The organism is Emcibacteraceae bacterium, from assembly GCA_041396985.1.
GTDB lineage: Bacteria > Pseudomonadota > Alphaproteobacteria > Sphingomonadales > Emcibacteraceae > Pseudemcibacter.
Window position 1 is genome coordinate 197501 of the sequence record JAWKXO010000002.1, and the last position, 57671, is coordinate 255171.

Consider the following 57671-nt stretch of genomic DNA (forward strand, 5'->3'; position numbering starts at 1 on the left):
CTGGTCGATAGCGGAGCTGACAGACAGGATGCCTTTAATGCCATCAGAACTTTGGGAGACCTCTTTAACGTTAGAAAAATACAGGTGGGTCAGAAATTTGATGTGTCCTATACCCCGGATGGCACATTGAACAGAATCGAAATGCAAAAGGATTTTGACCATCTTATTGTCGTTAACCGGGACGGACTTTCCTATAAAGGCGAAACAGAAGAGCTGCCAAGCCAGATCATTACCCGCCATGCATCGGGCATCATCGATGACAGCCTGTTTCTGGCTGCCCAGAAACAGGGCCTTCCACAAGTGGTTATTGTCGACCTGATTCGCATCTTCAGTTACGATGTCGATTTTCAGCGGGAAATAAGGCAGGGCGATCAGTTCGAAATTTTTTACGAGAGAAAGATTTCTGAGGACGGTCGACGTGTACAGGAAGGCGATATTATTTTTGCCCGTATGGTCCTCAGCGGCAAGGAAATCAAACTCTATCGCTATACACCCCCCGGCAAGGATTTTGCCGATTATTTTCATGAAGACGGACAAAGTTCAAAACGGGCTTTAATGAAAACACCCATTGAAGGGGCCAGGCTTTCCTCTTATTACGGCAACCGGAAGCATCCTGTGCTCGGTTATAACCGAATGCATAAAGGTATTGATTTTTCCGCCCCAACCGGCACGCCGATTATGGCCGCCGGAGACGGAGTGGTTGAGAGGGCCAGCTGGTTTGGCAGTTTCGGCAATTATGTGCGAATACGCCATAACAGTACCTATCAGACCATTTATGCCCATATGAGCAAATATGGTCGCGGCATCAAAAAAGGGGTGCGGGTAAAACAGGGTCAGATCATCGGCTATGTTGGCGCCACCGGCCGTGTAACTGGCCGCCACCTTCACTATGAAGTTTATATGAACGGAACGCAGGTCAATCCGCTCACCTTAAAAATCCCATCGGGAATTAAACTGAAAGAAAGCGAACTCGAAGATTTCAAGCTGGCCATGAAAGATACAGATCTGATGATTGCCCAGACAAAATCACATATCCTGCTTACGCACAATACCCCCAATACAAATACGGCAATTGCCAGTAGTCCATAGTTCTTAAAAGTATTTATTTACGGATATCAAAACAAGATCCGGGTCGAAGGAAAATTTATTCCTCCGACCCTGGAAAATTTTATATGTTCATTTCAATACCGGCAGCCCCTGCTGTAATGTGAACAGTATCGCCGTCTTTCACTTCACCGCTTAGGATCAGATTTGCCAGACCGTCCTGTACATTATGCTGGATAACCCGCTTAAGCGGTCTTGCCCCGTAAACCGGATCATAGCCAGCGTGCGCAAGCCAGTCCTTGGCACTCTGATCAAGATCGAGAATGATTTTACGATCCTCGAGCCGTTTCTCAAGATGGGCAAGCTGAATATCAACAATCGCATGCATATGTTTTTCTGCCAATCGGTGAAACAGGGTAATTTCATCAAGGCGGTTGATAAATTCTGGTCTAAAATGCGCCCGGACCACGTCCATCACATTGTCTCGAACCAGATCCACATCATCATCCGAGCCAAGGCCCGCCAGAATTTCACTGCCAAGGTTACTGGTCAAAATAATCAGAACATTACTGAAATCAACGGTTCTGCCCTGACCATCAGTCAGGCGGCCATCATCCAGCACCTGAAGCAGAATATTGAAAACATCGCCATGCGCTTTTTCAACTTCGTCAAAAAGCACGACCTGATAGGGTCTTCTACGGACCGCTTCGGTCAGCACACCGCCTTCCTCATATCCGACATATCCAGGAGGCGCCCCAATCAGGCGGGCCACCGCATGTTTTTCCATAAATTCGGACATATCAATTCTGACCATGGCATTTTCATCATCAAAAAGATATTCGGCAAGCGCTTTGGTAAGTTCTGTTTTACCAACACCGGTGGGTCCGAGGAATAAAAAGGACCCGATAGGGCGGCCCTGTTCCTGAAGTCCGGCACGGGCACGGCGTACTGCAGCGGAAACCGCTTTTACCGCTTCATCCTGACCGATAACACGGCGACCGATATTTTCTTCCATCTGCATAAGTTTGTCACGTTCACCTTCCAGCATTTTACTGACAGGAATGCCTGTCCAGCGGCTGATGACGGCTGCAATATCATTTTCAGACACTTCTTCTTTCAGTAACTGATTTTCTGTATCATCGCTTTCCGTCGCCGCTTTCAATTTTGCTTCCAGCTCGGGAATTTCACCGTATGCGAGCTCACCGGCGCGCGCCAGATTGCCGGCGCGCTGTGCCTGTTCAAGCTCGATACGTGCGGCATCAAGGCGTTCTTTTATTTTCTGATCGCCCTCAATACGGTCCTTTTCTGCCTGCCACTGTGCAGTCAGACTTGCTGAATTTTCCTCAAGCTCGCTGAGCTCTTTCTCAAGATTTTTAAGGCGGTCCTTGGACGCAGTGTCCTTTTCTTTCTTCAATGCTTCCCGTTCAATTTTAAGCTGGATGATCCGGCGGTCCAGTTCATCAAGCTCCGAAGGTTTACTGTCCACCTCCATTTTAATTTTGGAAGCAGCTTCATCCATCAGATCAATTGCCTTATCCGGCAAAAACCGGTCATTGATATAACGGTTTGACAGTGTCGCCGCCGCAACAAGGGCACTGTCCTTAATTCTGATCCCATGGTGGAGTTCATATTTTTCCTTTAGTCCCCTCAATATGGAAATTGTATCGGCAACTGTCGGCTCTCCAATAAAGACCGGCTGGAACCGGCGCTCAAGTGCCGCATCCTTTTCAACATATTTTCGGTATTCATTAAGCGTCGTCGCGCCGATACAATGAAGCTCACCTCTTGCCAACGCAGGCTTTAAAAGATTTGACGCATCCATCGACCCTTCGGACGCCCCGGCACCGACAATCGTATGCAGCTCATCAATGAAAAGGATAATTTCCCCTTCCGCCGCAGAAACTTCCTGAAGCACTGCTTTTAAACGCTCTTCAAATTCCCCGCGATATTTGGCCCCGGCAACCAGCGCCCCCATATCAAGCGACATAATACGCTTTTGACTGATGCTGTCCGGTACATCACCATTGGTTATGCGAAGGGCCAGACCCTCGGCAATAGCGGTTTTACCAACACCAGGTTCACCGATCAGAACCGGGTTATTTTTGGTGCGCCTTGAGAGAACCTGAATTGTCCGGCGAATTTCTTCATCCCGGCCGATCACCGGGTCAAGTTTACCGGCCCTGGCGGCTTCGGTAAGGTCCCGCGAATATTTTTTTAAGGCATCATAACTTTCTTCTGCACTCGCTGAGTTGGCAGCGCGGCCTTTTCTGATTTCATTAATGGCATTATTCAGATTTTGGGCGGTCAGACCTGCTTTTTTAAGAATATCAGCTGATTTACTGCCTGAAAGAAGGGTGAGGGCGAGAAGAAGCCGTTCCACCGTAACATATTCATCACCCGCTTTTTTTGAAAGTTCGGTTGCACTGTCAAACAGTTTTGCTGTCTGCGTATCCATATAGAGCTGACTGGCTCCATCCCCGCTTATCTTGGGAAAGCCATCAACTTCCTTGCTCACATTTATGAGTGCCGCACCTGCATCTGCGCCTGCTGCTTTCATTAAATTGGAACAAAGACCTTCTTTATCCTCAAGCAAAATTTTCAAAATATGCTCAGGCGTAAATCTTTGGTGTCCTTCCCGAATAGCCAGGCTTTGAGCAGACTGTATAAAGCCTTTTGTTCTATTGGTAAATTTCTCAAAATCCATGTTTAAAACTCCAGAAATCTTAACGATATTTTCTAAATATAAACAACATATAATGTTGCATTTACGCAACACAAGGGGAAGATGAGAATAATATACTTTTACCGGCATTCTGTTTTCAGACCTGCCTAAGAATTATTCAGCGACGTCTTCTTTCACTTTTCTTGGTTTTCTGATTTTTTTAGGCTTTTCAACAACACACTCCACCTCCAGTGGAAGTTCGGGAGCAGCATCCAGATCAACGGTCTTTACTTTGCGTTTTGGTTTTTTCACCTTTTTCTCGCAAGGTTGTTCGTCATCCGAATTGGCCGCTGTGAAGTCTGAATTTTCATTGCTGCCATCATCGAGGAAGGATGCTATATTGGACTGGTTCTCAGCCGCTTCTTCCTGCTGACGGACTTTTTCCGCTTCACGTTCTACTTCCATTGCCGCTTCGGCAGCCGCAATTTCAGAATAAAGCATGTAATAATGGTGGGCATATTGGCCGTAGGCTTCTGAATCAGTTCGGTCTTTGGTTTTATTTTCATGGGCCAGCTCTTTATATTTGTCATAAAGCTGCTTCACATTTCCGCGAATTTTACCGGCCGGACCATGGCTGTCCACCTGTCTGGATGTGGTTAGCGGCTGTTGCGACTGTTTTTTCGAAGAGCCACCGCGACCATTTTGATTTCTACCACGATTTTTCTGTTTATTACTATGTCTTCCCGATCGGTTATTTTGCCGGGCTTTTTGATTTGAGGTCATTAAATATCTTATTACATTATTAGGCTATCTACTGACAGATGACCCCGGGGAATCGATCTGCCTCAAGCACGGTTATATTTAAGAATTTTGGAATTATAACTGAATATTTTCATTCAGCATCCACGCCTATTTTTCTGCGTAAGCTGACTTTACCCTGCTAAATCTTAAATGCCAAGGGACTTTTTAAAAATTTTATCATCAATTCTCAAAATTCGATCATCAGGCACCTGTCTCTATCTGCCAGGTCTTTATATTTTGTTATTTGATTAAAGCCTTTAGAAGTGAATATTTCCTTAACGGCGGTTGATTGCCGATACCCAATTTCCATTAAAATAAATCCGCCTACTGATAAATATGATGCTATCTGCCCTGAAAGTTTTTTATAATCATCAAGGCCGTCTTTCCCTGAAAAAAGAGCCTCTTCCGGTTCATAATCAACAACTTCGGGAGGAAGGGTTTCTTTTTCATCCAGGCCAATATAGGGCGGGTTTGAAATGATAAGGTCAAATTTTTCCGATTTTTCGATATTATCAGTCCAGTTGCTAATGAGAAATTCTGATCTTTGAGAAAGATTTAAATTGATGGCATTTTCTCTTGCCACTGTGAGCGCTTTTTCAGAAATATCGATACCAAGCCCGGTTGCATTGGGCAGTTCGTCAAGCAGGGTAAGCAGAAGACAGCCTGTTCCTGTACCCAGATCAAGAATTCGGTATTTTTTATTTTTATCTTCGAGTTTATTCAATGCCGCTTCTATAAGCGTTTCGCTATCCGGGCGGGGGGTAAGTGTGTCTCTTGTAACCTTAAAAGTCCGGCTCCAGAATTCCTTTTCACCAAAAATCTGGGACAATGGCTCTCGTGCCATTCGGCGCTTAACGAGATTCATTAAATCCGCATAGTCACTGTCTTTGATGGGACAATTATTTTCAAGCGCATAGTCAAGAGCATTTATATTCAGAATATAAGTGATCAACAATTTTGCTTCGAAAGCCGGATCTTCAATAAAGTGACCGGCGAGCTTTTCAATAACCTCTTTTTTTAAAGCCAGTAGGGTTTTCACCTAATTTTCCAGTGCCGCAAGCTGGGCGGCCTGATCCTCTGTAATCAGGGCAGTGATGACTTCATCAAGCCCTTCACCGGCAAGTATCTGGTCAAGTTTATAAAGAGTAAGGTTAATGCGATGATCGGTCATACGTCCCTGCGGAAAATTATAGGTACGAATGCGCGCAGACCGATCGCCTGATCCGATCTGGTCTTTTCGGTCCGCCGACCGTTCCGCATCGCGCGCTTCCTTTTCAGCAGCATAAACACGGGACATCAAGACCTTCATGGCTTTTTGTCTGTTTTTATGCTGGGATTTCTCATCCTGCTGCTGAACAGTAATGCCCGTTGGAATATGAACAATGCGAACGGCGCTGTCGGTTGTATTCACCGATTGTCCGCCGGGACCGCTTGCGCGAAATATATCAATCCGAAGATCTTTATCTTCTATCTTAATATCAATTTCTTCCACTTCCGGCATAACAGCAACGGTTGCCGCCGAAGTATGGATGCGGCCCTGGGTTTCCGTCTCCGGCACCCTTTGAACACGGTGACCGCCAGCTTCATATTTAAGTTTGGCAAACACACCGGGGCCACTGACAGAGGCAATTGCCTCTTTAAAACCGCCGGCATCACTTGGTGATGTGCTCATTATTTCAAAGCGCCAGCCCTGAAGAACAGCATATTTCTGGTACATTCTAAAAAGATCTCCGGCAAATAACGCCGCTTCGTCACCACCAGTTCCTGCACGTATTTCAAGGATCGCATTTTTATCGTCATCAACATCCTTGGGAAGAAGCATCAGCTGAACCTGATGTTCCAGCTCCGGAAGTTTGTCCTTTAATTCCTGCAGCTCTATTTCAGCCAAATCGCGCATTTCTTTATCGGTTTCCTGAGAAGCAATCATCTCTCTAAGGTCCTGCATTTCAGATATGGCACTTAAATAGTCCTTGGTTTTTTTAACAACCGGTGTCAGGTCGCTATATTCCTTTGAAATTTTCACAAATTCATCAGAGCTGAGCGCTTCCCCTCCCGACATAAGGTGTTCAAGCTCCTCATGGCGGGTAACAAACTGATCAAGTCTTTCGCGTGGAATCATTTTTGAGCTTCCCTGATATATTGGCATAGGTTCGAGAAGGAAACCTCTTCCTGGGACCCCAAATCCAGATTTTTAACCATAACCACTGAACGGGCGATTTCATCATCGCCAATTAATATGGCAAATGTTGCATTTTGTTTATTGGCCCGCTTCATACGTTTGGCAACATTACCCCGATAGGCCATATCGACAACGATACCAGCCAAACGGAGATCATGGGCAATTTTCATTGCAACCACTTGCGCAGAATCGCCGACAGGAGTAACAACAACCGGGCGGCTCGGATTTATCAGCAAATCTTCTGAAATTAGCTCAGCAATTCTTTCCATGCCAGCGGCCCAGCCTATACCGGCAGTTGGTGGACCGCCCATCATTTCCATTAATCCATCATAACGCCCCCCAGCCATAACTGTGCCCTGGGCACCAAGCTGATCCGTGGTAAATTCAAATGCGGTATGACAATAATAGTCAAGACCACGTACCAGCCGATCATTAATAACATAATTGATAGACAGCGCCTCGAGGCCGCTTTTTACTTCATCAAAAAATTTTCTGGTGGCGTCATTATAAAATTCAAAAATCCGCGGGGCATTTTCAATGAGTGCACGATCACCCTCATCCTTGCTGTCGAGAATGCGTAAAGGATTTTTATCCAGACGTTGAAGACTATCTTCGCTTAATTGAGATTTAAAGCCTGTAAAATATTTTACGAGCGCGTCACGATAATCAGCGCGACTTTCAGGATCCCCCAGACTGTTAAGTTCGAGTGTAATATGCTTTCCAATGCCTAGTTCATCCAAAAGGTCAGATCCAAGCGCTATTACCTCAATATCTGCCTGTGTTTCCGGCACACCAAGTATCTCGACATCCATCTGATGAAACTGGCGCATACGTCCTTTTTGTGGCCGTTCATAACGAAAGATCGGTCCAAAACTATACAATTTGCAGGGAGCTGATTGTTGGAGACCATTGGACATAAAGGCGCGTGCAATCCCGGCCGTATATTCAGGGCGCAACGTTATCTGTTCTCCGCCGCGATCCTCAAATGTATACATCTCTTTGGTTACGACGTCAGAAGTGTCCCCCAAAGTTCTTTTAAATGTTTCCGTGAACTCAAAAATCGGCGTGTCTATTTCCTGATGGCTGTAGCGTTCCGCCACCGATTTGAATTTTTCATAAATTGTACGAAACCGAATGGCTTTATCGCCTAAGACATCGTGAGTTCCGCGTACCGGTTGAAGCCGCGCCACTTTATTTCTCCCAAAAAATCGCTAAAGTTTCTGTTGGCTATTTTCTTTTTCCAGTTCGGCAGCTTTTGCCTCTACCAGCTCAACAATATGATCAATTAAACCATCATCGTCAATCTTATGATCTGTGACCCCGTTTAAATAAACCATGTGATTGCCATTTCCGCCGCCAGTAAGGCCGATATCAGTTTCCCGTGCTTCGCCCGGTCCGTTGACCACGCATCCGATAATGCTGAGCGAAAGCGGTGTTGAAATATGCCCAAGCCTTTTTTCAAGCTCTTCGACTGTCTTAATAACAGGGTATGCCTGACGTGCACAGGATGGACAGGAAATAATCCTTACCCCACGGTGGCGAAGATCAAGACTTTTTAGAATATCAAAACCGACTTTAATTTCTTCAACAGGATCGGCAGACAGAGATACACGGATTGTATCACCGATCCCGGACCAAAGCAGCATACCCATGCCAATAGACGACTTTACAGTACCGGCCCGCAGACCGCCTGCTTCCGTTATGCCGACATGAAGCGGATAATCACAGGCATCCGCCAGCCCCTGATAGGCGGCAACAGCCAAAAAGACATCTGATGCCTTAACACTGATTTTAAATTCATGGAAATTATTATCTTCCAGGATTCGGGCATGTTCAAGCGCACTTTCAACCATGGCATCAGGACATGGTTCACCGTATTTTTCCAGAAGATGCTTTTCAAGTGATCCTGCATTAACACCTATTCGCATCGAACAGCCATGATCCCGCGCGGCGGCAACAACCTCTCTTACCCGGTCTGAATTTCCAATATTTCCGGGATTAATTCTTAAACAGGCGGCACCGGCTTCAGCTGCTTCAATACCCCGTCTGAAATGAAAATGAATATCGGCAATGATGGGCACAGATACATTTTTTATAATTTCTTTCAACGCCTTTGTTGATGCTTCATCCGGGCAGGAAACGCGAACAATATCAGCACCCGCATTTTCAAGATCCTGAATTTGTTCAATGGTTGCTTTAACATCAGTTGTCAATGTATTGGTCATTGACTGGACACTAATTGGTGCATCACCACCAACAGGAATATTACCAACCATAATCTGGCGACATTTGCGACGGATTATATCGCGATATGGGCGAATGCTCATTATAGAAACCCTGTAAAAATTTTATTTCATGCGTCTATTGTAAGAATCGACACAGAACAGCACCCCCTTAATAACAAGGAGTAACACATTTGAAAATCAGTTTGTTTAGAATTTTTAACGCAGCATTGAAAGCTCAAGCAGTTTTTCCTGCTCAAGCGCAATATTCTCGATGATTTCACCTTCGTTGCCGAGAGCCTTTTTTGCCTCACCGTCAACATAAACTGAAAGACCCGCAGCATTGTTGGTCATCAGGCTTAATCCCTGCTGTTGTGAAGCAATTAAATCTTCTCCTCTTGGAAGAATTTTTTCAATAAGCACTGTTCCGTCTTTATCTGACAATCTGACCCAGACATCCTGATTTGCTTTTAAGCGTACCTCATTGGCATTTGCAGGAGCACTAACAGGCTTAGCCGTGCTAACGGTTTTATTTTCTATACCTTTTTTATCAGAAATACTAACAGCATCAGACTGAATTTTAGCCGGTATTATAGAGTTGACCTTTTCAACAGTGTTTTCTGCGGCTGCATTATTGCTGTCAATATTTACAATGACACCAACCAATAGAACGATACATACCGCCGCAATGCTCGCAATACCCTTAACGGGAAATACTTTATGCCTTTCTGCCTCAGGAAATGTCAAAACCACACATTCCTTAGAACCCGCATATTCCGCTTCATAACGAGCAACAACCTCTTTCGTGTCAAGACCAAGATAACTCGAATAATTCTTTAAAAAACCTGTTGCGTAGCAGGCGGAGGGGAAGGAGTCAAAATTATCCTGCTCAATTGCTTCCAGCAGGTATGGTTTTATGCATAAATCTTGGGCAATAATATTTAAGTCTCTAATCTTATGATTTTGCCGTGCATGTTTTAAAATTGTTCCAACACTTTCCAGTGCAAGATCAGATTTAATTTCTGTACAAATTGAGTTCACTTTTCTGTTCCCAGTTTTTTTAAAGACGCCCACGTTCTTTTATTTCTATTTTATTTGTTCTACTAAACTTAGTCCGGCAAGCCGTGTCAGTTCGTTTCTATATTTCTTGTTAAATGCCCCTTTTCACTTAACAGTATGGTTAACGTAATTTTCCCACGCACCATTATATCTTCAATAAGATTATGATTTCGTTAAAAGAAAAACGTTTTTAAAAAAAACCTAAATACAAACTAAATCGCATTTTTCCCTAAGTTATTCAAAGTCAACCTTAAATTAATGCAATGAGTCAACAAAAAACTGCAACTAACGGTAATTATAGGGGAATTTGGCGTCGAATCACTAAATTTTTATATCATGGTCTCTGGCATAGGCTTCCAGTTCCCTTCGAATGCTACTTGTAGAACGACTCAGCAATTCATTTGTATATTGCTCAATTTCAGCAAGATTAAGGCTCCTAAGCATCATTTTCACAGGGCCGATGGCTGCTGGTGCGATGGATAGTCTCCTGAAGCCAATTGCAATAAGTGCAAGGGCACTTACCGATTTACCGCCAATTTCCCCGCAGAGCGTAAGGGGTATTTTAGCTTCATTACATTTCTTAACTATATATTTAAGCATATGCAGTGATGGCGGTGACAATGGGTCATAACGATTGCTGAGTTTAGGATTGTCCCGGTCACAGGCATAAAAGAATTGCATAAGATCATTGCTGCCAATGGAAATAAAATCAACAAGGGGCAGCAAACTGTCCAGCTGCCAAACCAGGCTGGGAACTTCCAGCATGGTCCCCACATTTATTTTTTCAGGCATGGCCCTTTTATTTAATTTGTGCCGTCCAAGCTCTTTCTCAAGAATTGATTTGGCAAGCTTGAATTCATCAACATTGGTAATCATCGGAAACATTACATTTAAGGTCGTTCCGGCCGCCGCTGTGATCAAAGCCCTCAGCTGATATCTTAAGAGTGCAGGGCGGTCGAGTGCTATTCTGATTGCGCGCCATCCAAGAGCCGGGTTCTCTTCATCATCCCGCTTCAAAAATGAAACTTCTTTATCCCCGCCAATGTCCAGTGTACGAAACGTAACAGGTTTACCGTCTGCTGCTTCAATTATTGATTTATAAAATTCTGCCTGCGGGCCAATTCTCGGCAAGGTTTTACTGATCATGAACTGAAATTCTGTACGGAACAGACCAACACCCCGGGCACCCGTCCTGTGCATCCCTTCAATATCCATTGCCAGACCGCCATTAATGACCAGCTCAATTTCAACGCCGTCCTTGGTCACGGTTGGCATATCCCGCATATCATCGTAACGGGCAAGCAACTTCGCCCTTGCGCCGATGGCATCCCGATAACTTTCAAGAATATCCGGAGGAGGGGATATAAATATTTCGCCGTCAAGTCCATGAACGATAATCTGAACACCCTCATCAATTTCGAGCAGATTTTCTTCAATCTGACCAAGCATGGGAATACCGAGAGCCCGGGCAACAATTGCCACGTGAGAGGTAGGAGTTCCTTCCTGTAAAATCACGGCTTTCAGCTTATCACGGTCATAATCCAGAAGTTCCGCCGGCCCCATATTGCGGGCAACAACAACGGCATTTTCCGGGAGCCCTTTTGAAGCGGCTGTACCCGCCTTACCCATAAGGTGACGAATGAGCCTGTTGGCAAGATCATCCAGATCACTCAGTCTTTCCCTAAGATAAGGATCTTCGGTCTTCATCATTTTAGTGCGGTTTTCGACCTGAATTTTCTCAACGGCCGCTTCCGCTGTCAGCCCGCTTTCGATGGCGTCTTCAATCTTTTGCCGCCATCCCTTATCTCTGGCAAATAATTTATAGACATCAAGAATTTCCCTATGTTCCCCATGATGAAGAATATCCTCTGCCGACATAATGTCATCAATTTGGACCAACAGATTTTCAAACCCTTTATCAAGTCGTTTCAACTGGCCTTCATAATCTTCAGAGAGATGCTGGGTGATTTCGACCCTTGGCTCATGCATCACAACTACGCCTTCTGCCAACCCTTCTGCAAACACCATTCCTTTAAACCGGGTGGTGCTGGCTCGGTCCCCATTGCCGTCATTCTGGTCATGTGATGTGATGAGGTCTCCGCTGACAACCAGCTCGGCAAGAACCATTGCGACGGTTTGCAGAGCTTCTTCTTCTTCTTCTGAATAGTGGCGGCTAGCCTGATTTTGTACAGCCAGAACACCAACCGATTTTCCGCTTCGAAGAATTGGAACAGCCATCATGGATTTATATATTTCTTCCCCGGTTTCCGGGCGATAGACAAATTTCGGGTGATCCTGTGCATTGCTGAGATTAAGGGAGGATCGCGTAGAGGCAACAAGTCCAACCAACCCTTCACCTACTCTCAAACGCGTGTTATGTACGGCTTCTGATTTAAGACCTTCTGTTGCAAACAGCTCAAGCATATCACCGCGGATAAAATAAGCGGAGCAAACCTCGGCAACCATGTTGCTGGCAACAAGGTGCACCACTTTATTGAGCCGGACTTCAGCATCGTCCTCACTCGCCATAATTTCGTGTAACTGCCTCATCATGCGACGAGGTGCGTTATTTATGGGGGTCAATTTACCCTCCCTGGTTGGCTTAAGTCTACTAAGCCAGTTGATTTTCGGCCTGTTCTATCAGATTCGCAATAATTTCGGAAACGGGCTGGATCTTTTTTACCATTCCAACGCTTTGTCCCGCCATAACCGATCCCCTGTCAACATCCCCGTCTATTACTGCACGGCGCAGTGCGCCGGCCCAGTAATGCTCAATTTCAAGCTGGGCCGCTTCCATTTCCAGCTCTCCCGCCTGATATTTATTAATGACTTCCCGCTGTACATCCATAAATTCTTCAGATGCCTCATTTTTAAGCGCCCGAACAGGAATAACCGGAAAGCGTTTATCAATCTGTACTGATGTTACCGCATCACGTGCGTTTGCGCGGATAAACATTTTTTTGAAATTGTCATGGGCAATGCTTTCTTCAGCACATACAAACATTGTTCCCAATTGACAGCCAGCAGCCCCCATCTGCAAATAGGACGCCATGACTTCACCTCGTCCAATTCCGCCCGCAACAAATACCGGAACTTCCGTAATATAAGGCAGAATTTCCTGCGCCAAGACAGACGTTGATACTGGTCCGATATGGCCGCCAGCTTCCGACCCTTCGACAATCAGGGCATCAACACCGCTTCTGATAAGTTTTTTTGCCAGAATAAGAGCCGGCGAGAAACAGATAACTTTTGCACCACCCTCTTTGATTCTTTTTATGGAATCGCCTGACGGGATACCCCCTGCAAGAACAATAAATTTTACATTCCGGGCCAAAGTCACATCAATTAATGCATCAATATCTGGATGCATTGTGATCAGATTTACCCCAAATGGTTTTTTCGTCTTTGCCTGGGTCTCTTCAATAACTTTTGACAACAGATCGGGTGTCATACTACCACAGGCAATTACGCCAAATCCACCAGCATTGGAAAGGGCGCTCACCAGATTGCTTTCTGAAAGCCAGCTCATGGCACCACCAAGAATCGCATAATCCGTTCCCAGAAAATCCGTTCCTTTTTTCCATAATTGATCCAGTTTCTTACGGCCTGCTGTGGTCATATTCTCACCCAAACTATATTTTGTATTATTATTTTATTCGCCGTCCAGACCATAAGCAGTATGAAGAGCCCGAACAGCCAGTTCCGTATATTCCGCTTCGATCAGAACGCTGATTTTAATTTCTGAAGTCGAAATCACCTGAATATTGATCCCTTTATCGGCAAGAGCCTTAAACATGGTTGCGGCCACACCGGCATGCGAACGCATACCTACCCCTATAACAGATATTTTGGCAACATTCACATCCGTAATCAGATTATCAAATTCAATATTATCAGCCCTGTTTAACATTTCTTCCGCTTTTTCAAGGTCAGATTGTGTCACAGTAAAAGTCAGATCGGTCTTTTTACCGTCTTCGGTTTCATTCTGGATGATCATATCGACGTTAATATTTCCGTCTGCAAGAAGCGTGAAAATATTGCTGGCAATACCCGGCTTGTTTTTTACACCGACCAGGGTGACCTGGGCTTCATTTTTGGCATATGCTATACCACTTACAACTTGTTTTTCCACAATTTCATCCTCATCAACAACCATGGTTCCCGGTTTATCAGTAAAACTTGAAAGCACCTGTACACGAACTTTGTGGTTCATTGCCATAGCAACTGAACGTGTTTGCAGCACTTTCGCTCCTAAAGAGGCCATTTCCAGCATCTCTTCATAGGTAATTTTATCCAGTTTACGGGCCTTTGGAACAATTCTGGGGTCTGTTGTATAAACCCCTTCCACATCTGTATAAATATCACATCGGTCAGCACCGATTGCCGCCGCCAACGCCACTGCCGACGTATCAGAACCACCGCGGCCGAGTGTGGTTATTCTGTTATCATCAGAAATTCCCTGAAATCCAGCAATTACGCAAACAATACCTTCATTCATGCGCTCGTTAATGGCATCCGTGCCGATTTCCTCAACGCGGGCGGCACTATGGACCTGATTTGTCCGAAACGGAATTTGCCAGCCCAGCCAGGAACGGGCAGGAATGCCAATATTCTGTAAAGCCAATGCCAACAGGCCGGCTGTAATCTGTTCTCCCGCTGAAACAACCGTATCATATTCACGGGCGTCATGCAGTGGGGAAATTTCTTCTACCCAGCCGATGAGCTTATCAGTTGTCCCTGCCATAGCAGAAACAAAGACCGAAACCTGATTTCCAAGGTCCACTTCTTTTTTTACACGTTGGGCTACATTTCTGATCCGATCAATATCGGCAACAGAGGTCCCGCCAAATTTCATCACTATTCGTGCCATAACAGACTTCTACTCAGCTTCGCATATTTAAATATGAGCAATTTTTTGTTTCTATTTTATTTGTTTCGCGCAATACATATATCTTTATCGGTGCTTGAAGCAAGTGCCGACTTGTATATATTAGATAATAATTGCCTTTTTTTGTTTTGAGATTGCCATGAATGCTGAAAATACCACTGCTCAGGCCAAATCCGTTAACCCGGATGAAATTGCACATTTTTCATCAATGGCAGCGACCTGGTGGGATCCGAAAGGCCCATTCAAGCCTCTGCACCAGTTAAACCCGACGCGAATCGAATTTATCCGGGATCAGATTTGTGAACATTTTGGGCGCGATTCTCTGTCTGAAATTCCTCTCAAGGGTTTGCGTATTCTTGACATCGGTTGCGGTGGTGGACTGCTTTGTGAACCCATGGCCCGACTTGGGGCGACTATGGTCGGCGCGGATGCCGCCGAAAAAAACATCAAAACTGCCAAGCTTCATGCGGAACAGATGAACCTTAACATTGATTACAGACATATTACCGCAGAAGAGCTGGCGGAGCAGGGGGAAAAATTTGATGTTATCCTTAATATGGAAGTGATTGAACACGTGGCCGATATCAAATCATTCCTTGAGGCCTGTCATCAGCTCCTTAAGGATAATGGATGTATGACCTTATCCACCCTGAACAGAACCGTTAAATCATGGGCCATGGCCATTGTCGGTGCAGAATATATTTTGCGCTGGCTGCCGAAAGGTACCCATGACTGGCATAAATTTTTAAAACCTTCCGAATTATGTGACCATGCTTCAAAGTGCGGCTTTAGCATTACCACAATAAATGGCATGGTGTTTAATCCGCTTAACGCTACATGGATGCTTGATCGGCATGATTATTCGGTTAATTATGTCGCTCTCGCTGTAAAATCAAACAATGGATAAGCGTCCCGAAAATCAGACCATGCGAATCTGGAGCCCGGAAGGTGAAAAAACCGAAATTCGCCAGATTACCAATGAAGTCCCGGTCGTACTTGAATATAACTGTGTGACTTTTGCCGTCATGATGGCATCCCCCACAGATCTGATTGATTTTTCCTATGGATTTAGCTTAACTGAGGGCATTGTGTCTGGAAAAAAAGATATAATTTACGCCCAGATTAAAGAAGCCCCAAAAGGGAAAGTTGCGGCCATCGAGATTAATGCCCGTTCATTTCACAAACTTGAAAAATATAACCGTACCCTTTCGGGCCGAACAGGGTGCGGACTTTGCGGTGTTGAAAAACTGGATCAGGCTTTTAAGCCATTGGAAAAAGTTGGCTCGGATTTAAAGGTGAAGGCGGAACTGATTCACAAAGCAATGCAGGAAATAAAAGCCCATCAACATTTGAATAAAGAAACGGGAGCGCTGCATGCAGCGGCTTTTGCTGACAAATCAGGGAAAATTATTGCCGTACGTGAGGATGTCGGACGTCATAATGCTCTTGATAAACTGATCGGTCATCTGATGCAGGAGGAAATTGACCCGGGCAGCGGCTTTGCACTGATTACAAGCCGGTGCAGTTTCGAAATGGTTCAGAAATGCGCGATTGCCGGAATTCCGATCATTGCGGCAGTATCGGCCACCACTGGCCTGGCTGTTGATCTTGCGGATCAGGCAGGCATTTCAATAATTGCCTTTGCCCGCAAGCAGGGTTTAAATGTCGTTACCGATAGTGAAAATCGCATATTATAATGAAAATTATTATAATCGCTTGAACCGGCCAGCCAACTTTTCTGCTTCGATCAAATTTTCAGGCGTATTGATATTAAAAAAAGGGTCAGGGTTATCTGACCATTCCAGTTCCACCGCTTTTTGAGTTTTGAGCCAGGACATCATTTTTCGTTCGCCTTTTTTCAATGCTTTTTCCAGATCATCGAGTAATGAGACATCCCAAAGTGCATGGGTCGGATGAAGATGGCCGTTTGATTTAGCAACCACCACAGAAGCCGAAGAATGATGCAAAAGCATTTCAACAAAGTTGTCCGGGATAAAGGGGGTATCAGCAGAAACGGTGACTATTTTCTGATAAGAATGGCGCTTTGCATAATTTAAAGCTGTATAAAGTCCAATCATAGGGCCCGCATGGAGGCCAAAATCCGGGATATCCGGCACAACGTCTATTGTAATATCCAATTCAGCCAGATTGGAGTTTAGAATTATCCTATCAACCTGCGACTCCAATCGATCAACAATATGATCAATTATTCTTCTTTTTCCCAAAGTCAAAAGGAACTTGTCATCACCACCCATACGGCGTGACTGTCCCCCTGCCAGGATAACCCCGAGCAGGTGGCTTTTTTTAATTTCTTCCTTATGCATGGAAATTAGCTGTCGAGTTTGCCGGATCCCGGAACAGGCAGGATATCGATGCCCTCTTCAATCAGCTCTTCGGTTTCACGAATAGTTGTCTCGCCATAAATGCCTCTCTTTTCACCTTCACCATAGTGAATTTTGCGGGCTTCTTCGGCAAAGTTGCTGCCAACATATTCGCACGACTTTTCAATCTGGCGGCGAAACTTGGCCATTGTATTATGCATATGCTCAAGCGCACGCTTCACATCTTCCGAACTGACTTGGTTTGTCGGATCGGAATGGGCGCTGACCATCACTCTGTGATCATCCTGATCTGTTGAATAGTGACCTCTGTCATTATGTTTTTCACTGCCCGCTGAAATATTGGGGGCCATCAATGATTTTGATATTTTTGTACTTCCGCAGAGAGGGCATTCAACCAGGCCGCTGTCAACCTGCGTCTGATAGGCTTCGCTATTTTGAAACCAAGCTTCAAAAACATGGCCGTCACAACATTTAATATCAAATAAAATCATAATATTTTCAACCGCTTAACGAGAGCATTAACCATAAGGACAACTTCGTAGTTTAAGACAACTATCTACCTTACTTCCTGTATAGCAATATTTTTATCGTGGGTCAAAGCCGCAATTTTATTTCTTGCCTCGGCGACTTTTGCCATGTCAATTTCTGCAATAATCACCCCTGGCTTATCCCCGCCATCAGCGAGAATATTACCCCAGGGATCAATGATCAGGGAGTGGCCAAATGTATGCCTTCCGTTTCGATGGTTTCCGACCTGTGCAGGTGCAAAGACGAATGCGCCATTTTCTATTGCCCGCGCTTTAAGGAGAGTATGCCAGTGCGCTTTTCCTGTCTGATAAGTAAAAGCAGACGGGACTGTCAGCATCGTGGCCCCCGCCTTGGCAAGAGCCCTGTAAAGATATGGAAAACGAAGATCATAACAAATGGATAAGCCAACTTTTCCCCAGGGCAGGGTGGCAAGTATGGCAACATCCCCCGCCTGATACGAGTTTGATTCGCGGTAGGCTTTTTCCCCTGGAAGATCGACATCAAACATATGGATTTTATCATAAGTGGCTATTTTTTCTCCGGCAGGCGAAAAAAGAAAACTTCTGTTCGCAGCTTTATCACCATTTCTAATGGCAATAGACCCAATCAGCAGCCAAATACCGAGCTCTTTTGCCAAAGCAGCAAAGTGACGCCATGAGGTATCTTCTTCCTCTGGGGATATTTTCTCCATGACCTGTTTTGTGCCAAAGTCAAGGAGCGTTGTCATTTCCGGGGTGAGCACAAATTCTGCCCCTTTTGCCACCGCCTGACGAATAAATTTATCTGCAACAGCAATATTTTCTTCAATAACATCGTCAGATGTCATTTGAACAAGGCCAACTTTAAAATGTGTATTTAAGGAAGTCATGCTTCAGACTAACATAATTTCCGTCTCCGTTCCATCAGGACGGATTTTGGGCCAATAGGGCGTCAAGGTGCCCGGCACGGTCCAGGGCATAAAGATCGTCACTTCCACCAATATGATCACCATTAATAAAAACCTGAGGCACAGTCGTTGCGCCACCGGAACGACTTAACATTTCCTGTTTATATTCGTCTTTGGACCAAATATTATATTCGGTAAACTGGCTGCCTTTGGCGTTCAGCAATTGCTTTGCCAGAGTACAGTATCCGCAGCCCGGACGGGTATATATAACGACTTCAGCCATATTCATTTTCACCTTCAGTTTCAATTTCCCTGATATATATTGATTTGGCTGTATTTTTCAATGGTCAATTTCATTATTTAGGGTCATACGGGGATACAACCCGATAAACTGTCAGTACAAATACTTTTTGTGCCCCAGCCTTTTTAAGCGCTTTTGCGCAATTCTCCGTCGTTGCGCCCGTTGTATAAACATCATCTATCAGAAGTATATTTTTGTTTTTAATATCTTTTTTTCTTTCCGGCACAACTTTAAAGGCGCCGGTTACATTTTTGGCCCGCTTCTTTATATTCCCCTGCTGGGGAGGGGTGTTTTTAATACGGACAAGGATATCCGGTTCATGGTTAAGGGAAAGCGCTTTAGCCAGACTGCGGGATAACAGTGCTGATTGGTTATAACGTCTTGAAAATTGTCTATGTTTATGGAGAGGGACCGGCATGATAAGGTCAGTATTCTCAAAGAGGTCTTTCCCTGCCTGTAACAACAATTTGGTAAAATAACCCGCATATTCCGGCTTATCATGATGTTTAAAGCCAATCACCATTTTACGGCTGTCATCATCATATCTAAGGGCAGAAATCGCCCGATCAAATGACCGTTCCTTTTTCTGGCAGGCTGCACATAAATTTTCACCTAAATCACGAAAGTCATTGGCCAGCTCAATTTCAAAAGGATAGCCGCAACAATTGCATTTGGGGCCGGAAAGAAAATGAAGTTTTTTCCAGCAATCGGGGCAAATATTCTGCGCACTGTCAACGCGGGCCGAACAGCTTAGACATTTGGGCGGCAAAATTATGTCGAGTGCCATATGGGCAAGCTTATTAAATGTCGTAAAAATTTTCTTATTCCCCCGGATGTACATTTGCTGCTTTTCGTCTGTGTTCAAAAATGCCATATAGACATTATGACACAGAAAAAGTTCAAATTTAAAGCTTCAAATGAAAGTGACCTCTTTAACCGGTCCCTAATAAAGTTGCGGCGTGATAAAATTAGCCCAACTTTTGCCAAACATGATTTCTTAAAAAAAGAAATCAGTCACAGACTGATTGATAATCTTGATGATATAAAAAAATCCTTCGATATCATTTTGACAATGAATGTGGACGAAAGTTGTCTGACCCAAAGATTTAAACAGGCCTTGGTTATCCAACAGGACATATCATTGAACATGCTAAAAGATGGGGCTGAATTAACAATACAGGCCGATGAAGAATATTTACCCTATAAAAATCAATGCCTTGAGCTGGTTTTAAGTTGTCTTAACCTACATTGGGTCAATGATTTACCGGGAACCTTGATCCAGATCTTAAGATCCCTAAAACCGGATGGGTTGTTCCTTGGCGCGATCTTTGGCGGTGAAACACTAACCGAATTGCGTCAAGCAATGCTAAAAGCGGATATTGAACTGCGCGGTGGTACAAGCCCCCATATTTCACCGTTTATTGATGTTCGTGATGCGGGATCATTATTGCAAAGAGCAGGCTTTGCCCTTCCGGTTGTCAGCATGGAAAGAATTTATGTGACATATTCAGATGCCTTTAGCCTGATGAAAGAGCTTAAAGCGATGGGCGAGAATAATGCCCTGTTAAAGCAGTATAAGGGGCTAACATCCCCAAGGGTAATGGCTAAAGTGGCGAAAATTTATCACCAGAATTATGCCAATAAGGATGGCAGAATTCCTGCCACTTTTGACATCGTTTATTTGCAGGGATGGGCCCCCCATGAAAGTCAGCAAAAACCGCTTAAACCTGGATCCGCAAAAATGTCGCTGAAGGATGCATTGGCAGCACCATCTAAAAAACTATAAAAAATCACGGATCATAGCGATAAGCGGTTCATCTGCCGGCGGCATGGGATAATTTTTCAGTTCATTTATTTTTACCCATTTAAGCTGCTGTCCTTCGCGCGGATGAGGTACACCGTCCCATTTCCGGCACAAAAAGACCGGCATCAGAAGATGAAAGTCTTCATAACTGTGCGAGGCAAATGTAAAAGCCGCAAGACAGGATTCGGCCGTATCAATATTCAATTCTTCTTTTAGTTCACGGATCAGGGCTCTTTCCGGCGTTTCCCCGGCTTCGAGCTTACCGCCGGGGAATTCCCAAAGACCTGCCATACTTTTGCCCTCAGGTCTTTGTGTAATAAGAATTCTGCCATCAATATCAACCATAACAACTGCAGAAACAGTAATAACCTTCACCGGCCCTTCAGGTCTTCCTCCTGGCGGGTCTGGACAAAATTCGCTTACACTCATATTTTTTCCTTATTGATTGGCTTATGCGCGCAGATTAGCTGCGATAATCAGCATTTATGCTGATATAATCATGTGTCAGATCACAAGTCCAAACAGTTGCCTCGCCTTCACCGACACCAACATCAACACTAATATCAATCTCGCTTCCCTGAAAATGTTTTGTACAAAGGTCTTCATCATACCCTTCGACCCGCATACCCCGGTCCGTCACTTTCTGATCACCAATTGTGATCATCAGAGCATCCCGGTTAGCCCTCTCTCCTGCTTTGCCAACGGCCATAACGATACGTCCCCAATTGGCGTCTTCGCCGGCAATGGCTGTTTTTACCAGCGGTGAATTTGCAATGCTCATGGCAATTTTCTTTGCAGATCCATCATTTTCCGCCCCGGTTACTTTAATTGTAATAAATTTGGTGGCCCCTTCGCCGTCCCTGACAATCTGATGTGACAGATCAAGCATCAGTTCAGACAATTTTTCTTTAAAGTCGCCCAGGATTGGATCATTTACATCGCTAATTTTATCCTTTTTTCCTGTTGCAAAGGCAAGAACCGTGTCGGATGTGGACATATCACTGTCCACGGTTATGCTGTTAAATGATTTTTCATTCTCGGAAGACAAAAGCGCTTGCAGAACAGACTGATCAAGGGCCGCATCGGTAAATATAAACCCAAGCATTGTTGCCATATCCGGCGCGATCATGCCGGATCCTTTGGCAAAGCCGTTAATAGTAACCCGTTTTTCGCCAATTATTGCCTGCTTTGTGCATAATTTAGGGAATGTGTCCGTGGTCAGGATAGCATCGCCGGCCTGTTGCCAATTATCCTTTTCCGTTTTTATGCCTTCTTCCAGTTTTTTATTTATGAGACCTGCTTTAAGAACCTCCCCGATGACACCGGTAGAGGCCACATAAACTTCATCTGGTCCACAGCCGGCAATTTTGCAGACAAGATCAATATTTGAAGTCATAGCGTCAATTCCAGCCTGACCGGTAAAAGCATTTGAATTTCCGGCATTGACAAGAAGGGCTTTAGCCATTTTGCCCGATTTTAGGTTTGCCTTACACTGATCAACAGGCGCGGATGAGCATTTTGATTTGGTAAGAACTCCGGCAACCGTCGCTCCTTCCGGAAATAATACAAGAAGAAGATCGTCACGATTTTTATATTTCATATGCGTTGCCGCCGTTCCCAGAATTACTCCGGATATTTCAGGTAGCTTAACATTCGTATCAGGTGCCAGAGGAGATTTTTTCATTATTGTTTATCACATTGGATCTTGGTTGTTCTCAAATATTTCCCCTTATAAGCTTCAAAAAGAAGAATTGTCCATATTTTCTCTGAAAATTATCAATTATATAGGCATCAATCATTGACAGCGAGGCTTTGCACTCTTATTTGTGCTACTCTACATGTGTGTAAATGTTCGAATTTTGGCCAGTATAGATCGGGCATTGAAATTTGAAAAAGTGAGGGCGGTTACTTAAGGCCCCCGATTAGGAATAAATAATGCTGGGAATGGGCAAGATCGCCAAAAAATTATTTGGCACATCAAATGAACGATATTTAAAAAGCCTGGAGCCGCGCATCAATGCCATTAATGCTCTTGAGCCTGAAATTTCGGCCTTATCTGACGACGCACTAAAAGCCAAAACCATCGAATTTCGTGAGCGCCTTGAGAATGGTGAAAAGCTTGACAATTTGCTTATCGAAGCGTTTGCCGTCGTCCGGGAAGCAGCAAAAAGAACTCTAGGCCAACGCCATTATGATGTACAGCTGATCGGCGGAATTGTGCTTCATGAAGGAAAAATCGCCGAAATGAAAACGGGTGAGGGTAAAACACTTGTATCCACACTCGCCGGTTATCTAAATGCCCTACCGGGCCGTGGTGTTCATATTGTAACCGTCAATGATTATCTTGCCAGCCGCGATTCCGATTGGATGGGCCAGATTTACCGTTTCCTGGGTATGTCTGTCGGCAGTATTGTTCCGAACATTGCTGATGAAAACAGAAAAGCCGCTTATGCCTGTGATGTCACATACGCCACCAACAATGAGCTGGGGTTTGATTATCTGCGTGACAATATGAAATTTCACCCGAGTGCCATGGCACAGCGCGAGCCTTATTTTGCCATTGTTGACGAAGTGGACAGTATTTTAATCGATGAGGCGCGGACTCCATTGATTATTTCCGGCCCGACCGAAGACAAATCAGAACTTTATATTTCCATCAATAAAATAATTCCGGATCTATTGCCGGAAGATTATGACGTTGATGAGAAAAGCCGCACCATTTCCCTGACCGAAGAAGGCATGGAACATCTGGAAGATATCCTTAAAAAAGCAGGACTTATTAAAACCGACAATTTATATGATTATGGCAATGTGGCTGTGGTTCACCATGTCAATCAGGCGCTGAAAGCCCATAAATTGTTTATGGCGGAAAAAGACTATATCGTCAAAAATGGTGAAATTATCCTGATTGATGAATTTACCGGTCGTATGATGGATGGCCGACGCCTGTCAGAAGGACTTCATCAGGCAATTGAAGCAAAAGAAGGCGTAGATATCCGCACCGAGAACCAGACACTTGCTTCGGTTACTTTCCAGAATTACTTCCGGCTATATGAAAAGCTTGCCGGTATGACCGGTACCGCCGCAACCGAAGAGGCTGAATTTGCAGATATTTATGGATTGGGCGTTGTCGAAATTCCGACAAATGTTGATGTGGCACGGATTGATGACCATGACGAAATTTACCGCACAGCCAATGAAAAATATGCGGCCATTGTAAACCGAATAGAAGAATGCCACAAAACGAGACAACCAATTCTTGTTGGTACCGTAAGCATTGAAAAATCCGAATATATTTCAGATATGCTCAAGAAACGAAAAATTCCGCATAATGTTCTGAATGCCAAATTTCATGAGGCGGAAGCCTTTATTGTCAGTCAGGCCGGTCGTGAAGGAGCCGTAACTATCGCCACCAATATGGCTGGTCGCGGTACAGATATTCAGCTCGGTGGTAATATTGATATGCGCATTGAGCGTGAGGTTCTGGAAGAAGACGAGGCAGAACGTCAAAAGCATATTGAAAAAATTAAAGAGGAAGTGGCGGCCGAGAAAAAGGTTGTTAAAGAACTGGGTGGCCTTTTTGTTCTTGGAACTGAACGTCATGAAAGCCGAAGAATAGACAATCAGCTTCGTGGTCGGTCAGGTCGTCAGGGGGACCCTGGCTATTCAAAGTTTTATCTCAGCATGGAAGATGATCTTATGCGCATCTTTGGGGGAGAGCGCATGGACAGCTGGATGCAGAAGCTTGGCTTTGAAGAAGGCGAATCTCTCACCCATCCTTGGCTAAACCGTGCGGTTGAGAAATCGCAGGAAAAAGTTGAAACCCGAAATTATGATATCCGTAAAAACCTGCTTAAATTTGACGATGTGATGAATGACCAGCGAAAAGCCATTTATGAGCAACGCCGGGAAGTCATGACAGAAGAAAATCTTGAAGAAACCATTGCTGATATGCGTGAGCATCTGATTGATGATTTGCTGGCCGTACACGTGCCTGCGCGAAGCTATTCCGAAAATTGGGACATTCAGGGACTTTCCATTGAAACAAAGCGGATTTTCGGACAGGATTTTGGTCTTGCTGAATGGGCGGGTGAAGATGGTATCGACAGTGAAACTTTTGGTGATCGGTTAATTGATGCCGCCAACCGGTTAATGGCTAAAAGAAGTGTTGATATCGGTCCCGATATCATGCGTCATCTGGAAAGAACAATACTGCTTCAATCCATTGACACTCATTGGAAAGAACATCTAGCGCATCTTGACCATTTGCGTCAGGTAATTCAGTTAAGAGCCTATGGACAGAGAAATCCTCTGGATGAATATAAAACAGAGGCTTTTTCAATGTTTGAAAAAATGTTGGCCAATACGCGTGATAATGTTGCCATGCTGATGGCCCATGTTGAGATCAGAAGGGAAGAGGAAGTCCCGGAGCTGGCAGAGCCTGACCGGGGCAGTATGCTCGAAAGTCATCCTGGGGAAACTTTGCCCCCAGCAGACGGCAATCCGGGACAATGGAAAAACACACCACGCAATGCCCTATGCCCATGTGGCAGCGGTAAAAAATATAAACACTGCCATGGACAAGTTATGCCAAAAGTTGGCCGGAATGATCCATGCCCTTGCGGGAGTGGTAAAAAATACAAGCATTGCCATGGTGTGATATAAATAATTCTCTGAATAAAACACAAAAAAAGCGCCGACAAAATACGGCGCTTTTTTAATGTCATAAAGTTGTCCTAAAGAGAAATATTACCCATATTGAGGAATTTCTCGTTTCTGAGTTCTCTTAATTTTTCAGGGCCTATCGCCGAAAACTCCATCAAGGCATTATCAATTGCCTTACCCACTGCTTTCATGGTTTTTTCATGATCCCGATGGGCGCCACCGATAGGTTCTGGAATAACCTCGTCAATTACTTCCAGCTTCAGAAGGTCTTGTGCTGTAATTTTAAGAGCATTAGCAGCATCTTCTGCCTTTTCGTTGGTGCGCCATAATATGGAGGCGCAGCCTTCCGGGGAAATAACGCTGTATACGGCATGTTCCATCATCAAAACTTTATTACCAACCGCTAGAGCAACGGCACCACCGGACCCACCTTCGCCAACAATGATGCTGATGAGGGGCACTTTTACTTGAAGACAGGCTTCGGTTGATCGGGCAATTGCTTCCGCCTGACCGCGTTCTTCAGCCCCTATGCCGGGGTAGGCTCCTGCCGTATCGACAAAAGTCACAATGGGAATTTTAAACTGATCCGCAAGATGAAAAAGCCTTACGGCTTTGCGGAACCCCTCAGGCCGTGCCATACCAAAATTATGTTTGATCCGGCTCTGAGTATCATTACCTTTCTCATGACCGACAACCATGACTGACTGGCCTTTAAAACGGCCAATGCCACCAATAATAGCCTGATCATCAGCATAGCTTCGATCTCCTGCCAGCTCCATAAAATCCGTAAAAAGATTTTCAATATAATCTGATAAATGAGGGCGGTCAGGATGACGGGCTACTTTAATTTTTTCCCATGATGACAATTTAGCATATGTGGACCTTAATAGGTCATCAAGCTTTGCTTCCAGTCGTCTTACTTCTTCGGCAATGTTAATTTCATCACCACTTTCCAAACTTTTAATGTCGCGAATGCGGCTTTCCAGTTCGGCGATAGATTTTTCAAAATCCAAATAGGTTTGCATATAATATGACTTCACTATTATTGTTCGCAAAAAAGACGTTATACCCTCTGGGAAGGAAAAAGGCGACTAAAAAAACATCACAAAAATAAATAAACCCGTTATTTTACAAGCGGGTGTTTGCTTTGTACCAGTGATTTCAGACGTTCTTCAAGCACATGTGTGTATATTTGCGTTGTGCTGATATCGGCATGACCGAGCATTTTCTGAACCGCCCTGAGGTCAGCCCCGTTGGCAAGAAGATGGGTGGCAAAAGCATGTCTTAAGACATGTGGGGAAAGGGAAGAGGGTAAAATACCCACCTCGGCTCCAAGCTGTTTTAACTGTTGCGCAAAACGGTGTCTTGTTAAATGGCCCTGTTTGCCATTTGACGGAAAAAGCCATTTTTTCTGTTCTTTTGTGAACTTTAATTTGCCCGACGAATTTATCGTTGAGGCCATGACGTCAACATATTCCTGTACTGCTTTAAGGGCTCTGATGCTGAGCGGAACCAATCGTTCCTTTTCCCCTTTACCGCGAACATAAATATAGGGTTCCCCGCTTCGGAAAACGGATGAGGACAGGGAAACCAGTTCAGAAACCCTAAGTCCAGTTGCATATAAAAGCTCCAGCAGGGCCCAAAGTCGCATCTCATTGAAATTTCCTGTTTCCCGGGCACGCTTTTCTGCAAATGATATAAGATCCGAGACCTGCTGTTCACTGAGCAATTTTGGCAACGATCTGCCCGTATGAGGGCTTTCCAGGTCAAGCGCAGGGTTATCAGCCCTAATACCTTCGCCATAGATAAATTTATAAAATTGTCTTAGACAAGAAAGTTTCCGGGCTGATGTACTGGCAGCAAACCCTTTTTTTTCAATTTGGGCCAGATATTTTCTAAGATCTTCGGGTCGGGCAGCAATTAATATATTTTCTGATTTATTCGACATGCTTTCAATAAACTGTTCCAGATCACGTCGATAGGATTCGATTGTGTTGAGCGACGCTGCTCGCTCAGTCAGTATCATTTCAAGGAACAAATCTATTAAATTTTGATCATTCATTAAAAATCATGGGCAACTAGAGCTTCAATTGCCACCATACGCGCCTGTTGTTCAAGGCCAAAACTTCTCAATAGGCGCACGACAACACTTATGCCTGATGCATCCAGACTGCCGGGCCCATCCGCGCCCATGGCGATCAGACTTAAAATAATCGCCTGACCCTGTTTATTTTCAGCAACCGACCGGATCATATCCCGCCAAACAGACAGCGGAATTGAGTGAGTGTTATCATCATGTCGGTAAGCAACAAGCTCTTGCCATTTATTATCTGGTACTTCAAATTGAAATGCCTCAGCGAGAGCATAGAAAAGTGTTGCTTTGCTGTCTCTGTTTTCAGGGGATAACAGGGACTGACCATTCCACCAAAGATCAAGAATATCTTCCGACCAGGCGATTTCACCTCTGTTCGCAGCCAGAATAACCAACGGCCATGTTTTAATAAGAGCCGTCGTCGCTTCGCTGTTTCCCGTTGATGCGGCCCTTCGTGTAAAATCATACCATTCTTTTGCTTTTTCAATTTCGCCACCGAGAATAAGACCTCTGGTAATTTGATAAGCCTGCCCAATAAGATCTGTTGATGGATTTAAGGACATAAGTGTTTTTATATTCAGCTCCGACGCACGTGGAAGATCATTTTTTTCTGCAGCCCGCTGCCATATAACATTAAGGATTGCCGTTTTTGCCGCATCATCCGCTTGCCTTGAAGCTGTTTGATAAAGAAGCGCATCCATCATCGGCCGGTCATCAAATTGTGCCAGCTGTTCAGCATTGTTATATTCCCTTTCGGAAAATTCCTGAAGACCATAAATATTGCGCAGAACGTCTGCTGAAACACCCCCTGACTGATAGCTTCTTACCGCTGCCTGAAATCTGTTATCTGCTGACATATTAGGGTTTATAACAAGCGCACTGAGTATGAGCGGTGAGCTGTCTTCTATTAAATTGGCATCAATTGGCTGATCAAGAAGCGACAAAATAGTATATTTGAGCGGGTCCAGTGATGAAAGTCCACCGCTCAGGAATACAGACCTTGTATCAGGGTTTTCCATAAGCTTATTGAGCAGATCAAAATAGATAAAATCTTCCTGTCCACGTTCTGTCATCATATCAAGGGCAATCTGTGCTCCGGTATTGTCCCCTTCCAAGGTTCGGCAGAAGGCCAGCATTTTCAGCCAGAAAAGATCGTCTGACCGCTCCTGGTCAGTCATTGCCCCCCGATTCGAAAAACTGTTTTGCCGCTGATTTTCCTGCTCGCTTCTGGCATTCATTGTCATTTCGCAGGCGCCTATTATGTCTCCCCCCAGCATTAATATTTCAGCATTTTGCTGACTGGGTTCAAGTGTCCCCTCAGGTAAGTTCTGTATAAACTTAACCATATCATCCAGATTCCCCTGCTCAATCAGCTTTGAAATCCTCAGATTTATAAATCTTTTTACAAGATCCGGGTCTATAAGCTCTTCTTCAGGTGCTGATTGCTGATTTTCAGGATTTAAGATTATGGTGACACCTGTGGGCGGCAATGCAGCAGAAAGCAGCAACTTCTTGGAAATAGTATTCATAGCCGGTGATTTGGATGGCAATTGAAGGACTTTAAACAGCTTCTCAATATTTTCATATGTTGAAGGCTGCCAAATTATTCTGGATAGTCCCCCATTACTGCGTGTCAAAATTCCGTAGGCCGATTGGTCCTGCCCTGCTAGATCAATGACATCGACATCCGTACCGGGTGAAGTAATTTGATCCATATCTTCATTGAGAATTGATTGCCCTGAAGGCTGGTCAAGCCTACTTTCGGCCGTTTCAGCAATTTCACTATCGCTTGGGAAATATGGCCCGGGCACTCCGGAGGGAAATAATATAGACTTTGGCGCTGAATCAGCTTCTGGAACTGCTGGCTCAGTCTGCCGAGCCTGGCCATGGGCAAAAAGAGGAATAGATAGCATAACGCCAATCGTCATAACACCAGATAAAATACCGGCTTTCCCAAAAAGAAGTGATTGAATTGATGAATATGCTCGGGTCATGTCAATTTACCTGCACTATACCTAATTCGGGAAAGTATCGTCAGGAAGTGTTTTTTCCACATGTTCCGTTGGCGCGGGAATATCCGCTGTCATAAGGTAGATGCCTGCACCAACAATTGTCAGCAGTATCAGTATAATCAGCGTAAGCCATAATTTTGCCATTGGTATATTTACCTCTGTAATATTATAAAAGAAATTTAAATTCAGCACCGCATATTAGCCGTGTTTCTCTCCGGCGTAAAGCATAGGAAAAAATATGTTTATTTCGTGGCTAATCCGAATAAAGACATGTAAATAGTAGATATAATGAATAACATAAAAAGAAAAAGAAAAAACAGCCTTGCTCCGCGATTGAGATATCCTCTGCGAAAGAGTATATCGCTGGTTGGACTTATGGGAAGCGGAAAGACGACAATCGGCGTTCGCCTTGCACGACGGTTACATCTAAAATTTGTCGACAGCGATCACGAAATTGAAAAAGCTGCAGGTCACACAGTGAGCGAGATTTTTGAGAAATTCGGGGAAGAGGATTTCAGAAAAGGAGAGCGTCGGGTCATAAACCGGCTAATTAATGAGGATAAAAAGATTGTTCTTGGCACTGGTGGCGGCGCTTTTATAGACAAAAAAACAAGAAGCAGATTATTAAAGCAGACAATCGTGATATGGCTTAAAGTTGATGTCGATCTTCTGGTTGAAAGGACGTCGAAACGGGACACACGGCCATTATTAAAAACTGGTGACCCAAAAGAAATTCTTCAGAAATTGACCAAGGAAAGATATCCTATATATGAAGAAGCACATTTAATTATTGAAAGTGGGCAGGGTCCCCATGATAAAGTTGTCAATGATATAATATGGAAGCTTAATAAATTTCTGGCTATTGAGAAAAAGAAATATCAAAAACGCATGGGAACCAATAAGCAATCCCCAAATAATAAGGCCAGTGTTACAGGCAAAGAGAATGATACAAAAAACAACAGTTGATCTGGGATCAAGAAGCTACGACATACTGATTGGTGAAAATATAATTGATGCGGCGGCTGACCATATCAGGCCACATTTAAAACGAGCCAAAACAGTCATTATAACAGACGAGAATGTTGCTCATCATCAGCTCGCCCGACTGGAGGCCGGCCTTGAAAAAGGCGGGATTGAGTATGATAATATAATATTGCCTGCCGGAGAAGCGACGAAATCCTTTGATCATCTTGAATCTTTACTGAATAAATTACTGTCAATGAGGCTGGAACGCAGTGATACGATCATCGCCTTTGGCGGCGGTGTCATTGGCGATCTGGTGGGTTTTGCTGCCAGCGTTTACCTTCGGGGCATTAATTTTATCCAGATCCCCACCACTTTACTGGCACAGGTTGACAGTTCAGTAGGCGGGAAAACAGGTATTAACAGCAAATATGGTAAAAATTTAGTCGGGGCATTTCATCAGCCCCGGCTTGTACTGATTGATGTGACGACACTTGAAACACTTGAAAAGCGCCATGTCATTGCCGGTTATGCAGAAATAGTAAAATACGGGCTTATTAATGATCCGGACTTTTATAACTGGCTGGAAAAGAACGGACCATCATTAATTGACGGTGAAGAGACGAACATGCGCGCACTGCGCCGTGAAGCCATAAAAAAAAGCTGCGAGGCAAAGGCCGCAATAGTAAGTATGGATGAAAAGGAAAGTGGGGCACGAGCCCTATTAAACCTGGGACATACATTTGGCCATGCGCTAGAAGCTGAAAACGGATATAATGACACCCTTTACCACGGTGAAGCTGTTGCAATGGGTATGATTTTGGCCTTTCAGTTATCTGAACGGATGGGATTATGTTCATCTGGTGATGTAGAACGCGTAAAAAAACACTTTGCTGATATTTCCGCACAGTCAATTTCATCTTTTGATTTTAATGTTGATAATCTGCTTAAACATATGCAGGGCGATAAAAAAATGTCTGGCGGAAAGCTTACTTTTGTGCTTGTCTCCGGGATAGGTAAAGCTTTTCTTACAAATGAAGTGAATATGGATAGTGTAAAATCTTTATTGAAGGATGCATTAAAAGGATAAATCTACCCCAATGGAAATAGAACTTATTCTTGCACTGGTCGTTATTATATTTTTGATAATATTCTCAGGTTTTTTCTCAGGCTCTGAAACCTCCCTTACGGCCACGCCTGCCTCCAACATGCATAAAATGTCAAAAGAGGGTAATGAAAAAGCCGCCCTTGTTGAAAAACTAATTTCTGATCCGGAAAGTCTGATCGGCGCTATTCTGCTCGGCAATAATCTGGTGAATATTCTTGCATCAGCATTGGCCACCTATTTCTTCATCGAACTATTTGGCCAGATTGGCGTCGTTTACGCCACATTTATAATGACCGCAATTGTTCTGATCTTTGCAGAAGTCATGCCTAAAACATATGCTATTTCAAACCCTGAAAGAGTGGCTCTCAAGGTAGCGCCTTTTGTAAATATCATCGTCATAATTTTTGCGCCAATTGTACGCCTCATACAGCTGATTGCACGGCGTACTTTAAGGTTGCTTGGTGTAAAGGCAGAAAGAAATCAGAAAGTTCTTAGTCCGCAGGATGAAATCCGCGGCGCAATTGATTTACAGGCCCATGAGGGCGGCATCATCAAAGAGCATAAGGATATGCTTGCCGGCATTCTGGATTTGGATGAAATAAGTCTGGAAGATGTAATGGTCCATCGTAAAAATGTAGAAACCATTAATGTCCAGGATAATATTGACGACATCATTAAGCAGATCGTGTCAAGTCCACATACTCGGCTTCCAATGTGGGAAAATGATCAGGATAATATTATTGGCGTTGTCCATGCAAAAGATGTCCTGCGAATCACCCGTCAGAATAACGGCGAACTTAATCATCAGACTCTAAGGGAAATAGCGCAAGACCCATGGTTTGTGCCGGAGACCACAAGCCTTAGAGACCAGCTTAAAATGTTCCTTGCCAGAAAAGCTCATTTTGCTGTTGTGGTGGATGAATATGGTGCTTTAATGGGCGTAATCACACTTGAAGATATTCTTGAGGAAATTGTTGGCGAAATAAAAGACGAGCACGATAAATTAAACAGTGATATCAGAATTCTTAAATCAGGGGTCATAGTTGCCGAAGGCACCACACCGATTAGAGATCTTAACCGCCAGTTTAACTGGAAATTAAGCGATGAGGATGCGATTACCATTGCTGGCTATATAATTGATCAGGCAGAGATTATTCCACTTCCTGGTCAGATTTATGAAAAAGACGGCTTCAAATTCGAAATTTTAAAACGCAAAAGAAACCAGATTACGCAGATTAAAATTCACCCGCCCGTCCAAGAATAAATCTTATTCAGCCATTATAATTAATGTAATCTTCAGTGTGACGTTCAGACACAAAACTGCTTGATCAGGTTCTTTCTTTTATGATTTCGAGCATTTTTTCAATTTTTTCGTCGCTCAATTCTCGGATATCCTGGTTTAGAAGATTAACGAGCTCGGTTGCCCTTGCACTAAGCCCTGAAGTGTCCACGACTGTCCTTGGATGAGATAATCTTGCCAGATTCTCAAGTTCTTCCGCTTCGTCCCATATGATGTTAAAAAAACTGATAATCTGCTGAATGAGACGCCAGGATGGTCTCCCCCGATGGCCATGCTCCAGTGCTGACAAATAGGCCGGACTGATTGCAAGCTTTTTAGCCATTTGTTTTTGACTGATGCCTCTCTCTTTCCTGAGTTCACGAACTTTTTCACCAAATGGAGTCATGATTTCCTCTTCAATACAACATATAAGGCACCGTTGCCGCCGTCTGCTTGCCGGGCTTCCTGAAAGGAAATTATCATATGTCGCATTGCACCGCCTGAAAGCCACATTGGAACTTCCCTTCTTAGCACGCCATGGCTGTTCTCGAAATCATTATAGCGGATTTCTTCATATGCTTTATTTTTGGGGCCACCCTTACCTGTTATAACCAAAACAACCCTTTTGTTATTCTTCTGTGCCCTTTCTAGATAACGAAGCAGCCTCTCATGCGCTTCAACACAGGTTAATCCATGGAGATCTATTTTTGCGTCCGGCCTGACTTTTCCCTGCTTTAATTTTTTCCCCCAATTGCTGTCTTTATTTTTTAGACTTTCAAAATTAGAAACCGATGGGGTGCGATTTTCTTTAAAGACCTTTTTCGCGGGAAGCTTGATATTATACCGGTCCGCCGCGTCTGCCTCTGAAATAACGGGTTTTTCTGAGCCTGTTGGTGTTACATCACGCGTATATATCTGCCAAAGCCTCTTTTCATCCTTGGTCAGATCGCGTCTGCTCATAACGGATCACCAGTACTCCCTTCCAGGAGAGAAGGAACAAGAGACTTGGGAACCAGAATATAATATGTTCCCATATCTTTCATGGGTCCCGCCTTTAATTCCGCCAAATCTCCAATCCCCCAATAGACATCACCACGGATTTTACCCTTGATCGCTCCTCCGGTATCCTGAGCAACCACCAGCCTATTCAAATCCGGTATTTTGATAATCTTACCTTCATCCGATGACATTTCCTGATAGGTTTGAAGCCATAGAGGAACACCAAGCGGAATATAACTTCTGTCAACTGCGAGTGAACGACCCGGGGTTAAACCTACACCAAGGCTGCCGACGGGTTTGTCGCCATCCCTTTTTCTGAAAAATACGTATGAAGGATTTTTCCACATAAGCTGCTTCGATTTCTCAGGGTTTTCATCCATCCACCGCCTTATTGCCTGCAGTGACATATCCTCTCTGGCAATATCACCACTATCAATCAGAAATCTGCCAATGGCACGGTATGGACGGCCATTTCTTTCGGCATATCCCACATGAAAAATTTCCCCATCTTCAAGCTCAATAAATCCCGATCCCTGAATTTGAAGAAAAAAGCTTTCTTCCGGTTTTTCAAGCCAGACCAGCTCCAACCCCTTATTCTCAAGGGCGCCGCGGTCAATTGCTTCTCGGTCTTTATAGGGGACAAATTTATTCTCACGAACCTCACCAATTATGGATCTGCCTTTAAGACTTTCATCAAAATCGCCAAGATCAATATTCTGCAGATCTTCGGGCACCATATAAAGTGGCGCGCTAAACTTATCACTTTTCACCCTTGACCCTTTATAGAGTGGTGCATAATAGCCTGTAAAAAGCCCCGGTGCTTCAAGGGTAAATTTAAGTGCCGTAAATCGGTTCTCAAAAAATCTTCTGGCCGCTACAGGGTCAATTTCAAGAGAAGCCCGGCAAATGCTTTTCCAGTCAAGGGCCGAACCAAACGCGCCAAACGAGCGCTCATCGGGGAAGTCAAGCAATCGCCCGCACGAAATTTGAAACGCTTCAAGTGCTTTGCCCAGGTCATCCTCTTGCCATCCATCAAGATCTTGAAAACTGATCGTTTCAAAATTTACCGGTTCATGCTTTTCTTCGGGTATGATCAATAAGTAAAGGGCGGTGAGAAATATTCCAAACAGCAGGAAAATAGCCGAAATATTTCTTATCGTCACGTTTGCTGCTCCGGATTATACTCTATTCATCGCTGGTTGAAACCAGTGTCCAGTTTGGATCACCGCGCTTCACATCGCGGCAGAATGTCCATATATCGACGACAGGAATAATTTTTTCAGGGTCGCCGTCAATAATATTGCCGTCCGCATCTTTTTTTGCAATAGACATATGGCTTTCATAACGAAGTGTAAGCTCTGCCATTGTGCCTTCAATGCTCGCATCCACCAATTCAATTTTTTCAATATCTTTTAATGAATTTTCAAACCGATGCCCTTCATTTTTCAAGGCTTTAATGGCGTCTTCAAATTCTTTAAAAACATCCCGGCTTAAAAATGTTCTTAATGTTTTGATGTCGCCTTCCCAGAAAGCATTAAGTATCATGCCATAGGCATATTCTGCGCCATCAATAAAATAGGGCAGAGTAAAATTCCTGTCATATGAATTTATTTTTTCAAGTGCATTATAAAAAGGAGACGACTTGGCAACACCGAGATCTTTTGCAGGAACCGATTGTTCCTGAGCCGGGTCTTTTTGCTTAATCCCGCCCTTCATCGGCACGACATTCTCGGCCAACTTTCTTTTAGAAGGGCCTTTTTCAACTATTGAATGATCAGAGGATCTTTCATCTTTACCGTCATAGCCATCACGACGTCCCAATGTGCGCCGCAGTTGCAAAATGATGAACCCTGCAACAAAAGCCATGATAATTAAAAATATATTATCGTCCATCTGATTTCCTAAATACTCATTCCGTGTTTATATAAAATTTTCCGCCGACTCTTTGATACGCAAAATTTAATACTATATTAGATAGTACATGATGTATATATTATGAATTGATATTTCAACCATTTGGACAATAAATGCCCTTATTATTTTTAGTCGCTATTATCGCCGTTCCATATCTTGAATTCCTTGTTTTTGTTGAGGTAGCGAATGAAATCGGCGGCGTAACAGCACTGGCATTAACGATCCTGACAGCCATGCTCGGCATTTTTATAATCCGCCAGGAAGGGATCGAGGTTCTGAAAAATCTGAAGAATACGGTCGATCGCGGTGAAAGCCCTGTTTCCGAACTTATTCATGGGTTTTTTCTGGCAATAGCAGGATTTTTCTTTTTACTGCCTGGTTTTATAACAGATACTATAGCTGTACTTCTTGCCATTGCCCCGGTTCGTGCAATGCTAGGAAAAATGCTCATTAATGCCGGGCACCATTCCTATCAAAATCGTCCGCGGTCATCGTTTCGCGGCGGGATTATAATTGATGGTGAATTCGAAGAAACGGATGAAAACGCCCCCGAAAGCAAAAAAATTGAAAAAGAAAATAAGGATAATGATACTTCCGTTTAATCACTTTTTTGGAGAAAATAAGGCTGCAATTTAATTTTTCAAATAGAATTACTTGTTAATAACCCAAAAGCATGATAGCAGACTGAGTAAATTTGCGACTAGAAATCAGGAAAAGGCAATATGTCAGAGACTAATGAAAAAAACGAAGTTTCCAATGAAGGAAATTCTGAAGAAATTCAAATCAGTATTTTGGGCCAATATATAAAGGATCTTTCATTTGAAAACCCGACACCGGCACAAACCATTCAGAAGCTTGCAACAGAAAAGCCATCTATGAATATAAATGTAAATCTCAATGCTCAACAGCTCGCTGAAGAGATTTATGAAGTAGATCTGAAAATCACCGCAACAGCCAAATCGGGTGAAGAAACAGCATTTGTTGCAGAACTTCTCTATTCCGGTCTATTCGGTATCAAAAATCTACCTGAGGATCAACTTCAGGGATTTTTAATGGTTGAGGCGCCACGTCAGATATTCCCCTATGCCCGTCGCATACTCTCTGATGTAACCCGTGATGGTGGCTTCCCGCCTCTTATGCTTGAGCCGATTGATTTTGCAGGGCTATATCATCAACAACTGCAGCAAGCTGCGGCGAAAAAAGGTAAAAAAAGCGAAGACGACGTAGTTGTAAACTAAAAGCTGAAATTTACGATATCGGAATTAAGGCCCTTAAAATTGAGGGCCTTTTTTATTACCATACTACCAGAGCGAATTTTCTATTTTCCTGATAAAATCCTTATGTCTCTCCAGTTCCAGATCGCTGGCACTGTGGGGTCGTGGCTCCCGGAATGGGCGTTTTATTATAGTGTCGCCTGACTGAACTTCCGGTTTCTTATCGTTCTGAACTAGCCCAAGGCCGGTTTGCCGCCCGCCCATTAGTTCAAGATAAACTTCTGCGAGCAGTTCTGCATCGAGTAGGGCCCCGTGTTTTACACGGTTTGAGTTATCTATGGAAAATCTTTTACAAAGTGCATCCAGTGTATTGTTGGCGCCTGGAAATTTACGTCTGGAAATAGCAAGAGTATCTACGGAGCGGCTTGCCGGATAAGGCGAAAAGCCGAGATTTTCCATTTCCCAATTGATAAACTTCATATCAAATTCCGCATTATGGGCCACCAAATTCATATCACCACAAAAATCCCTGAAATCTCCTGCAATTTCACTGAATGTCGGATGGTTTTTTAAAAACTCTGCACTCAGGCCATGAACCTGTTCAGCTGCGGCGGGCATATCACGTTCAGGATTTATATAGACATGATAAACTTCACCGGTCGGAATATAGTCATCCACAACAACACAACCAATTTCAACAATCCGGTCGCCGTTAAAAGGGTCAAACCCTGTGGTTTCGGTATCAAATACAACTTCACGCATTGAACTTCCTGATTTTCTCTATAATTTCCGTTACCTGCTTTTTAGCATAGGCCAATCCTTTATCTGTTTGAACAATAAAATCAGCCCGCTTTCTTTTCTCCACGTCCGGCATTTGCTTCGCACTAATTTCAAGAAACCGTTTTTCGCTCATTCCGGGGCGCTTCAGAACCCTTTCTTTCTGTATATCCGGCGGCGCACTAACAACAACAACAAAATTACATTGATCCTGATAATTTTTTTCAAAAAGCAGCGGAATATCAAAAACAACAATGTCTGAATGCGCATTTTCCAGAAATGCCTGTCTCTTTCTTATCACCAAAGGATGTAAAATATTTTCCAGATTTTTGAGCGCAGCGTCATCGCCAAATACCTTATCCCCCAAACGCTTTCTGTCAATGTAATTACCGATCTTAACGCCGGGGAATTTTTCTTCCACCGCTTCCACCGCATTTCCGTCCGGACCAAGCAAATCATGCACTGCAGCATCACTATCAAAAACAGGGATACCCAGTTCAGCAAAAATTTTTGCCGTTTCCGATTTACCCATTCCAATTGATCCGGTCAGACCAATAATTTTCATGAAATTGCCTTTAACAAAAATTGTTTAAGCCCATCATCCACTTCCGGCCGAATTCCAAACCATGCCTGAAAGCCGGGCACGGCCTGATGAAGAAGCATGCCAAGGCCATCTACTGTGATATTGCCCCGCTCACGCGCTTTTTTTAAAAGAGATGTCTCCAACGGATTATACACAATGTCATAAACCACCGCCTGTTTTGGTAACTGGTCAAGCGGTAAATCAAGCGCTGGTTGCCCAGTCATCCCCAACGTGGTGACATTAACCAGCAAAGTCGTGCCTTTTAAGGCCATTTCGCGTTCTTCCCATGGAGTAACCTTAATTCTTTCATCACTAATTTCCGTTGCCAGCGCTTCTGCCCGGGACAATGTTCTGTTGGTTATGCGTATTTCAGGTGCGCCGTCATCAAGCAGGCTTACAAGAACAGCCCTGGCCGCACCGCCAGCTCCGATAATTACAATTGGTCCTTTATTTGAATCCCATCCTTCTACCGATTGTTTCAAATGGGTCAAAAAACCATATCCATCCGTATTAGTGCCGATCAATTTACCGTCATTATCAAAATAAACCGTATTAACAGCCCCAATTTTTGCAGCAACATCATCAACTTTATCGACAAGTTTAAGTACAGCTTCCTTATGAGGCAGCGTAATATTAACCCCACTTATGTTATTTTTCTTCAATCGGCCGATAAAATCCGCAAGCTCGTTTGCTGCAACATGAAAAGCGGCATAATCCCCTTTGATCCCATATTTTTTAAGCCAGTATCCATGAAGTTTTGGTGATAGGCTATGGGAAATGGGATCACCAACAACCCCGGCTATTTTTATTTCTTTTTCTGACACGCTGCTTTTTCTTCATCATATTTATTTTTGAGATTTATGATGGCCACCGACGTTTCCTCAATAGACCGTCTTGTTACATCAACAGTGGGCCAGCCCATCTTGCTAAAAAGCCTGCGGGCTTCCTTTACTTCCTCTTTGACAAGCTCTTCATCTACATAATCGGTGGTTTTATCTTCCTGTAACATCAATAGCCGGTTTTTTCTAATCTGTACCAGACGGTCTACGCTATTAACAAGCCCGACAATAAATTTGTCTTTACACTGTTCAAGCTCAGGCGGAATTGGAAGCCCGGGCACAATTGGAATATTAGCCGCCTTATAACCACGGTTTGCCAGATAAATACAGGTTGGGGTTTTTGATGTCCGCGATACCCCGACCAGAATAATATCCGCGTCCATTAAATTCCCTGTTATCTGCCCGTCATCATGTGCCAATGTATATTGAATGGCATCAATACGCTCAAAATAGACATCATCCATCTGATGCTGAAGTCCTGGTCGCTCGGTAGGTGTCTGGCCAAGATGATGACCCAATTCCCGAATTATACCCTGAAGAACAGATATATAAGGCCATTTATGGTTTTTACAGGCATCAACGAGAACTTTTTCAATTTCATGATCGACCAGGGTGAACATAACGATACCCGGATTTTCTTCAATTTCCGCAATCAGACGTTCCATATGTCTTGCCGTTCTGATCATCGGCCAGTAATGTTTAATGGGCTCTATCTTTGGAAACTGTACAAGGGAGGCTTTTGCAACCTGTTCCAGGGTATCACCCGTTGAATCGGAAACGAGATGAAGGTGTACTTTTGACATTTAAAAAATATTCCATTCTTCATAAATTTTTGAATCAGGTGAATAGTGGGGATAAGATCACTTTTTTTCAATAAGTAAATATTCTGCACCCACAATTCATTTTTTGATCTAAGAGTTTTTAGCTTGTGTATAATTTTATTAAAGCAGATTTATAATTTTGTGAATTTTATATTTTTCTATCATTTTTTTCAGCATCACTATATGTATATGCCTAATTTTAATCGACTTATACGGTAATTAAATTTTTATGATGAATTCGTTTTTCTGTTAACAATTAATGTAAATGCTGTGGATAAGATTTAATCCACAGTTTTCACAGGACCACTTAACAACTACAATATTTATATATAAATATAATATAAGTAAAAAGAACCGTGAATAACTTTGACTTGGTATCCAATATATGAGTACGAATAAACTTTTTATCCAGACGTTAAAAGGAACTCCAAATGATAGGGTCCCTTTCTGGTTTATGAGACAAGCAGGACGTTACCTCCCTGAATATATGAATCTTAGAAAAGAAGCGGGATCATTTTTAGATCTTTGCTATAACCCAGAATTTGCAACTGAAGTCACTCTTCAGCCATTAAGAAGATTTAATATGGATGCGGCCATATTATTTTCAGATATTCTTGTTGTTCCGCACGCGCTTGGACAGGATTTGGCATTCAGGGCAGGAGAAGGACCCGTTTTAACACCTGTTGATAATTTGGAAAAATTTAAAGCACTTTCAATGGAAGGCTTTCATGAACATTTAAGTCCTGTTTACCAGACCGTTTCCAATCTTTCAAAAAAACTGCCCGAACATGTTGCCTTAATTGGATTTGCTGGGGCACCCTGGACAGTGGCAACTTATATGGTCAATGGTAAGGGTTCAAAAGATCAGGCAGAAACCCGGTTAATGGCCTATCAGGACCGAGAAACTTTTGAAAAAATAATTGATCTTTTGGTTCAGTCTACGTCAGAATATTTAATCAGGCAGGTTGATCATGGTGCTGAAGCACTGCAGATTTTTGACAGCTGGTCAGGAACTTTGCCGGCAGATGAGTTTATTAAATGGTGTATAGAGCCAATGCAGAAGATTGTTAACAATATCAGGGCAGTGCATCCGGAAATTCCGATTATCGGCTTCCCAAAAGGGGCAGGAGCAAAAATCAGAAATTATGTGAATAAAACCAAGGTTGATGGTGTAAGTATAGATACTTCCACGTCTACATCCTGGGTTAGAAATGTCATTCAGCCTTTATGCACCGTGCAGGGGAACCTGGACCCGTTGCTTCTGGTTTCCGGTGGGGTAGCCCTGGAAAAAGCGGTTTATCACATTCTTGACCATTTAAAAGAGGGACCACATATCTTTAATCTGGGGCATGGCATTGTTCCACAGACGCCCCCTGAAAATGTTAAGCTTGTTTCTGACATCATTTTAAATTACCGAAGGTAAGAATGCGTAAAAAAACAGCGATTATCATGTTTAACCTTGGTGGGCCAGACAGTCTTGAGGCTGTAAAACCATTTTTATTTAATCTTTTTTATGATCCTGCCATTATAACGGTGCCAAATCCGTTTCGCTGGATTATTGCAAAAATAATTTCTTCCCGTCGTACGCCAATTGCCCAGGATATTTATCGGCAAATCGGCAATAAATCACCAATTCTGGAAGAAACAGAAAAGCAACGTTTTGCCCTTGAAAATAAATTGAATGAAAATCCGGATAATAATTCTGAATATAAATGTTTTATTTTTATGCGCTACTGGCATCCTTTTGCCAGAGAAACAGCGATAGAGGTAAAGGCATATGATCCGGATCAGATAATATTATTGCCGCTTTATCCGCAATATAGTGTCACAACAACGGGGACAGGACTGATTGAATGGAACAAGTCTGCTAAAATTGCAGGTCTTAATGTTCCCTATAGCGTTGTTAAAGATTATCCAGACCATGATTTTTTCATAAAAGCCATGGCAGATCTGATAAGATCGAATTTGGTCGATATTAAGGATAAGTCTGAATACAGGTTGCTTCTTTCAGCGCATGGGCTGCCCAAAAAAACAATTGAAGCGGGAGACCCGTATCAGAGCCAGGTCGAAATTACGGGGGCTGCCTTAATGGAAGAACTGAAAAATGAAAAGCTTGATCATATAATCTGCTATCAGAGTAGGGTTGGGCCATTGGAGTGGATCGGTCCTTCCACGGAAGATGAGATTGAAAGGGCAGCGCTAGATAAAAAAAATATTATCATGGTTCCAATTGCCTTTGTCTCAGAACATTCAGAAACGCTCGTAGAGCTGGATATTGAATATAAAGAGCTGGCAGAGGAGGTTGGTGTTAAAGATTATATACGTATTGATACGGTTTCTGATAATCCGACATTTATTGACGGACTTTCAAAGCTAGTTCAAAAGCATATGAAATAGGGGTTTTGGGATACTAAATGTTTGAAAATATAGTGGATTTTCTGAGAGATGCATATTACTGGCTGTTAGCATTTCATATTATTTCGGTTATAAGCTGGATGGCGGGGATGTTTTATCTGCCGAGACTTTTCGTTTATCATACACGGTTAGAAGTGGGCAGTCCTGCATCGGAAATGTTTAAGGAAATGGAACGCAAACTAATGCGGATCATTATTAATCCGGCTATGACGGCAACCTGGATTTTCGGACTGGCTCTTTCCATAGGTCAGGATAGCTGGCACGCTGGAGGCTGGTTTTATATAAAATTTGCGGCAGTGGTGCTTATGAGCGGCTTTCATGGTTATTTATCAAAGTGGCGAAAAGCGTTTGAGAGGGACGAAAATATTCATCCTGAAAAATATTTTCGAATGATGAATGAAGTGCCCACTTTATTGATGATAATAATAGTTTTTATGGTTTTTATCAGACCATTTCAGTAATTTTAAAAATCCTCTTTGCTAATTTTGGAAAATGTCGTATTATGAGAGCTTCAGTTGTATCGTCTGATGCGACATCTTCTATTTTTATATCAACTTATTGACCTTCTATAAAAAATACTCCTAATTTTTTCAAACTGTTTGGATATCTATAATGAATTTATTGGACCTTAAAAAGAAAGCCCCGGGCGAACTTTTGGATTTGGCCGAAGAAAATAATGTCGAAAATGCCAGCAATATGCGCAAGCAGGACATGATGTTTGCAATTTTAAAGGCACTGGCTGCAAGAAATGAAGAAATAACTGGTGGTGGTGTCGTTGAAGTGCTGCAGGATGGTTTTGGCTTTTTAAGGTCTCCTGAATCAAATTATCTTCCTGGCCCAGATGATATTTATGTCAGCCCGAGCCAGATTAAAAGATTTGGATTAAGAACAGGGGATACGGTTGAAGGACATATTCGTGCGCCGAAAGACGGCGAACGTTATTTCGCCCTTTTAAAGGTCTCACAGGTAAATCATAAAGATACCGAAGCTGGAAAACATAAAGTACATTTTGACAGTCTGACCCCTCTCCATCCTGACCGGAAATTCAAGCTGGATAGGGATGATCCGACTTTAAAGGATAAATCAACACGGGTTATTGATCTTGTCGCCCCAATCGGCTTTGGTCAGCGAGCCGTTATTGTGGCCCCACCCCGAACCGGTAAAACGGTGCTGATGCAAAATATTGCCCATGCCATTAAAGAAAACCATCCTGATGTATTTTTGATTGTGCTTCTTATTGATGAGAGACCGGAAGAGGTCACGGACATGAGACGGTCGGTTAAAGGTGAAGTGGTAAGTTCAACATTTGATGAGCCGGCAAGCCGCCACGTACAAGTTGCTGAAATGGTAATAGAAAAAGCAAAAAGACTTGTAGAAAATAAATATGATGTTGTTATTCTTCTGGATAGTATTACACGTTTGGCGCGTGCTTATAACACTGTTATTCCTAGCTCAGGTAAAGTTCTTACCGGTGGTGTTGATGCCAATGCCCTTCAAAGACCGAAACGATTTTTTGGGGCAGCCCGTAATATTGAAGAGGGTGGTTCACTGACAATTATTGCAACAGCCCTTATTGATACCGGGAGCCGTATGGATGAGGTTATCTTTGAAGAATTTAAGGGCACTGGTAACTCTGAAATTGTGCTTGATCGTAAGGTCAGTGATAAAAGGATTTTTCCGGCTATTGATATTACGAAGTCGGGAACCAGGAAAGAAGAGCTTCTGCTTGATCCGGGTACATTGGCAAAAATGTACGTTTTACGCCGGATATTGATGCCAATGGGATCTGTTGATGCGATAGAATTCCTGATCAATAAGCTAAAAGATACCAAGGATAATGAAGAGTTTTATAATTCAATGAATAATTAAAATACACTTGATTTCAAAAGGCCCGAAAGATCGGGCCTTTTTTTTATTGGTGGAATTTTTTATTTTTCTCTGCTTTAATCATAAAAAAAGTAATTGGGATGATTTTATATGTCAGAAAGTATCGAACGCGAACCAAGTTTTATTGATGCCCTTATTCCGGTCATTGCACTGGTCAGTATGCTGAGCATGTCCGTTTATTTGTACGGGGATGAGTCGTCAAGTGGTGCCAATCAGATAGCCCTTATCATGGCGGGCTGTGTCGCCCTTATCATTGGTGTAAAGAACGGCCATATCTGGCGTGATGTTGAAAAGGCCATTGCCCATGGAATTTCGAATACATTTGGTGCCATTCTTATACTTATGGCTGTAGGCATGCTGATCGGGTCATGGATATTGGCTGGGACGGTTCCGGCCATGATTTATTACGGACTTCAGATAATTAATCCCAATATATTTTATTTTACCGCCTGTATATTAAGCTCAATTGCAGCCATCAGTATTGGCAGCAGCTGGACTGTGGCAAGTACTATTGGTATTGGTCTGATGGGAATTGCTTCCGGACTTGGATTGGAGCCTGAAATAACGGCCGGGGCGATCATATCGGGAGCTTATTTTGGTGATAAAATGTCACCCCTTTCGGATACAACAAATCTTGCCCCGGCTGTTGCGGGAACCGATCTATTTACGCATATCAGGCATATGGTCTGGACAACATTCCCTTCAATTACGATTGCCATTACTCTTTATTTAATTATCGGTTTTACCAGTGATATCAATTCAGATACTGTTGATTTAAGTGGTCAGCTTGATCTGATCAGAAGTAATTTTACGATAGGGGTATATCTATTATTTCCGCTTGTTGTCGTGTTTGCGCTTGCGGTTAAAAAGAACCCTGCTTTCCCAACTTTGGTGATTGGTACTCTTACAGGCGTTATAATGGCGCTTATTTTTCAGCAGGATGTGATTGATCGGTTTGCTGGTGCCAATGGTCATAGTGAAATTGTGGTTTTGCTTGATGGTGTATGGCGTTCATTATTTGCAGGATATACAGCAAATACCGGTAATACGGCTATGGACGAGCTTCTGACACAGGGGGGAATGGCCGGAATGCTGGATACAATCTGGCTTATTATGTGTGCGATTACCTTTGGATCAATAATGGAAAAATTCGGTCTTTTAAAAAGGCTTGTAATCGGTCTTGTCAGTATGGCCCATTCGACCGGTTCATTGATTTTGGTTACTGCTTTGACGTGCATTGGTACAAATATTCTTGCTGGGGACCAGTATATTTCTATTGTGCTTCCAGGCCGCATGTATCGGCTTGAATTCAAAAGAAGGGGACTGGCCGCTAAAAACCTGTCCCGTGCACTCGAGGATACGGGAACCGTCACTTCGGTGCTGGTGCCATGGAATACCTGTGGTGCATTTTTCTCCAGTACGCTGGGCATAGCAACATTTGCATATCTTCCCTATTGCTTCTTTAATCTGACCAGTCCTGTGGTGTCGGTATTATATGGAATGTATAATATAAAAATAGCACCGATTGATCCTGAAGAAGTTTTAGCGGAATAGTCAAATTCAAAAAGGCAGTGTCAGATTATCTGTCGCTTCTTCGAGTTCAAGAAGGTAGCGTTTGGTTTCAACACCTTCACCGCCCGAAAAACCGGTCAGTTTTCCATTCTGGCCAACCACTCTGTGGCAGGGAATAATTATGGGAATAGGATTGCGGCCACAGGCCATGCCAACTGCGCGTGCATGGGAATTTAACCTATTGGATATTTCACCATAAGTCAAAATTGTTCCGTAAGGAATTTCACACATAATTTTCCAGACGTTTTTCTGAAATTCAGTTCCGTGTGGATTTAACGGTAAATCGAATTTTGGATTCTCACCGTCAAAATATTGTTCGAGCAAATTTTTTGCTTTTGATAAAATTTCGTTTTCCTGCTGGAAAGGGGACCAGCCCCAGTCAAGAGAAACTATTTTCCCGTCTTCTTCACTGATGGTCAGATCGCCGACGGGGCTATGAACTGAAAGTTGTGACATTAAATATTCATCATCCTATGATAGAAAAATAAGCCTTTAAATTATTTCTTCTTTTGTCCTGTGGATAACTAAAATATTACAATAAAATCAGTATGTTATAAAAAGACGACTTTTAAAAAACAATATTTTTTGGACGTTACAGCGATCAACAGTAATCAGATATCGTACAAGGAGACCTTCTTCGCGATTGCAGAGCGCTGCTTTTTTGTTGGTGTTATCCACTTCATTAAGTTATAGCATAGTGAAATATCAAAGACTAATTTTTTGAAAAATCAGGTGATAAATTCACATGACAATTTTTGCATTATCAAGTGGCAAGGGGCGCGCGGGTGTCAGCGTAATTCGTCTGTCAGGTCCACTGACAGAAAAAGCAATTTTGTTACTAACAAAAAAACAAAAATGCCCCGAAGTAAGAAAAGCCACGTTGACCTGGCTTTATGATCCAACGACAGGGGACCGTCTGGATCAGGGTATCCTGATTTTTTTTCAGGGTCCCAACAGTTTTACAGGCGAGGATGTTGCCGAATTTCATATTCATGGGGGATATGCAGTCACGGCTGGGTTCCTGGAAGCACTTTCGAAAATTGATGGACTAAGAAGTGCGGAAGCAGGCGAATTTACGCGTCGTGCATTTGATAATGGCAAAATGGATTTGACGTCTGCGGAAGGATTGGCAGACCTTATTAATGCAGAAACCAGCGGGCAAAGAAAACAGGCGCTCAGGCAGATGGAAGGGGAGCTTGCCAAACTTTATGAAAGATGGCGAAGGGAATTGATTACGGCAATGGCTTATTTGGAAGCCGATATTGATTTTGCAGATGAAGAAATTCCCGATGATGTCAGCGCCAGAGTAAAGCCGGTAATTGAAGAATTGTATAAAGAAATTGAGAAACATCTGTCTGATGGGCATCGCGGCGAAAGACTTCGACATGGACTTCAGGTCGTTATTTTGGGTGCGCCAAATGCGGGAAAATCATCTCTGATGAATTATTTATCAAAGAGGGATGTTGCCATAGTTTCAGATATTGCCGGTACAACACGGGATTTGCTTGAAGTGCATCTTGATATATCGGGGTTCCCGGTCAGTGTTATCGATACGGCAGGCATACGTCTTAGTGATAATGAAATAGAATCGGAGGGGATCCGTCGGGCGGAAATAAAGGCGGCGGATGCGGATTTGAAAATTGTTGTCATAGATGGAACAGAGGGTCGTAATCCTAACGATCAAATGCTAAAACATATTGATGAAAACACCATGATCTTGATGAATAAAGTGGATCTTATGGATGAAAAAACACCTTCATACCATGATTTTGGTGGGATAGGAAGTTGGTCGGTTTCAGCAAAAACCCGTGAAGGGCTTGATGCATTTATGATGGTCTTTGAAAGGGAAGTGGGCAAACGAATGGAACTTACCGATACGCCGTCCCTGACCAGAACCAGGCATAGAGCCAATCTGCAATCGGCCTTAAACCATATGAAACGGTATCTTGACGCGGATCATTTTGCCCTTGAGTTGTTAAGTGAAGACCTTCGTATGGCGGCGCGTGATATTGGCAAAATTACCGGTTATGTGGATGTTGAAGATATTCTGGATAAGATTTTCAAAGAATTTTGCGTCGGAAAATAGGGTCTGATGTTTCACGTGAAACATATTGAGCTAAAAAATCATCAAATATACCAATCTTGTTTTGACAATGATCAGGCTTGACCGTAGAGTCCGGCGTAATTTTAATGATCAATTTGGCATTTTTTATGAAAAATTATGATGTGATTGTGATTGGGGGCGGACATGCCGGCTGCGAAGCAGCGGCGGCTTCAGCGCGTCTTGGGGCAAATACATTATTAATCACCCATAAAATAGAAACGATTGGTGAAATGTCCTGTAATCCGGCCATTGGCGGACTGGGAAAAGGGCATTTGGTCAGGGAAATTGATGCGCTTGACGGTGTGATGGGGAAAGTGGCGGATGCTTCCGGTATCCAATTTCGTATGTTAAACCGAAGAAAAGGACCGGCTGTAAGAGGGCCAAGATGCCAGTCAGACCGCAAATTATACCGTGAAAATATGCAGGAAATGCTGCTTAATTATCCGAATCTGGATATAAAAGCGGCGGCAGTAGAAGATTTGTTATTTGAAGAAATAAATAATCGCGGTATTTGTGGCGTGGTTACGGCCAATGATGAAGTGATTAAATGTAAAAAAGTAATCCTGACAACAGGAACTTTCTTAAGAGGGGTCATTCATATTGGGGACCAAAGAATACCAGCAGGCCGAAAATCCATTCGGAGCGAAAATGAACCACCATCACTGGGTTTGTCAAAAACGCTGGAACGATTTGGTTTTACCTTGGCACGTCTTAAAACAGGAACGCCGGCAAGATTAAATGCGAAAACAATTGACTGGTCAAAATGTACGGTTCAGCCAGGCGACACACCGCCCGTTCCTTTTTCATTTATGAATACTACTATATCTGTGCCACAAATAGAGTGCCATATTACCCATACCAATGAAAATACTCATAAAATTATTCGTGAAAATATTCATCGTTCGGCGATGTATGGCGGACATATTGAAGGCACCGGTCCCCGTTATTGCCCATCTATTGAAGATAAAGTGGTCAGATTTGCGGATAAATCGTCACATCAGATTTTTCTTGAACCAGAAGGGCTTGATACAGACACCATATATCCCAATGGCATTTCGACCTCTTTGCCGGTTGATGTACAGGAAGCCTATATCAGGTCAATTGTTGGTCTGGAAAATGTGGAAATTCTTCAACCAGGCTATGCCATTGAATATGATTATGTAAATCCGCAGGAATTATTGGCAACCCTCGAAACGAAAAAGATTTCAGGACTTTATCTGGCAGGCCAAATTAATGGAACAACTGGCTATGAGGAAGCCGCCGCTCAGGGACTAATGGCCGGCATCAATGCGGCACGTGCTGTTGCCGGGGACGATATATTCCTTCTTGATCGGGCAGATGCCTATATCGGGGTGATGATTGACGATCTGGTCACCAAAGGAACCAAAGAACCATACAGGATGTTTACGTCCCGCGCGGAATACAGACTTAAACTTCGTGCCGATAATGCAGACCAGCGACTTACCGGGCTTGGGATTGATATTGGACTGGTTGGGGCAGAAAGAAAAATTGCCTTTCAGGAAAAACTGGAAAAGCTTCAATATTATGGCGATTTGATGGATAATCTAAGCTTAAGTCCCAATGAAGCGGCCAAATATGGGCTAAAAATAAATCAGGACGGCGTTAAAAGGTCAGCAAAAACCCTGCTTTCCTATCCGGATATTGAGTTTGATCAAATCGGTGCCATATGGCCGGAATTAAAGGATATTCCATATCATATCACAGAACAATTGATCATTGATGCGACCTATAGCGGTTATATTGACCGGCAGGAAGCGGACATCATTGCTTTCAGAAAGGATGAAAATCTGCTTTTACCATCAAATCTTGATTATGGGTCAATTGGCGGACTGTCCAATGAAGTAAAAGAAAAGCTTGATAAAGCAAAGCCGGCAACACTGGGGGCTGCCGCACGAATATCCGGCATTACTCCAGCAGCCCTTACGGCGCTGCTTCGATATGTGAAGCGTAAAGACAAAAAGGTTTCTGCCTGATGAGCGGAGAAATGACGGCAGATGAATTTCAAAGTCTGACGTGTGTTTCACGTGAAACAATGGATAAGTTTATTTGTTATTCTGAAATGCTTTCCAAATGGCAGAAATCTATCAATTTGGTCAGCAATTCAACAATTTCCGATATGTGGCGGCGCCATTTTTATGATAGCGCACAACTTTTTTCATATATTGAAAAGAAAAAAGAGCCTCTTAAAATTCTTGATATTGGCAGTGGTGCCGGGTTTCCTGGAATTATTCTGTCAATTTTAGGAGCAGGTGAGGTGCATTTGGTAGAAAGCGTAGGAAAAAAATGTGCTTTTATGAAACAGGTTATTCAAAAAACGGATATTAATGCTATTGTCCATAATAATAGAATAGAGGATATGGAAGTCTTTCCGGTTGATCTGGTAACATCAAGGGCGTGTGCGGAATTGGGAAAACTATTGCAACTGGCAGCGCCGTTTATTGAATATGATACCAAATGCTTATTTTTAAAGGGTGAAAAAGCCGAAGAGGAAATTTTAGAAGCCTCAAAAAAATGGTGTTTTAGAGTAAAAAAATACAATAGTAAAAGTGAAGAATCAGGTATGATCCTTTACATTGATGAAATAAAGGGATGCTAAGGGCGTCTGTTAAGAAAAAGATGGAGTTTATCCACTATGGTATCGACAAATTTGTCAGCGGCCAGTCGCCAGCCGGAAATAATTGCAGTGGCCAATCAAAAGGGTGGCGTGGGTAAAACCACAACAGCAATTAATCTGGCAACGGCACTGGCGGCAATTAAAAAAGATGTTCTGCTCATTGATATGGATCCACAGGGAAATGCCAGTACCGGATTGGGCCGTGAGCGCAATGATCGGGATGACAGCAGCTATGAAGTAATCATGGGGGAAGTCTCTCTTGCAGAAGCCATTGTTGATACAATTGTGCCGGGACTTCATCTTGTTCCTTCAACAATCGATCTTGCCGGGGCAGAGCTCGAACTTGTTGATGCGGAGCAGCGGACATTCAGATTGCGCCGTGCCTTTCGTGATCCGGTTCTTGAGAATTATGATTATGTGCTTATTGATTGCCCGCCATCCCTTAACCTCTTAACCCTTAATACACTAGCTGCGGCCCATTCGGTATTGGTGCCCCTGCAATGCGAATTTTTTGCATTGGAAGGCTTAAGTCTTTTGCTTCAAACCATCGAAACAGTAAAAGCTAATTTTAACCCAAGCCTCGAAGTGGGGGGGATTATTTTAACGATGTTTGACAGCCGTAATAACCTTTCCGAACAGGTCGCGGCAGATGTCAGAAATTTTCTTGGTGACAAAGTATTTAAAACGATAATCCCAAGAAATGTCAGGGTATCGGAAGCGCCATCACATGGACGGCCTGTATTATTATATGATCTTAAATGTTCCGGTAGCCAGGCTTACTTGGAATTGGCGGCGGAGATGCTCAAGCGGAGCAAAAAAGCGAGAGCGGCATAATTTATCTTTTAATATCAAGGACTTATATATAAATGGCTCAAAAAAAGACTAAAAAAGCAGCGACTAAAAAGACAGCAGCACCACAAAAAGTAATGGCAGCAAAAACAGGCCTTGGTCGCGGCTTATCATCGCTGATGAGCAACCGGGAACCCGCTTATGATAAAATACCAACACCAGCAAGCGAAGATCAAAGTGCCAGACCGGGAAAAGAAATTCCGATTGAATTTTTGGTCGCCAATACCTATCAGCCTAGAATACATTTTGATGATGAAAAGGCGCAGGAGCTAGTTGAATCTGTAAAGTCAAAAGGGATAATTCAGCCCCTTTTGGTCAGACCAAAAGGACGCAACCAGTATGAAATCGTGGCTGGTGAAAGACGCTGGCGTGCGGCTCAGGCTGCCGGTCTTCATCAGGTCCCCGTTGTTATAAAAGAGATGAGTGACAAGGAATCACTTGAAGTTGCGATTATCGAAAATATCCAGCGCCATGACCTTAACCCGATTGAAGAGGCAATTGGTTATCAGCGTCTGATGGATGAATTTTCACATACCCAAAACGCACTTGGAAAAGTGGTCGGCAAAAGCAGAAGTCATATTGCCAATATGCTCAGGTTGCTTTCACTTCCACCCATGGTACAAAATTTGATGAAAGACGGAACCATCAGCATGGGACATGCCCGGGCTTTGATCACGGCAGAAAATCCTGAAGAACTTGCCATGTTGGTTATTCGTGAAGGATTAAGTGTACGTCAGACTGAGAAAATGGCAAAGTCAGCGAAAAATGGTGATGATAAAGGAGCCAAACAGCAAACAACCACCATAAAAGGAAGAGATGCCGATACGGAAGCATTTGAGCATGAACTCTCTGCGGCTATTGGTTTAAAGGTAGAATTGGAATCGGGAAAAGGCGAAGCGGGCGTTTTAAAAATTCATTATAAAACACTCGAACAACTGGATGATATTTGCCTTAAACTTAATAACGATTCTTAATAAGTCTCTTATTTTTCAATTATTTAATAAAAAAGACCAATTCAGTCCTATTTAGGTTGACAATCATCAATTTCGCCACCATGTAATAGGCAAATAGTAATATTTTGTCGAGGCATGTAATGATCAGGCTTTCCAATCTTGCGGATTATGCAGTTGTTCTGATGAGCAATATTGCCGCACGGCCGGACGATATACATACAGCATTTAAATTAAATGCTGATACCAAAGTCCCTTTGCCTACGGTCAGTAAAATACTGGGTAAATTGGCAAAGGCGGATCTGCTCATTTCGCATAGAGGTATAGGTGGCGGATTTATATTAAATTCGGAAAAGTCAGATATTTCAATCGCCGATATTATAGAAGCGGTGGATGGACCAGTACAGTTAACCAACTGTCTAGGAGAACATGAAACGTCATGTGATTTTGAACCGGTTTGTATGACCCGCAGTAAGTGGGACAAAATTAACCGCGCCGTTTATGAAGCACTTGATAGTGTTTCATTATCAGAAATGGTAATCCAGCCACTGGATTTTCTTGCTGTGCAGGAAAAAGACGAAATACTGGAAACTGAAGGATAAGATGTAAAGATGGCCAGTACACTGGAAACAAGAAAAAAAGTTGAAGAAGTTGCCGGAGAGTATAAATACGGCTTCGTAACTGATATTGAAATGGTCAAAGCGCCCAAGGGCCTTAATGAAGATGTCATCCGTTTCATTTCGGCGAAGAAAAAAGAGCCGGAATGGTTGCTGGACTGGCGCCTTAAAGCATATCGTCACTGGCTCACGATGGAAGAGCCGGAATGGGCGTTGCTTGATTATAAAAAGCCGGATTTTCAGGACATTTATTATTATGCTGCCCCTAAATCATCGGATGATCGCCCTAAAAGCTTGGATGAGGTGGACCCTGAGCTTTTAAGAACCTATGAAAAGCTGGGTATTTCACTGCAGGAACAGGAAGTTCTCGCGGGCGTAGCCGTTGATGTGGTTTTTGACAGCGTATCTGTTGCAACGACTTTTCGAAAAACCCTTCAAGAAAAGGGGGTTATATTCTGTTCCATTTCAGAAGCGGCGCAGGAATATCCGGACATTATGAAAAAATATTTAGGCTCGGTGGTTCCGGCCGGGGACAATTTTTATGCCGCGTTAAACAGTGCTGTTTTTACCGATGGTACATTTGTTTATGTACCGAAGGGCGTTCGATGCCCGATGGAGCTTTCCACCTATTTCAGAATTAACGAAGCCAATACTGGTCAGTTTGAGAGAACTTTGATCATTGCCGATGATGAAAGTTATGTCTCTTATCTTGAGGGATGTACAGCACCGATGCGTGATGAAAATCAGCTCCATGCGGCTGTGGTAGAACTGATTGCCCTTGAAGGGTCGGAAATTAAATATTCAACAGTGCAAAACTGGTATCCCGGTGATAAGGACGGAAAGGGCGGCATTTATAATTTTGTCACCAAGCGTGCCGCGTGTCGCGGGAAAAAATCAAAAGTTTCCTGGACACAGGTCGAAACCGGTTCGGCCATCACCTGGAAATACCCAAGCTGTATTTTGCAGGGAGACGATTCAGTCGGCGAATTTTATTCGGTAGCGATTACCAATAATTATCAACAGGCAGATACCGGCACGAAAATGATCCATATCGGGAAAAATACTTCGAGCACTATCATTTCAAAAGGGATTTCAGCGGGTAAGGCACAAAATACTTATCGCGGGCTGGTGAAAGTATTGCCGAATGCTGAAAATACCAGGAACTTTACCCAATGTGACAGTCTGCTGATCGGGGATGAGTGCGGCGCCCATACGGTTCCTTATATTGAAGTTAAAAACCCGACCGCGCAAATTGAGCATGAAGCAACTACGTCAAAAATAAGTGAGGAACAATTATTTTACTGTCTTCAACGTGGGCTTGATGTTGAGGAATCCGTGTCGTTGATTGTGAATGGTTTCTGTAAGGAAGTAATGATGCAGCTACCTATGGAGTTTGCGGTGGAAGCACAAAAATTATTAGGAATTAGTCTGGAAGGTAGTGTTGGCTAAGCCAACCAAATTAAGAAAATGGCAATGTTAGAAATAAAAAATTTACATGTTGAAGTTGATGGCCAGGAAATCCTGAAAGGGATAAATCTGACCATTAATCCAGGTGAAGTACACGCGATTATGGGACCAAACGGTGCCGGAAAATCAACCCTGTCTTATGCAATATGCGGTAAGGAAGGGTATGAAATAACCGACGGATCAATTACTTTTATGGGCAAGGATTTTCTTGAGCTTGAGCCAAATGAAAGAGCGGCAGAGGGTGTCTTCCTCGGGTTTCAATATCCGGTTGAAATCCCGGGTGTCTCCAATATGAATTTTCTTAAAGCCGCGATTAATTCCATTCGCAAATACAGAGGGGAAGCTGACCTTCCGGCCGTAGAATTTTTAAAACTGATCCGCGCAAAGGCGGCCGAACTTGAAGTGGATCCGGAAATGCTGAAACGGTCCGTCAATGTGGGATTTTCTGGGGGTGAGAAAAAGCGCAATGAAATGATCCAGATGGCAATGCTTGATCCGATTTTTTCTGTTCTTGATGAAACGGACAGTGGTCTTGATATTGATGCGCTCAGGATTGTCGCGGATGGGATTAACAGGATGAGAGGACCGGAAAAAGCGATCCTTGTGATAACCCATTACCAAAGGCTGCTTGATTATGTGGTCCCGGATTTCGTTCATGTTCTTGCCGGAGGTAAAATTGTTAAATCAGGTGATAAATCACTGGCTCTGAAACTTGAAAAAGACGGTTATGCCGGCATTGGTATTGACGAGAACGCGGCATAAGGCACAAAAACATGACTGAAAAAAATCATTTTGATGGTTTAAATTATGAAAATGTCTTTGCGGCACAAAAAAATAAGCTGCCGGGAGCCGAACTTTCATGGTTTAATGATATTCGCCAATCGTCAATGGCTAAGTTTGTTGAAGTCGGGCTTCCCGGGCCAAGGGTTGAGGAATGGAAATATACGAACCTAACGCCGTTAAAATCAGAGATTTATGAAACTGCTGATAATGAGACATCAATACCAGCCGATATTTGGGCAGATTTGACAGTGCTGGCAGAAGCCGGTTTAAAAGTTGTTTTCATTAATGGATATTTTAACGAAGCGTATTCAAAAATTGATAGTCAAAGCGGCATAACATTAAAAAGTCTCCCTGATTTTTTTAAGTCGGACCAAAATACGGCGCAGGCTTTGTTATCATCACTTGATAGCCAAAACAGCCTAGAGCATTTAAACACAGCCCTTATGACAGGCGGTTATGTTCTTCAGGTGGAAGAAAATGTCAAGTTGGCTGAGCCAATTGAAATTTTTCATATTGCAACCAGAGACGCTAATGCCAAAGCATTGAGAACTAAGTGTTATATAGAAATGAAATCTGAGGCTTCCGCTTGTGTGATTGAGCATTTTTCCAGCCCCGATGAACTTGATTTCTGGCGCGACAATGTGACCCATGCCCGACTTTTAAATGGATCATCACTTAGCGTTTATACGTTTCAATGTGAAGGTGACGCGGCCATACATATGAACCGGACCTTTGTCGATCTGGAAGAAGACGCAGAATTTAAACATCATTCATTGAATATTGGCGGCAAGATCAGCCGAACCGAAATTAAGCCAACTTTAAATGGATTGATGGCCAAAACCAATCTTCGAGGGGCATTTTTGGGGCGTGATGGAAATTCCCATGATGTCTTTACCCATATGAAACATATGGTACCACAAGGCATAAGTGAGCAGGTGTATCGTGGTGTCCTGGAAAAAGGCGGAAAGTCGGCTTTTCAGGGAAAAGTATATGTTGCCAAGGATGCGCAGCTGACAAATGCGGACCAGTCCAATAAAAACCTGCTGCTTGACCGCGGGGCAGAAGCCAACAGTAAACCGGAGCTGCTTATTTATGCGGATGATGTAAAATGCTCGCATGGTGCGACTGTTGGGGAGCTTGATGAGCAAGCCTTATTCTATCTTGAATCTCGCGGGCTCGACAAAAATGCGGCTAAAGCTCTTCTGGTTGAAGCATTCATTTCGGAGGTTTTTGAAGAAATTGATTTGGAGGCCGTCAAAGACAGATATCTAGATCTGGCTCGAAAATGGTTGAAGAGGGGATAACCAATTATGTCTGCTCCCCGGAATAATTATAATATAGATGAGATCAGAAAAGATTTTCCAATTTTTAATCAGAAAATCTATGGAAAACCACTGACATTTCTTGACAGTGCGGCAAGTGCACAAAAACCGCAGTGCGTAATCGATGCGGTGAATGATTGTTATTCCAATGAATATTCAAATATTCATCGTGGCGGCTATTTTTTATCACAAACCCTTACCGCCAAATATGAGGCGGCTCGCGAAAAAATAGCCGGCCATATCGGGGCAAAGTCGTCTAAGGAAATTATATTTGTCCGTGGGGCGACAGAGGCCATAAATCTGGTTGCTCAGTCCTGGGGACGAAAGTTTCTTATGTCCGGCGATGAAATTATCTTAAGTCAGATGGAGCACCATTCAAATATTGTGCCGTGGCAAATCTTGAGAGACGAAAAAGACCTGACAATTACGGTCAGTCCGATAGATCAGAAAGGAAATTTCCTTCTTGAGGAATTTGAAAAGAAATTGTCTGAAAAAACCAAACTGGTGGCCATAACCCATATTTCAAATGCTCTGGGAACTATTACACCGATCAGACAAATCATTAAGTTGGCTCATAATGTTGGCGCCAAAGTACTTGTTGACGGGTGTCAGGCTCTACCACATAAAAGTGTTGATGTTGTCGACATTGACGCGGATTTTTATGTCTTTTCCGGCCATAAAATATATGGTCCGACCGGGGTTGGTGTGCTTTACGGCAAACAGGCCCTGCTTGACGTCATGCCACCATATCAGGGTGGCGGCGATATGATCCGCAGTGTGACATTTGAGAAGACGACTTTTAATGAACTGCCGCATAAATTTGAAGCGGGAACACCGCATATTGTCGGTGGTATCGGTCTTGCGGTAGCATTGGATTATGTTACCGGTTTGGGCTTTGATAATATTCATCAGCATGAACAGAAGCTGCTTGACTATGCGCTTGAAAAAATTAAAGACGTAGAAGGAATTGAGCTTCGCGGTCGGGCAGATGACTTGGCGGGTATAGTATCCTTCACAATGAAATCGGCTCATCCCCATGATATTGGGACAATATTGGATCAGGATGGTATCGCTATTCGCACGGGCCA

At 43.3% G+C, this 57671-nt stretch carries 55 protein-coding genes (2 of these 55 running past the window's edge); 25 read left to right on the forward strand and 30 right to left on the reverse strand.

Translation table 11 applies throughout. From position 1 onward, the window contains the following. Window positions 1-1089, forward strand: the 3' portion of a protein-coding gene (locus tag R3D86_05550) for a peptidoglycan DD-metalloendopeptidase family protein (GenBank protein MEZ5757663.1). 378 nt of this gene lie to the left of the window's left edge; 1089 of the gene's 1467 nt are visible here — the last part of the coding sequence; the start codon falls outside the window, past its left edge; its stop codon occupies window positions 1087-1089. 79 nt (window positions 1090-1168) lie between these two features. On the opposite strand, the gene clpB is transcribed toward R3D86_05550, so the two are convergent. The 10 genes from clpB to R3D86_05600 all read right to left on the reverse strand — a co-directional run bounded on the left by clpB (window position 1169) and on the right by R3D86_05600 (window position 14837). Further along, window positions 1169-3748: an ATP-dependent chaperone ClpB gene (clpB, locus tag R3D86_05555; protein MEZ5757664.1), complete on the reverse strand. Its 2580-nt coding sequence runs from the start codon at window positions 3746-3748 to the stop codon at window positions 1169-1171. 132 nt (window positions 3749-3880) lie between these two features. After that, window positions 3881-4489, reverse strand: a complete 609-nt coding sequence (locus R3D86_05560; protein ID MEZ5757665.1) for a DUF4167 domain-containing protein — start codon at window positions 4487-4489, stop codon at window positions 3881-3883. A 205-nt stretch (window positions 4490-4694) separates the two neighbouring features. Beyond that, window positions 4695-5546: a peptide chain release factor N(5)-glutamine methyltransferase gene (gene prmC, locus R3D86_05565; protein ID MEZ5757666.1), complete on the reverse strand. Its 852-nt coding sequence runs from the start codon at window positions 5544-5546 to the stop codon at window positions 4695-4697. Beyond that, window positions 5547-6626, reverse strand: a complete 1080-nt coding sequence (prfA, locus tag R3D86_05570) for a peptide chain release factor 1 (protein ID MEZ5757667.1) — start codon at window positions 6624-6626, stop codon at window positions 5547-5549. Next, window positions 6623-7876: a histidine--tRNA ligase gene (hisS, locus tag R3D86_05575; GenBank protein MEZ5757668.1), complete on the reverse strand. Its 1254-nt coding sequence runs from the start codon at window positions 7874-7876 to the stop codon at window positions 6623-6625. The genes prfA and hisS overlap by 4 nt, the downstream gene beginning before the upstream one ends. A 21-nt stretch (window positions 7877-7897) precedes the next feature. Further along, on the reverse strand, window positions 7898-9013 hold the full coding sequence (gene ispG / locus R3D86_05580; GenBank protein ID MEZ5757669.1) for a flavodoxin-dependent (E)-4-hydroxy-3-methylbut-2-enyl-diphosphate synthase: 1116 nt from the start codon (window positions 9011-9013) through the stop codon (window positions 7898-7900). Between the two features lie 114 nt (window positions 9014-9127). Beyond that, on the reverse strand, window positions 9128-9949 hold the full coding sequence (locus tag R3D86_05585) for a DUF4115 domain-containing protein (protein MEZ5757670.1): 822 nt from the start codon (window positions 9947-9949) through the stop codon (window positions 9128-9130). A 339-nt stretch (window positions 9950-10288) separates the two neighbouring features. Next, window positions 10289-12550, reverse strand: a complete 2262-nt coding sequence (gene ptsP / locus R3D86_05590; GenBank protein MEZ5757671.1) for a phosphoenolpyruvate--protein phosphotransferase — start codon at window positions 12548-12550, stop codon at window positions 10289-10291. A 28-nt stretch (window positions 12551-12578) separates the two neighbouring features. Further along, window positions 12579-13586 carry a nitronate monooxygenase gene (locus R3D86_05595; GenBank protein MEZ5757672.1) on the reverse strand — a complete coding sequence of 336 codons (1008 nt, stop codon included), beginning with the start codon at window positions 13584-13586 and terminating at the stop codon, window positions 12579-12581. Between the two features lie 33 nt (window positions 13587-13619). Continuing rightward, window positions 13620-14837 carry an aspartate kinase gene (locus tag R3D86_05600; protein ID MEZ5757673.1) on the reverse strand — a complete coding sequence of 406 codons (1218 nt, stop codon included), beginning with the start codon at window positions 14835-14837 and terminating at the stop codon, window positions 13620-13622. Between the two features lie 157 nt (window positions 14838-14994). Here R3D86_05600 and ubiG point away from each other — a divergent pair, with 157 nt between their 5' ends. Together ubiG and fdhD are read left to right on the forward strand one after the other, a co-directional pair. Beyond that, window positions 14995-15762: a bifunctional 2-polyprenyl-6-hydroxyphenol methylase/3-demethylubiquinol 3-O-methyltransferase UbiG gene (ubiG, locus tag R3D86_05605; GenBank protein ID MEZ5757674.1), complete on the forward strand. Its 768-nt coding sequence runs from the start codon at window positions 14995-14997 to the stop codon at window positions 15760-15762. After that, the gene (fdhD, locus tag R3D86_05610) at window positions 15755-16552 is read left to right on the forward strand and encodes a formate dehydrogenase accessory sulfurtransferase FdhD (GenBank protein MEZ5757675.1); all 798 of its coding nucleotides are present in this window, start codon (window positions 15755-15757) and stop codon (window positions 16550-16552) included. Before ubiG ends, fdhD begins: the two co-directional genes overlap by 8 nt. Window positions 16553-16561: 9 nt before the next feature. Here fdhD and mobA read toward each other — a convergent pair whose 3' ends face one another. From mobA to R3D86_05635, 5 genes are all read right to left on the reverse strand, one after another. Continuing rightward, a complete protein-coding gene (mobA, locus tag R3D86_05615) occupies window positions 16562-17179 on the reverse strand; it encodes a molybdenum cofactor guanylyltransferase MobA (protein MEZ5757676.1) in 618 nt (205 codons plus the stop codon). 5 nt (window positions 17180-17184) lie between these two features. Next, window positions 17185-17688, reverse strand: coding sequence for a DUF1178 family protein (locus tag R3D86_05620; GenBank protein ID MEZ5757677.1), 504 nt, complete (start codon window positions 17686-17688; stop codon window positions 17185-17187). A gap of 65 nt (window positions 17689-17753) precedes the next feature. Beyond that, window positions 17754-18593, reverse strand: coding sequence for a carbon-nitrogen hydrolase family protein (locus tag R3D86_05625; GenBank protein ID MEZ5757678.1), 840 nt, complete (start codon window positions 18591-18593; stop codon window positions 17754-17756). Window positions 18594-18627: 34 nt separating this feature from the next. Then, a complete protein-coding gene (grxC, locus tag R3D86_05630; GenBank protein MEZ5757679.1) occupies window positions 18628-18894 on the reverse strand; it encodes a glutaredoxin 3 in 267 nt (88 codons plus the stop codon). A gap of 73 nt (window positions 18895-18967) precedes the next feature. Then, entirely contained in the window at window positions 18968-19699 is a 732-nt protein-coding gene (locus R3D86_05635; GenBank protein MEZ5757680.1) for a ComF family protein, read from the reverse strand. A gap of 165 nt (window positions 19700-19864) precedes the next feature. Here R3D86_05635 and R3D86_05640 point away from each other — a divergent pair, with 165 nt between their 5' ends. Then, a complete protein-coding gene (locus R3D86_05640) occupies window positions 19865-20698 on the forward strand; it encodes a methyltransferase domain-containing protein (protein MEZ5757681.1) in 834 nt (277 codons plus the stop codon). On the opposite strand, the gene mutT is transcribed toward R3D86_05640, so the two are convergent. Together mutT and argJ are read right to left on the reverse strand one after the other, a co-directional pair. Further along, window positions 20693-21145 carry an 8-oxo-dGTP diphosphatase MutT gene (gene mutT, locus R3D86_05645; GenBank protein ID MEZ5757682.1) on the reverse strand — a complete coding sequence of 151 codons (453 nt, stop codon included), beginning with the start codon at window positions 21143-21145 and terminating at the stop codon, window positions 20693-20695. The two genes, R3D86_05640 and mutT, sit on opposite strands and share 6 nt — an antisense overlap. A 34-nt stretch (window positions 21146-21179) precedes the next feature. Continuing rightward, window positions 21180-22400, reverse strand: coding sequence for a bifunctional glutamate N-acetyltransferase/amino-acid acetyltransferase ArgJ (gene argJ, locus R3D86_05650; protein ID MEZ5757683.1), 1221 nt, complete (start codon window positions 22398-22400; stop codon window positions 21180-21182). Window positions 22401-22651: 251 nt separating this feature from the next. Here argJ and secA point away from each other — a divergent pair, with 251 nt between their 5' ends. Continuing rightward, window positions 22652-25381, forward strand: a complete 2730-nt coding sequence (gene secA / locus R3D86_05655) for a preprotein translocase subunit SecA (GenBank protein ID MEZ5757684.1) — start codon at window positions 22652-22654, stop codon at window positions 25379-25381. A gap of 71 nt (window positions 25382-25452) precedes the next feature. Here the strand turns inward: secA and R3D86_05660 are convergent, their stop codons facing one another. From R3D86_05660 to R3D86_05675, 4 genes are all read right to left on the reverse strand, one after another. After that, window positions 25453-26406 (reverse strand): acetyl-CoA carboxylase carboxyltransferase subunit alpha, encoded by a 954-nt coding sequence (locus R3D86_05660; GenBank protein ID MEZ5757685.1) that lies wholly within the window; start codon window positions 26404-26406, stop codon window positions 25453-25455. Between the two features lie 98 nt (window positions 26407-26504). Further along, window positions 26505-27443, reverse strand: coding sequence for a tyrosine recombinase (locus tag R3D86_05665; protein ID MEZ5757686.1), 939 nt, complete (start codon window positions 27441-27443; stop codon window positions 26505-26507). After that, entirely contained in the window at window positions 27443-29467 is a 2025-nt protein-coding gene (locus R3D86_05670) for a hypothetical protein (protein ID MEZ5757687.1), read from the reverse strand. Before R3D86_05670 ends, R3D86_05665 begins: the two co-directional genes overlap by 1 nt. Before the next feature lie 21 nt (window positions 29468-29488). Continuing rightward, a complete protein-coding gene (locus R3D86_05675) occupies window positions 29489-29629 on the reverse strand; it encodes a hypothetical protein (GenBank protein ID MEZ5757688.1) in 141 nt (46 codons plus the stop codon). 144 nt (window positions 29630-29773) lie between these two features. On the opposite strand from R3D86_05675, the gene R3D86_05680 reads away from it, so the two are divergent. From R3D86_05680 to R3D86_05690, 3 genes are read left to right on the forward strand one after another with little or no spacing between them, the layout of a single operon-like run. Beyond that, window positions 29774-30451 carry a shikimate kinase gene (locus R3D86_05680; protein ID MEZ5757689.1) on the forward strand — a complete coding sequence of 226 codons (678 nt, stop codon included), beginning with the start codon at window positions 29774-29776 and terminating at the stop codon, window positions 30449-30451. Next, on the forward strand, window positions 30429-31538 hold the full coding sequence (aroB, locus tag R3D86_05685; protein ID MEZ5757690.1) for a 3-dehydroquinate synthase: 1110 nt from the start codon (window positions 30429-30431) through the stop codon (window positions 31536-31538). Before R3D86_05680 ends, aroB begins: the two co-directional genes overlap by 23 nt. 10 nt (window positions 31539-31548) lie before the next feature. Continuing rightward, window positions 31549-32820: an HlyC/CorC family transporter gene (locus R3D86_05690; GenBank protein ID MEZ5757691.1), complete on the forward strand. Its 1272-nt coding sequence runs from the start codon at window positions 31549-31551 to the stop codon at window positions 32818-32820. A 64-nt stretch (window positions 32821-32884) separates the two neighbouring features. On the opposite strand, the gene R3D86_05695 is transcribed toward R3D86_05690, so the two are convergent. Genes R3D86_05695 through R3D86_05710 form a run of 4 tightly spaced genes read right to left on the reverse strand, consistent with a single transcriptional unit; the run spans window position 32885 to window position 35727 of the window. Beyond that, on the reverse strand, window positions 32885-33241 hold the full coding sequence (locus R3D86_05695) for a helix-turn-helix transcriptional regulator (GenBank protein ID MEZ5757692.1): 357 nt from the start codon (window positions 33239-33241) through the stop codon (window positions 32885-32887). Beyond that, a complete protein-coding gene (locus tag R3D86_05700; GenBank protein MEZ5757693.1) occupies window positions 33238-33795 on the reverse strand; it encodes a Smr/MutS family protein in 558 nt (185 codons plus the stop codon). Before R3D86_05700 ends, R3D86_05695 begins: the two co-directional genes overlap by 4 nt. After that, window positions 33792-34997, reverse strand: a complete 1206-nt coding sequence (locus R3D86_05705; protein ID MEZ5757694.1) for an MltA domain-containing protein — start codon at window positions 34995-34997, stop codon at window positions 33792-33794. The genes R3D86_05700 and R3D86_05705 overlap by 4 nt, the downstream gene beginning before the upstream one ends. A gap of 22 nt (window positions 34998-35019) precedes the next feature. After that, window positions 35020-35727 carry a Tim44/TimA family putative adaptor protein gene (locus R3D86_05710; protein ID MEZ5757695.1) on the reverse strand — a complete coding sequence of 236 codons (708 nt, stop codon included), beginning with the start codon at window positions 35725-35727 and terminating at the stop codon, window positions 35020-35022. Between the two features lie 134 nt (window positions 35728-35861). Here R3D86_05710 and R3D86_05715 point away from each other — a divergent pair, with 134 nt between their 5' ends. Then, complete coding sequence (locus tag R3D86_05715; protein MEZ5757696.1) at window positions 35862-36350, forward strand: FxsA family protein; 489 nt, start codon at window positions 35862-35864, stop codon at window positions 36348-36350. Window positions 36351-36470: 120 nt separating this feature from the next. Further along, on the forward strand, window positions 36471-36986 hold the full coding sequence (gene secB / locus R3D86_05720) for a protein-export chaperone SecB (GenBank protein ID MEZ5757697.1): 516 nt from the start codon (window positions 36471-36473) through the stop codon (window positions 36984-36986). Window positions 36987-37049: 63 nt separating this feature from the next. Here the strand turns inward: secB and dnaQ are convergent, their stop codons facing one another. Genes dnaQ through R3D86_05740 form a run of 4 tightly spaced genes read right to left on the reverse strand, consistent with a single transcriptional unit; the run spans window position 37050 to window position 39964 of the window. Continuing rightward, window positions 37050-37724: a DNA polymerase III subunit epsilon gene (gene dnaQ / locus R3D86_05725; protein ID MEZ5757698.1), complete on the reverse strand. Its 675-nt coding sequence runs from the start codon at window positions 37722-37724 to the stop codon at window positions 37050-37052. Then, entirely contained in the window at window positions 37717-38304 is a 588-nt protein-coding gene (gene coaE, locus R3D86_05730) for a dephospho-CoA kinase (protein MEZ5757699.1), read from the reverse strand. The genes dnaQ and coaE overlap by 8 nt, the downstream gene beginning before the upstream one ends. Further along, window positions 38301-39146: a shikimate dehydrogenase gene (locus R3D86_05735; GenBank protein MEZ5757700.1), complete on the reverse strand. Its 846-nt coding sequence runs from the start codon at window positions 39144-39146 to the stop codon at window positions 38301-38303. The genes coaE and R3D86_05735 overlap by 4 nt, the downstream gene beginning before the upstream one ends. Further along, window positions 39128-39964, reverse strand: a complete 837-nt coding sequence (locus R3D86_05740) for a pyruvate, water dikinase regulatory protein (GenBank protein ID MEZ5757701.1) — start codon at window positions 39962-39964, stop codon at window positions 39128-39130. The genes R3D86_05735 and R3D86_05740 overlap by 19 nt, the downstream gene beginning before the upstream one ends. 403 nt (window positions 39965-40367) lie before the next feature. On the opposite strand from R3D86_05740, the gene hemE reads away from it, so the two are divergent. The 5 genes from hemE to nhaC all read left to right on the forward strand — a co-directional run bounded on the left by hemE (window position 40368) and on the right by nhaC (window position 45838). After that, window positions 40368-41405 carry a uroporphyrinogen decarboxylase gene (gene hemE, locus R3D86_05745; protein MEZ5757702.1) on the forward strand — a complete coding sequence of 346 codons (1038 nt, stop codon included), beginning with the start codon at window positions 40368-40370 and terminating at the stop codon, window positions 41403-41405. A 2-nt stretch (window positions 41406-41407) separates the two neighbouring features. Further along, window positions 41408-42379: a ferrochelatase gene (gene hemH, locus R3D86_05750; GenBank protein ID MEZ5757703.1), complete on the forward strand. Its 972-nt coding sequence runs from the start codon at window positions 41408-41410 to the stop codon at window positions 42377-42379. Window positions 42380-42396: 17 nt separating this feature from the next. Continuing rightward, a complete protein-coding gene (hemJ, locus tag R3D86_05755; GenBank protein ID MEZ5757704.1) occupies window positions 42397-42858 on the forward strand; it encodes a protoporphyrinogen oxidase HemJ in 462 nt (153 codons plus the stop codon). A gap of 151 nt (window positions 42859-43009) precedes the next feature. Next, a complete protein-coding gene (gene rho / locus R3D86_05760) occupies window positions 43010-44266 on the forward strand; it encodes a transcription termination factor Rho (GenBank protein MEZ5757705.1) in 1257 nt (418 codons plus the stop codon). A 108-nt stretch (window positions 44267-44374) separates the two neighbouring features. Beyond that, window positions 44375-45838 carry a Na+/H+ antiporter NhaC gene (gene nhaC / locus R3D86_05765; protein ID MEZ5757706.1) on the forward strand — a complete coding sequence of 488 codons (1464 nt, stop codon included), beginning with the start codon at window positions 44375-44377 and terminating at the stop codon, window positions 45836-45838. Between the two features lie 6 nt (window positions 45839-45844). Here nhaC and R3D86_05770 read toward each other — a convergent pair whose 3' ends face one another. Further along, window positions 45845-46312 (reverse strand): methylated-DNA--[protein]-cysteine S-methyltransferase, encoded by a 468-nt coding sequence (locus R3D86_05770; GenBank protein MEZ5757707.1) that lies wholly within the window; start codon window positions 46310-46312, stop codon window positions 45845-45847. A 289-nt stretch (window positions 46313-46601) separates the two neighbouring features. Here R3D86_05770 and mnmE point away from each other — a divergent pair, with 289 nt between their 5' ends. The 10 genes from mnmE to R3D86_05820 form a co-directional block, all read left to right on the forward strand. After that, the gene (gene mnmE / locus R3D86_05775; protein MEZ5757708.1) at window positions 46602-47942 is read left to right on the forward strand and encodes a tRNA uridine-5-carboxymethylaminomethyl(34) synthesis GTPase MnmE; all 1341 of its coding nucleotides are present in this window, start codon (window positions 46602-46604) and stop codon (window positions 47940-47942) included. 125 nt (window positions 47943-48067) lie between these two features. Then, a complete protein-coding gene (mnmG, locus tag R3D86_05780) occupies window positions 48068-49954 on the forward strand; it encodes a tRNA uridine-5-carboxymethylaminomethyl(34) synthesis enzyme MnmG (protein MEZ5757709.1) in 1887 nt (628 codons plus the stop codon). Next, the gene (gene rsmG / locus R3D86_05785; GenBank protein ID MEZ5757710.1) at window positions 49954-50577 is read left to right on the forward strand and encodes a 16S rRNA (guanine(527)-N(7))-methyltransferase RsmG; all 624 of its coding nucleotides are present in this window, start codon (window positions 49954-49956) and stop codon (window positions 50575-50577) included. Before mnmG ends, rsmG begins: the two co-directional genes overlap by 1 nt. A gap of 36 nt (window positions 50578-50613) precedes the next feature. Then, a complete protein-coding gene (locus R3D86_05790; GenBank protein MEZ5757711.1) occupies window positions 50614-51429 on the forward strand; it encodes a ParA family protein in 816 nt (271 codons plus the stop codon). A gap of 32 nt (window positions 51430-51461) precedes the next feature. Further along, the gene (locus R3D86_05795; GenBank protein ID MEZ5757712.1) at window positions 51462-52418 is read left to right on the forward strand and encodes a ParB/RepB/Spo0J family partition protein; all 957 of its coding nucleotides are present in this window, start codon (window positions 51462-51464) and stop codon (window positions 52416-52418) included. Between the two features lie 104 nt (window positions 52419-52522). Beyond that, window positions 52523-52996 carry an SUF system Fe-S cluster assembly regulator gene (locus R3D86_05800; protein ID MEZ5757713.1) on the forward strand — a complete coding sequence of 158 codons (474 nt, stop codon included), beginning with the start codon at window positions 52523-52525 and terminating at the stop codon, window positions 52994-52996. Between the two features lie 9 nt (window positions 52997-53005). Then, on the forward strand, window positions 53006-54460 hold the full coding sequence (gene sufB, locus R3D86_05805; protein ID MEZ5757714.1) for a Fe-S cluster assembly protein SufB: 1455 nt from the start codon (window positions 53006-53008) through the stop codon (window positions 54458-54460). A gap of 24 nt (window positions 54461-54484) precedes the next feature. Further along, window positions 54485-55240, forward strand: coding sequence for a Fe-S cluster assembly ATPase SufC (gene sufC / locus R3D86_05810; protein MEZ5757715.1), 756 nt, complete (start codon window positions 54485-54487; stop codon window positions 55238-55240). Window positions 55241-55251: 11 nt separating this feature from the next. After that, window positions 55252-56565, forward strand: a complete 1314-nt coding sequence (gene sufD / locus R3D86_05815) for a Fe-S cluster assembly protein SufD (protein ID MEZ5757716.1) — start codon at window positions 55252-55254, stop codon at window positions 56563-56565. A gap of 6 nt (window positions 56566-56571) precedes the next feature. Next, on the forward strand, window positions 56572-57671 hold the 5' portion of the coding sequence (locus R3D86_05820) for a cysteine desulfurase (protein ID MEZ5757717.1). Its footprint extends 136 nt past the window's final position; the window shows 1100 of its 1236 coding nt (coding positions 1-1100); it begins with the start codon at window positions 56572-56574; its stop codon lies beyond the right edge, outside the window.

Bases quoted from the DNA above. Each gene is read 5' to 3' on its own strand.
- clpB (MEZ5757664.1), bottom strand. From the start codon at position 3,748: ATGGATTTTGAGAAATTTACCAATAGAACAAAAGGCTTTATACAGTCT.
- R3D86_05560 (MEZ5757665.1), bottom strand. From the start codon at position 4,489: ATGACCTCAAATCAAAAAGCCCGGCAAAATAACCGATCGGGAAGACAT.
- prfA (MEZ5757667.1), bottom strand. From the start codon at position 6,626: ATGATTCCACGCGAAAGACTTGATCAGTTTGTTACCCGCCATGAGGAG.
- ispG (MEZ5757669.1), bottom strand. From the start codon at position 9,013: ATGAGCATTCGCCCATATCGCGATATAATCCGTCGCAAATGTCGCCAG.
- R3D86_05595 (MEZ5757672.1), bottom strand. From the start codon at position 13,586: ATGACCACAGCAGGCCGTAAGAAACTGGATCAATTATGGAAAAAAGGA.
- R3D86_05600 (MEZ5757673.1), bottom strand. From the start codon at position 14,837: ATGGCACGAATAGTGATGAAATTTGGCGGGACCTCTGTTGCCGATATT.
- ubiG (MEZ5757674.1), top strand. From the start codon at position 14,995: ATGAATGCTGAAAATACCACTGCTCAGGCCAAATCCGTTAACCCGGAT.
- fdhD (MEZ5757675.1), top strand. From the start codon at position 15,755: ATGGATAAGCGTCCCGAAAATCAGACCATGCGAATCTGGAGCCCGGAA.
- mobA (MEZ5757676.1), bottom strand. From the start codon at position 17,179: ATGCATAAGGAAGAAATTAAAAAAAGCCACCTGCTCGGGGTTATCCTG.
- R3D86_05620 (MEZ5757677.1), bottom strand. From the start codon at position 17,688: ATGATTTTATTTGATATTAAATGTTGTGACGGCCATGTTTTTGAAGCT.
- R3D86_05625 (MEZ5757678.1), bottom strand. From the start codon at position 18,593: ATGACTTCCTTAAATACACATTTTAAAGTTGGCCTTGTTCAAATGACA.
- grxC (MEZ5757679.1), bottom strand. From the start codon at position 18,894: ATGGCTGAAGTCGTTATATATACCCGTCCGGGCTGCGGATACTGTACT.
- R3D86_05635 (MEZ5757680.1), bottom strand. From the start codon at position 19,699: ATGGCACTCGACATAATTTTGCCGCCCAAATGTCTAAGCTGTTCGGCC.
- mutT (MEZ5757682.1), bottom strand. From the start codon at position 21,145: ATGAGTGTAAGCGAATTTTGTCCAGACCCGCCAGGAGGAAGACCTGAA.
- argJ (MEZ5757683.1), bottom strand. From the start codon at position 22,400: ATGAAAAAATCTCCTCTGGCACCTGATACGAATGTTAAGCTACCTGAA.
- secA (MEZ5757684.1), top strand. From the start codon at position 22,652: ATGCTGGGAATGGGCAAGATCGCCAAAAAATTATTTGGCACATCAAAT.
- R3D86_05660 (MEZ5757685.1), bottom strand. From the start codon at position 26,406: ATGCAAACCTATTTGGATTTTGAAAAATCTATCGCCGAACTGGAAAGC.
- R3D86_05665 (MEZ5757686.1), bottom strand. From the start codon at position 27,443: ATGAATGATCAAAATTTAATAGATTTGTTCCTTGAAATGATACTGACT.
- R3D86_05670 (MEZ5757687.1), bottom strand. From the start codon at position 29,467: ATGACCCGAGCATATTCATCAATTCAATCACTTCTTTTTGGGAAAGCC.
- R3D86_05675 (MEZ5757688.1), bottom strand. From the start codon at position 29,629: ATGGCAAAATTATGGCTTACGCTGATTATACTGATACTGCTGACAATT.
- R3D86_05680 (MEZ5757689.1), top strand. From the start codon at position 29,774: ATGAATAACATAAAAAGAAAAAGAAAAAACAGCCTTGCTCCGCGATTG.
- aroB (MEZ5757690.1), top strand. From the start codon at position 30,429: ATGATACAAAAAACAACAGTTGATCTGGGATCAAGAAGCTACGACATA.
- R3D86_05690 (MEZ5757691.1), top strand. From the start codon at position 31,549: ATGGAAATAGAACTTATTCTTGCACTGGTCGTTATTATATTTTTGATA.
- R3D86_05695 (MEZ5757692.1), bottom strand. From the start codon at position 33,241: ATGACTCCATTTGGTGAAAAAGTTCGTGAACTCAGGAAAGAGAGAGGC.
- R3D86_05700 (MEZ5757693.1), bottom strand. From the start codon at position 33,795: ATGAGCAGACGCGATCTGACCAAGGATGAAAAGAGGCTTTGGCAGATA.
- R3D86_05710 (MEZ5757695.1), bottom strand. From the start codon at position 35,727: ATGGACGATAATATATTTTTAATTATCATGGCTTTTGTTGCAGGGTTC.
- R3D86_05715 (MEZ5757696.1), top strand. From the start codon at position 35,862: ATGCCCTTATTATTTTTAGTCGCTATTATCGCCGTTCCATATCTTGAA.
- secB (MEZ5757697.1), top strand. From the start codon at position 36,471: ATGTCAGAGACTAATGAAAAAAACGAAGTTTCCAATGAAGGAAATTCT.
- dnaQ (MEZ5757698.1), bottom strand. From the start codon at position 37,724: ATGCGTGAAGTTGTATTTGATACCGAAACCACAGGGTTTGACCCTTTT.
- coaE (MEZ5757699.1), bottom strand. From the start codon at position 38,304: ATGAAAATTATTGGTCTGACCGGATCAATTGGAATGGGTAAATCGGAA.
- R3D86_05740 (MEZ5757701.1), bottom strand. From the start codon at position 39,964: ATGTCAAAAGTACACCTTCATCTCGTTTCCGATTCAACGGGTGATACC.
- hemE (MEZ5757702.1), top strand. From the start codon at position 40,368: ATGAGTACGAATAAACTTTTTATCCAGACGTTAAAAGGAACTCCAAAT.
- hemH (MEZ5757703.1), top strand. From the start codon at position 41,408: ATGCGTAAAAAAACAGCGATTATCATGTTTAACCTTGGTGGGCCAGAC.
- hemJ (MEZ5757704.1), top strand. From the start codon at position 42,397: ATGTTTGAAAATATAGTGGATTTTCTGAGAGATGCATATTACTGGCTG.
- rho (MEZ5757705.1), top strand. From the start codon at position 43,010: ATGAATTTATTGGACCTTAAAAAGAAAGCCCCGGGCGAACTTTTGGAT.
- nhaC (MEZ5757706.1), top strand. From the start codon at position 44,375: ATGTCAGAAAGTATCGAACGCGAACCAAGTTTTATTGATGCCCTTATT.
- R3D86_05770 (MEZ5757707.1), bottom strand. From the start codon at position 46,312: ATGTCACAACTTTCAGTTCATAGCCCCGTCGGCGATCTGACCATCAGT.
- mnmE (MEZ5757708.1), top strand. From the start codon at position 46,602: ATGACAATTTTTGCATTATCAAGTGGCAAGGGGCGCGCGGGTGTCAGC.
- mnmG (MEZ5757709.1), top strand. From the start codon at position 48,068: ATGAAAAATTATGATGTGATTGTGATTGGGGGCGGACATGCCGGCTGC.
- rsmG (MEZ5757710.1), top strand. From the start codon at position 49,954: ATGAGCGGAGAAATGACGGCAGATGAATTTCAAAGTCTGACGTGTGTT.
- R3D86_05790 (MEZ5757711.1), top strand. From the start codon at position 50,614: ATGGTATCGACAAATTTGTCAGCGGCCAGTCGCCAGCCGGAAATAATT.
- R3D86_05795 (MEZ5757712.1), top strand. From the start codon at position 51,462: ATGGCTCAAAAAAAGACTAAAAAAGCAGCGACTAAAAAGACAGCAGCA.
- sufB (MEZ5757714.1), top strand. From the start codon at position 53,006: ATGGCCAGTACACTGGAAACAAGAAAAAAAGTTGAAGAAGTTGCCGGA.
- sufC (MEZ5757715.1), top strand. From the start codon at position 54,485: ATGTTAGAAATAAAAAATTTACATGTTGAAGTTGATGGCCAGGAAATC.
- sufD (MEZ5757716.1), top strand. From the start codon at position 55,252: ATGACTGAAAAAAATCATTTTGATGGTTTAAATTATGAAAATGTCTTT.